A 54,859-nucleotide genomic window follows, 5' to 3' on the forward strand; every position below is an offset into this window, starting at 1 on the left:
CTCCCCGACACCGGATGTCCCGCCGCATGCGCCTGCCCGCCCTGCTCTGCCTGGTCCTGCTGCTCAGTGGCTGCGCCGCCCGCGACCAGTTGCCCGACTACGCCGCCAACCGTGGCCAGGATCTGCCGGCGACCTCCTATGACGCGGTGATCCTCGCCCGCGACGGCACTCGCCTGTCGGCCACGGTGTTCCAGCCGGCGCTCAAGGCCGGCGAGACGGTGCCGCTGATCGTCCACACCCACGGCTGGGGTGGCTGGCGGGTCACCGGGCCGGACGGCTTCTATGGCAAGACCATGATGTCCGGACGCGCCGCGCTCAAGGCCTGGAAGGCCGGCTACTGGGTGGTCAGCTACGACCAGCGCGGCTGGGGCGGCAGCGACGGGCGCATCGAGATGATGGACCCGCGCTTCGAGGTGAGCGACGCCAGCGCGGTGATCGACTGGGCCGCGCAACACCTGCCACAACTGCGCATGGACGCACCCGGCGACCCGCGCGTGGGCATGCTCGGCGAGAGCTACGGCGGCGCCGTGCAGCTGCTGGCCGCCGCCGAGGACAAGCGCATCGACGCCATAGTCCCGATCGCCACCTGGTACGACCTGAGCGACGCCCTGGCCCCGGACGGCCAGTTGAAGATCGGCTGGGGCGGCGTGCTGCTCAGCCTGGGGATCGCCACCGGCTACGACCTGGGCAAGTTCGCCCAGGCCGATTACCTGCAGACCGCCAGCGGGCGCATGACCGCGCCGGTGCAGGCGGAACTCGCCGACCACAGCCTGGCGCGCTACTGCGCCGAAGGCCGCCGTCCACACGCCGACGCGCTGCTGATCCAGGGCCTGCGCGACACCCTCTTCCCCCTCGACCAGGGCCTGCAGATCCGCCAGTGCCTGCGCCAGGGCGATACCGACGTGCGCCTGCTCGGCATGCAAGGTGGGCACATCCTGCCGCCGCCGCTGCAAGCCTGGAGCGGCCTGCCGCCGTTCAACAACGAACCGGTGATCCATTGCGGCGAGCGCGCCATCAACCTCTACCAGGGCATCCTCGCCTGGTACGAGGAAAAGCTGCGCCAGCGCCCCGGCGCCGCCGACAGCGTGCCTTCGCTGTGCATCAGCCTGAACCTCGACCAGGGCCTGGCGCTGGACGACCTGCCGCATCCCGGGCCGACCGTGGCACTGCCGGCCACGCGCATCCGCCCCGGCACCAGTGGCTGGCTGCAGAGCTCGACCTTCATTGCGCTCAAGCGCATCGACGAATCCAGCGCACTGCTCGGCTCCGCCGAAGTGCGCCTCACAGAGCCCCTGGGCCAGGGCAAGGACGCCCTGCTTTTCGCTTCGCTGGCGGTGCGGGATGCCAAAGGAAGCACGCGCATCCTCGACGAACAGGTGAAACCGCTGATGAACAGTGGCAGCACCAAGCTCAATGCGGTGAGCGCGAGCCTGGCGCCGGGCGACGAGCTTGGGCTGCTGGTGCGCGGTTTCAGCGGCCAGTACCTGTTCAACAGCTCCTGGCGCCTGAGCGCGGTGGACCTGCAGGGCGAAGTGCAATTGCCCGCCCTGCTGCCACTGGTGCCGCGAGTGGCTACCCAGCCCTGATCAGCGCAGCGGCGCGGCGGGCGCCTCGTCGAGCTGGGCGAGCAGCATGGCCGGCCCTTCGGCATCCGCCGGCAGCAACGCCCATTGCTCCTTCTGCCCTTGCACACGATGGCTCTGGCGCACCTGGCTGCCCAGCGGCAGCGGCGCCTTGAAGTGCACGTCCAGCCGCACGTGCTCGGCCAGGCGCCGGCCGGTCAGGCTGCGCGCCAGGCTCCACATGCCGTGGGCGAAGGGTTTGCCAAAGCCGTAGTGCGAGGCCATGAAGCGCGACAGGTGCAGCGGGTTGAAGTCGCCGCTCAGGCCGGCATAGCGCCAGCCGGCGATCTTCGGCACGCGCCACTGAACGCCCGGATGCGGCGGGGCTTCCAGGGTTTCCCAGAGGGCACGCTCGGGCAGCGGGTCGGGTTCGGCGTGGGCATCGAGGAAATCGCCGCGGCGCAGGTAGGTGGTGATCGACTGCCAGTAGAGCATGTCCTGGTGCCAGACCTCGGTGGCCACGTCGACCTCCAGGCCCAGCGGGCCACGCCGGCTGGTGAGGATGCGGCAGTCGACGAGCAACTGGTCGCTTTCATGCAGATGGCGGTAGCGCTGGATGTGGCTGCGCAGGTGGATCAACCCGAGCACCGAGAGCGGCATGCGCGAGCGGCTGAGCAGGCGCAGGTGCAGCGGCAGGCAGATCACCTGCGGGTAGAGCAGCGGCACGCCCAGCGCCGGATCGAGGCCGAAATGCTGGCGATAGGCGCGCAGATGGCCCAGGTCCAGGCGCAGGCTGTGGCTGTCCATGGCCAGGTAAGGCAGGCGCTCGCCGCGCCCCAGTCCTCGGCGCGGCAACAACATGCGGCTGTAACTGCCCAGCAGTGAGGGCAACTTTCGCTTCACGACCGACTCCGTGGTGGCAGGCGCCGCACAGCATGGTCAATGCGCGCCTGTAGGACAAGTCACCGAAAGTCGGATTTCTCCTTCAGAAATTACAGACGCCGCAGGTGGCAGGTGACCTCTTCCCGGTCGTGGTAGAGCTGCTTGCAGCCGATGGCCACGCGCAGCCCGCGCTCCTGGAACGCCTGTTCCAGGCGGCCGAGGATCTTGCGCACCTCGGCGTAGCGCTGCTTCATCGGCAGCTTGAGGTTGACCACCGCCTCGCGGCACAGCCCCTCGCCGATCCAGGTCTCGATCAGCGAACCGGTGCGCGCCGGCTTCTCGACGATGTCGCAGACCATCCAGTCGACCATCTGCCGCGGGCGGAACACGTAGCCGTCCGCGCGCTGGTGATCGACCAGGCCGGAATAGATCAGGTTCTCCGCCATCGGCCCGTTGTCCACGGCGATCACCCGCATCTCCCGGTTCACCAGCTGCCAGGTCCAGCCGCCGGGGGCGGCGCCCAGGTCGACGGCGAGCATGCCCGGCGCCAGGCGCTTGTCCCAATCCTGGCGCGGGATGAAGTGGTGCCAGGCCTCTTCCAGCTTGAGCGTGGAACGGCTGGGCGCCTCGCGGGGGAACTTCAGGCGCGGGATGCCCATCGGCCACATGGCGCTGTTGCGCGGGCCGGCCAGGCCGACGAAGACCTCGCGGCCGGAGCGGAAGGTCAGCAGCAGGCGCGGCAGGCTCGGGTCCTCGCGCAGGCGGCCGGCCTTGGTCAGGGCGGCGCGCAGGGGTTTCTCGAACTTGCGGCAGAAGGTCGATAGCTCCTTGCCTTCGTTGCTGTCGAAGACTTCCAGCCAGAGGCTGCCGCATTGCGGATAGTCGGCCAGCACTTCGAGCAGCGCGCCGATGCGGTCCTGCTCGGGCAGCGGGACGAAGCTGCCGCGCGCCCACTGGCGCGGGAAGATCAGCTCGGAAAAGCGCAGGCGGCGCATCAGCAGCTCGGCGCCATCGGCATCCTGGCAGACGAATTCGGCGTACGCGGTAGCGGGCTTGGCCCGGGCGTAGCCGGCCACTTCCAGCTCGGCGGCGCGTTCGGAAATCTCGGCGCAGACTTCGTTTTCGAAGCCCGGACGGCAATGCAGTAACAGGGTGTTCATCGGGGTGTCTCCTCGGCCGCGCACTATAGTGCCTGGCGCCGCGGCTTTCACCCGGATTCGCCGCCCGAGCGGCCCACCGGTCGTGGCGGGACCCGCCTGCGGGGTCTAGCTTGAGTGTTTCGACGCGATTGCCTGCGAAATTTCTGAAGGACGCAGCATCGCTCGCCGTCGACGCCTCCGTGCAGCGCCGACGGCCAATCAGCCTGAGGAGAATGTCATGCCTGCAGTGGACAGCCTGAACAGCCTGCGCACCCTCGCGGTGGGTGGCAAGACCTACCACTACTACAGCCTCCCGGAAGCGGCGAAGCAGCTGGGCGACCTGGAGAAGCTGCCGAAGTCGCTCAAGGTGCTGCTGGAAAACCTGCTGCGCTGGGAAGACAACCACACGGTCAACGCCGACGACCTGCGCGCCCTCGCCGGCTGGCTGCAGACCCGCAGCTCCGAGCGCGAGATCCAGTACCGCCCGGCGCGGGTGCTGATGCAGGACTTCACCGGCGTGCCGGCGGTGGTCGACCTGGCCGCCATGCGCGCCGCCGTGGCCAAGGCCGGCGGCGACCCACAGAAGATCAACCCGCTCTCCCCGGTCGACCTGGTCATCGACCACTCGGTGATGGTCGACCGCTACGCCAGCCCTGCCGCGTTCGGCGAGAACGTCGAGATCGAGATGCAGCGCAACGGCGAGCGCTACGCCTTCCTGCGCTGGGGGCAGAACGCCTTCGACAACTTCCGCGTGGTGCCGCCGGGCACCGGCATCTGCCACCAGGTCAACCTGGAATACCTCGGTCGCACCGTCTGGACCAAGGACGAAGACGGCAAGACCTACGCCTTCCCCGACACCCTGGTTGGCACCGATTCGCACACCACCATGATCAATGGCCTGGGCGTGCTCGGCTGGGGCGTCGGCGGCATCGAGGCGGAGGCGGCCATGCTTGGCCAGCCGGTGTCGATGCTGATTCCCGAGGTGATCGGCTTCAAGCTCACCGGCAAGTTGAAGGAAGGCATCACCGCCACCGACCTGGTGCTCACCGTCACCCAGATGCTGCGCAAGAAGGGCGTGGTAGGGAAATTCGTCGAGTTCTACGGCGACGGCCTCGCCGACCTGCCGCTGGCCGACCGCGCGACCATCGCCAACATGGCCCCGGAATACGGCGCCACCTGCGGCTTCTTCCCGGTGGACGAGATCACCCTGGGTTACCTGCGCCTGTCCGGCCGCCCGGAGCAGACCGTGCAACTGGTCGAGGCCTACTGCAAGGCCCAGGGGCTGTGGCGCGAGCCGGGCCAGGAGCCGCTGTTCACCGACGCCCTGCAGCTCGACCTGGGCGACGTCGAAGCCAGCCTCGCCGGGCCCAAGCGCCCGCAGGACCGCGTGTCGCTGGGCCAGGTGGCGCAAGCCTTCGACGACTTCACCGCACTGCAACCCAAGTCGGCAACCAGCCACGCCTCGGCCGTCGACTACCAGCACGACGGCAAGACCCATCGCCTGGAAGACGGCGCCGTGGTCATCGCCGCCATCACCTCCTGCACCAACACCTCCAACCCCAGCGTGATGATGGCCGCCGGCCTGCTGGCGAAGAAGGCGCTGGAGAAAGGCCTGCAGCGCAAGCCCTGGGTGAAGAGCTCGCTGGCGCCCGGTTCCAAGGTGGTCACCGACTACTTCAAGGCCGCCGGGCTGACGCAGTACCTCGATGAGCTGGGCTTCGACCTGGTCGGCTATGGCTGCACCACCTGCATCGGCAACTCCGGGCCGCTGCTCGACCCCATCGAGAAGGCCGTCCAGCAAGCCGACCTGACGGTGGCTTCGGTGCTCTCCGGCAACCGCAACTTCGAAGGCCGCGTGCACCCGCTGGTGAAGACCAACTGGCTGGCCTCCCCGCCCCTGGTGGTGGCCTACGCCCTGGCCGGCAGCGTGCGCCTGGACCTGGCGAAGGACCCGCTGGGCACCGGCAAGGACGGCAAGCCGGTTTACCTGAAGGACATCTGGCCGAGCCAGCAGGAGATCGCCGCGGCCATCCAGAAGGTCGACACCGCGATGTTCCACAAGGAGTACGCCGAGGTCTTCCAGGGCGACGAGAAATGGCGGGCGATCCAGGTGCCGCAGGCGAAGACCTACGTCTGGCAGGCCGACTCCACCTATATCCAGCATCCGCCGTTCTTCGAGCACATCGCCGAGGCGCCGCCGAAAGTCGCCGACATCGAGAAGGCCCGGGTACTGGCGGTGCTCGCCGACTCGGTGACCACCGACCACATCTCCCCCGCCGGCAATATCAAGAAAGACAGCCCGGCCGGGCGCTACCTGAGCGAGCACGGCGTGGCCTATGCCGACTTCAACTCCTACGGCTCGCGACGCGGCAACCATGAAGTGATGATGCGCGGCACCTTCGCCAACATCCGCATCAAGAACGAGATGCTCGGCGGCGAGGAAGGCGGCAACACGATCCACGTGCCCAGCGGCGACAAGCTGGCGATCTACGACGCCGCCATGCGCTACCAGCAGGACGGCACGCCCCTGGTGATCATCGCCGGCAAGGAATACGGCACCGGCTCCTCCCGCGACTGGGCGGCCAAGGGCACCAACCTGCTCGGGGTCAAGGCGGTGATCGCCGAGAGCTTCGAGCGCATCCACCGTTCCAACCTGGTGGGCATGGGCGTGCTGCCGCTGCAGTTCACCGGCGGCCAGGAGCGCAAGTCGCTGAACCTGACGGGCAAGGAGGTGCTGAACATCCGCGGCCTGAACGGAGAACTGAAGCCGCACATGACCCTCAAGGTGGAAGTCACCCGCGAGGACGGCAAGCAGGACAGCTTCGACGTACTGTGCCGCATCGACACCCTCAACGAGGTGGAGTACTTCAAGGCCGGCGGCATCCTTCACTACGTGCTGCGCAGCCTGATCTGAGGCCAAGCCGGAGCGCCCCGTGACCAAAAGGTCACGGGGCGCTGCCATACCACCAAATGTCAATTTGATTACAATCTGCTTCCACGCCATGATGCCAGCGCCAAAAGCGTGACCGCATTCAACTTTTCGTCGAAGCGGCCGATACCCCCTCTGAACCTGCCGCTTCCTGGACGTCCCCCACATGCGCAACAACCAGCCGGTCACCCAGCGTGAACGCACCTTCCCTGCCGAACAGCGCCTGATCTCCACCACGGACCACCGCGGGGTGATCACCTACGCCAACGACGCCTTCGTCGCCATCAGTGGCTTCGAGCGCGAAGAGCTGCTCGGCTCGCCGCACAACCTGGTACGCCACCCGGACGTGCCGCCGGCGGTGTTCGCGCACATGTGGGAGACCCTGAAGAAGGGCCGGCCGTGGATGGGCATCGTCAAGAACCGCTGCAAGAACGGCGACCACTACTGGGTCAACGCCTACGTCACGCCAGTCTTCGAGCGCAACGAGATCGTCGGCTACGAATCGGTGCGCGTGCGCCCCACCGCCGAGCAGGTGGAACGCGCCCAGGCGCTGTACCAGCGCATCGCCGCCGGCAAGTCGGCCGTGCCCTCGCGCGACCGCTGGCTACCGGTGCTGCTCGACTGGCTGCCGTTCATCCTCACCAGCCAGGTCGCCTTCCTCATCGGCACCTGGCTGGACTCGCACTGGGGCTTCCTCCTCGCCGCCCTGCTCGCCGTGCCGCTGGGCCTGGCCGGCCTGGGCTGGCAGCAGCGCGGCCTCAAGCGCCTGCTGCGCCTCGCCGAGCAGACCACCTCGGACCCGCTGATCGCGCAGATGTACACCGACAGCCGTGGCGCCCAGGCGCGCCTGGAAATGTCGATCCTCAGCCAGGAAGCGCGCCTGAAGACCTGCCTGACGCGCCTGCAGGACACCGCCGAACAGCTCACCCAGCAGGCCCGCCAGGCCGACAGCCTGGCGCACCACAGCTCGGCGGGCCTTGAGCGCCAGCGCGTGGAGACCGACCAGGTGGCCACCGCCGTCAACGAGATGGCCGCGACCACCCAGGAAGTGGCGAACAACGTGCAACGCACCGCCGACGCCACCCGCCAGGCCAACGAGCTGACCCGCCAGGGCCGCAGCATCGCCAGCGAAACCCGCGAAGCCATCGAGCGCTTGTCCGCTTCGGTGGGTGAAACCGGCCTGGCAGTCAGCCAGCTGGCCCAGGACAGCAACGAGATCGGCGGCGTAGTCGACGTGATCAAGGGCATCGCCGACCAGACCAACCTGCTGGCGCTCAACGCCGCCATCGAAGCGGCCCGCGCCGGCGAGATGGGCCGCGGCTTCGCCGTGGTGGCCGACGAGGTGCGTTCGCTGGCCCAGCGCACCGCCGAATCCACCGAGCAGATCCACGGCCTGATCGCCAAGTTGCAGCAGACTGCCGAAAACGCAGTCAGCGCAATGGAGACCGGCCGCCGCCAAGCCGACGAAGGTGTGGAGCGCGTGCTCCTGGCCGACCAGGCGCTGGTCGGCATCAGCGATTCGGTGGCCAACATCGCCGACATGGCCCACCAGATCGCTGCGGCAGCCGAGGAACAAAGCGCGGTGGCCGAGGAGATCAACCGCAACATCGCGACCATCGCCCAGCTGGCCGACCAGACTTCCGGCGAAGCCCAGCGCACCGCGCTGCTCAGCGAGGAGCTGACCGGCACGGCGCAGGAGCAGTACTCGCTGGTTGAGCGGTTCAACCGCTGAGTTCGTTCGCTCCCGTAGGAGCGGATCTCATCCGCGATTCTTTTCGCGGACAAGGGCTAGGCGCCCCCGTCGCTCCTACAGTCACATTTCGCGCCTCTCTTCTGCGTCTTCCCCGCGAACGCGGGGACCCAGAAAACCACGCGGGGGGGGCGCACGCCCGCTATTTGAAATCCCACAGCATCTGCGCCGGGATGCTCACCTCGCGCGATGACTCCACGCACACGTCCACGTACTCGGTGAAGCGCGGCGGCGGCGCTATGCCCTCGTCCAGCAGGCGCTGGTTGTCGAACAGGTAGTTGAGGTCGGCGAAGCCGCTGTACAGGCGCAGGGCGCGCAGCACCAGGCGGGGATTGGCCTTGCCGATGCGGGCTTCGAAGCTGCCGGCCAGTTCGCGCAGGTCGTCCGCGGAGACTTTGCGGTAGCGCTCGCCCACCGGTTCTTCGCCACGCGCCAGGGCGTAGGCGCGGTCGATCTCGCCGAAGGTGCAGGACGAGCCGTGGCCGGCGGAGATGTGGTACAGGCCGTGCGCCAGCGTTGGCTTCAGCGCCAGCGCCACCAGGGCTTCGGCGCAGTAGTCCACCGGGATCACGTCGATCTGCTCGTCCAGCGCGCAGGTGAAGCTCTCCAGGGCGAAGCCCATGCGGAACACCCAGAAGATGCTGCCCGAGGCCTGGCAACCCAGCTCGCGATGACCGACCACGATGGATGGGCGCGCCACCACCAGCGGCAGGTTCGGCAGCTCTTCACGCATGCGGCGTTCGATCTCGGCCTTGGACGCGGTGTAGTCCACCAGTTGCTCTTCGCTGTCGGGGAAATCCCAGGACTCGCGCACCGGCGATTCGCGCTGCGGGCCGCAGCACATGGCCGTGCCGACGTGGAGGAAGCGCTTGAGGTTGCGCGACTGGCTCATGGCGCGGGCAAAGGCGAAGGTGCCCTCGACGTTCACCGGCCAGATGGTCGGGTTCTTCGAGAAGGAGGCCACGGCGGCGCAGTTGATGACCTGCTCGACACGCATCAGGCGTGCGCGTTCAGTTTGCAGCCACCGCGTGTCGAGCAGGTCGCCGCAAAGGATCTGTGCAGCCTTCAACGCTTCCAGCGCGGTCTCGCTCACGGCATGCAGGCGCAGGTTGTCGCGCAGCCGCTCCAGGCCCTGCTCGGGGGAGTCGGCGCGGACCAGGAACAGCAGCGCGTCGGCCTGGCCGCCCTGGATCAGGCAGGCAGCGACGGCGCCGCCGAGGAAGCCGGTGGCGCCGGTCAGCAGCAGGCTGTGCTCGGCGGCGAAACGGCGGGATGGGGTGGCAATGCGATCAGCGTTGGGGGTCATGGCAGCCTTCGGCCTGTCCTGTGAATGCGGGGCGCCGGCTCCGGGGAGCCAGCGGCGCGAGGATAGGGAGGCATGCCTTAACGGGCGCTTACGGCTGCGCCGGGGCGATCTGCAGCTCGTCGAGGAAAGCGCTCACCACCTCGGCGGTGCTCTCCAGGTGTTGCTCGTGGGTCAGCCCGGAAGCCTTCAGCGGCTTGAGGTCGTGGTCGGCAGCAGTCAGCCAATGCACCTGGATTGCCGGCGACAGCACGTACTCGACGACATGAGCGCGGTCCCCCAGGGCATCGCGCTCGCCCTGCACTATCAGGGTCGGCGTCGCCAGTTCCGCCAGGTGCGCGACCCGCGGCTTGTCGTCCTTGCCGGCGGCGTAGAACGGATAGCCCAGGCAGACCAGCGCATCGGCGCCCAGCTCATCGGCCAGCAGGCTGGCCATGCGCCCGCCCATGGACTTGCCGCCAATGGCCAGGGGGCCTGCGACCTCGGCCCGCACCTGCGCGTATACCTCTCGCCAGCACTCCAGCAACTGCTTCTGCGGATTCGGCGGGCGCTTGCGGTCATCGGCGCGGCGCGCGGCCATGTAGGGGAACTCGAAACGGGCTACGGCGACGCCGCGCGCGCTCAGCTTTTCGGCGATGGCGTCCATGAACGGACTGTCCATCGGCGCACCGGCGCCATGGGCCAGAACGAGGGTTGCCGACAGCGCACCCACCGGCCGGTTCCATAGCAGCGACAAAGCGCCACATCCCGGCGTTTGCGCCGCCTCCGGCGGCCATTGACCGGAGTCAATATTCGTATTTCGGGCTTTATCCATTCTCTGCTCCGCTAGTCGCGTCATAACTACCTGTCCCTGGGGGAGGGGCGGCGTTCGCCGTGAAGAACCCGCCGGGATGGGCCTAGCCCGTAAAACCGTGGATGGAAGCCCATAACATGAGTACAACCAATCAGACCGCTTATAACTATAAGGTGGTCCGCCAGTTCGCCGTCATGACGGTGGTCTGGGGCATCGTCGGCATGCTAGTCGGTGTCGTCATCGCTGCCCAGCTGGTGTGGCCCGAGCTCAACCTCGGCCTGCCGTGGACCAGCTTCGGTCGCCTGCGCCCGCTGCACACCAACGCGGTGATCTTCGCCTTCGGCGGCTGCGCCCTGTTCGCCACCAGCTACTACTCGGTGCAGCGGACCTGCCAGACCCGCCTGTTCTCCGACACCCTCGCCCAGTTCACCTTCTGGGGCTGGCAGCTGGTGATCCTGCTGGCCGCCATCAGCCTGCCGCTGGGCTACACCTCCTCCAAGGAGTACGCCGAGCTGGAATGGCCGATCGACATCCTCATCACCATCGTCTGGGTGGCGTACGGAGTGGTGTTCTTCGGCACCCTGCTCAAGCGCAAGACCTCGCACATCTATGTCGGCAACTGGTTCTTCGGCGCCTTCATCGTCACGGTCGCGCTGCTGCACCTGGTGAACAACCTGGAGATCCCGGTGGGCTTCATGAAGTCCTACTCGCTGTACTCCGGCGCCACCGACGCGATGATCCAGTGGTGGTACGGGCACAACGCCGTGGGCTTCTTCCTGACCGCCGGCTTCCTCGGGATGATGTACTACTTCGTGCCCAAGCAGGCCGAGCGCCCGGTCTATTCCTATCGCCTGTCCATCGTCCACTTCTGGGCGCTGATCGCCGTGTACATCTGGGCCGGTCCGCACCACCTGCACTACACCGCCCTGCCGGACTGGGCGCAGTCCCTGGGCATGGTGATGTCGCTGGTGCTGCTGGCTCCGAGCTGGGGCGGCATGATCAACGGCATGATGACCCTCTCCGGTGCCTGGCATAAGCTGCGCAGCGACCCCATCCTGCGCTTCCTGGTGGTCTCGCTGGCCTTCTACGGCATGTCCACCTTCGAAGGTCCGATGATGGCCATCAAGACCGTCAACGCCCTCTCCCACTACACCGACTGGACCATCGGCCACGTTCACGCCGGCGCCCTGGGCTGGGTCGCCATGGTGTCCATCGGCTCGCTGTACCACCTGATCCCGAAAGTCTTCGGGCGCAAGGAAATGCACAGCGTCGGCCTGATCAACGCGCACTTCTGGCTCGCCACCATCGGCACCGTGCTGTACATCGCCTCGATGTGGGTCAACGGCATCACCCAGGGCCTGATGTGGCGCGCGGTGAACGCCGACGGCACCCTCACCTACTCCTTCGTCGAAGCCCTGGCGGCCAGCCATCCCGGCTTCGTGGTGCGCATGATCGGTGGCGCCGTGTTCCTCAGCGGCATGCTGATCATGGCCTACAACACCTTCCGCACCGTGGCCGCCTCGCGTGCCGAAGAAGCTGAAGCCGCCGCGCTGATTCCCGCCGTAGGAGCCCACTGATGAAACACGAAGTAGTCGAGAAGAACGTCGGCCTGCTGGCCCTGTTCATGGCGGTGGCGGTGAGCATCGGCGGCCTGACCCAGATCGTTCCGCTGTTCTTCCAGGACGTCACCAACACCCCGGTCGAGGGCATGAAGCCACGTACCGCGCTGCAACTCGAAGGCCGCGACATCTACATCCGCGAGGGCTGCGTCGGTTGCCACTCGCAGATGATCCGTCCGTTCCGCGCCGAGACCGAGCGCTACGGCCACTACTCCGTGGCCGGCGAGAGCGTCTGGGACCACCCGTTCCTGTGGGGCTCCAAGCGTACCGGTCCGGACCTCGCCCGCGTCGGCGCCCGCTACTCGGACGACTGGCACCGCGCGCACCTCTACAACCCGCGCAACGTAGTGCCCGAGTCGAAGATGCCGGCCTACCCGTGGCTCGTGGAGAACAAGCTCGACGGCAAGGACATCGAGGCCAAGCTGCAGGCCATGCGCACCCTCGGCGTGCCCTACACGGATGAGGACATCAAGGGCGCTCGCGAGAGCGTGCAGGGCAAGACCGAGATGGACGCCCTGGTCGCCTACCTGCAGAGCCTCGGCACTGTGATCAAGAACAAACGGTGATGGCCATGGATATCGGGACTATTCGCGGGCTCGGCACCGTCGTGGTGATGGTCGCCTTCGTCGGCGTCCTGCTCTGGGCCTACAGCGGCAAGCGCAAGGCGCGCTTCGACGCAGACGCCCTGCTGCCCTTCGCCGACGAACCGAACAGCCTGAGCCGCGCCGAGCACGAACTCGCTTCTGGGAGCAACAACCAATGACTACCTTCTGGAGTCTGTACATCACCGTCCTGACCGTCGGCTCGCTGGTCGCGCTGCTGTGGCTGATCTTCGCCACCCGCAACGGCGAGACCAAGGGCGCCACCGATCAGACCATGGGCCACTCCTTCGACGGCATCGAGGAGTACGACAACCCACTGCCGAAATGGTGGTTCCTGCTGTTCATCGGCACCATCGTCTTCGCTGCCGGCTACCTGGCCCTCTACCCTGGCCTGGGCAACTGGAAGGGCCTGCTGCCGGGCTACGACGGTTGGACCCAGGTCAAGCAGCTGGAGCACGAACAGGCCGCGGCCGACGCCAAGTACGCGCCGATCTTCGCCAAGTATTCGGCGATGAGCGTCGAACAGGTGGCCATGGACCCGGACGCGCTGAAGACTGGCGAGCGCCTGTTCGCCACCTACTGCTCGATCTGCCACGGCTCCGACGCCAAGGGCGCCATGGGCTTCCCCAACCTGACCGACAAGGACTGGCGCTGGGGCGGCGAAGCCAACACCATCGAGGCCACCATCCTCGGCGGCCGTCAGGCAGCCATGCCGGCATGGGGTTCGGTGCTGGGCGACCAGGGTGTGCACGACGTGGCCGCCTTCGTCACCACCAAGCTGGACGGCCGCAAGCTGCCTGAAGGCGTGACCGACGAGCAGGTCGCCAACGGTCAGAAGATCTTCAGCACCACCTGCGCCGCCTGCCACGGTGCCGAAGGCCAGGGCACCGCGCTGATGGGCGCGCCCAACCTGACCCACCCGGCGGCGTTCATCTACGGCTCGAGCTTCGCCCAGCTGCAGCAGACCATCCGTTATGGTCGCCAGGGTCAGATGCCGGCTCAGGAAGAGCACCTGGGCAAGGATAAAGTGCATATCCTCGCCGCTTACATCTACAGCATTTCCCGTTCGGAAAACGCCAACTAACTCCCCTCCGCTCGCGCCCGTCCGGGCGCGAGCAAGTTTCCTTCTCTATTCGCGACCAAGTGTCGCACCCGTGTCGGACATTTCCTTCACACACTTTCCGTTCACGACTAAGCTCAGTCGAATCCGCCAAGCGGCGACAACACTAACGCGGCTACCTTTTTATCAGGCATCGGAACCTCGCTCCGGAACTGCGCAAAAGGGCAAAAGGTATGGCCGAAAGTGCTCCAATACCAGTGCGCAAGCGGCTCCGGGCCCAGGTCCGGCGCGTTGCATTGGCTATTGGCTTTCTCCATACTTGCCGCCGTTTTTTGTCCCTAAAAACTCAAAAAAACCGTGGAACCTTAGAATGAGCACAGCAATAAGTCCGACTGCTTATAACTATAAGGTTGTCCGCCAGTTCGCCATCATGACGGTGGTCTGGGGGATACTAGGAATGGGGATGGGTGTTTTCATCGCATCCCAGCTGGTATGGCCTGAACTCAACTTGGGCCTACCGTGGACCAGTTTCGGACGCTTGCGCCCGCTGCACACCAACCTGGTGATCTTCGCCTTCGGCGGCTGTGCTCTGTTCTCCACCTCTTATTACGTCGTCCAGCGCACCTGTCAGACCCGTCTGATCTCCGACACGCTCGCCGCCTTCACCTTCTGGGGCTGGCAAGCGGTGATCGTGGCGGCCGGTATCACCCTGCCGCTGGGCCTCACCTCCTCCAAGGAATACGCCGAACTGGAATGGCCGATCGACATCCTGATCGCCATCGTCTGGGTCACCTACGCCGTGGTGTTCTTCGGCACCATCGTCAAGCGCAAGACCAAGCACATCTATGTCGGCAACTGGTTCTACGGTGCCTTCATCCTGGTGACGGCGATGCTGCACATCGTCAACAACCTGGAAATCCCGGTGGGCTGGTTCAAGTCCTACTCCATCTACGCCGGCGCCACCGACGCCATGGTGCAGTGGTGGTACGGGCACAACGCCGTAGGCTTCTTCCTGACCACCGGCTTCCTCGGCATGATGTACTACTTCGTGCCCAAGCAGGCCGAGCGTCCGGTCTACTCCTATCGCCTGTCCATCGTGCACTTCTGGGCGCTGATCACCCTGTACATCTGGGCCGGTCCGCACCACCTGCACTACACCGCCCTGCCCGACTGGGCGCAGTCCCTGGGCATGGTGATGTCGCTGATCCTCCTGGCTCCGTCCTGGGGCGGCATGATCAACGGCATGATGACCCTCTCCGGCGCCTGGCATAAGCTGCGCACCGACCCGATCCTGCGCTTCCTGGTGGTGTCCCTGGCCTTCTACGGCATGTCCACCTTCGAAGGCCCGATGATGGCCATCAAGACCGTCAACTCGCTGTCCCACTACACCGACTGGACCATCGGCCACGTACACGCCGGCGCCCTCGGCTGGGTAGCGATGATCTCCATCGGCGCGCTGTACCACATGATTCCGAAGGTCTTCGGTCGCCAGCAGATGCACAGCATCGGCCTGATCAACGCGCACTTCTGGCTCGCCACCATCGGTACCGTGCTGTACATCGCCTCCATGTGGGTAAACGGCATCACCCAGGGCCTGATGTGGCGCGCGGTGAACGCCGACGGCACCCTCACCTACTCCTTCGTCGAGGCCCTGCAGGCCAGCCACCCGGGCTTCATGGTCCGTGCGCTGGGCGGCTTCTTCTTCGCCTTCGGCATGCTGCTGATGGCCTACAACACCTTCCGTACCGTGCGTGGGTATGTGCCGGCTGAAGCCGATGCCGCAGCCCAGATTCCTGCTGTAGGAGCTCATTGATGAAGCAGCACGAAGCAGTCGAGAAGAACATCGGCCTGCTGGCCTTCTTCATGGTCATCGCCGTCAGCATCGGCGGCCTGACCCAGATCGTCCCGCTGTTCTTCCAGGACGTCACCAACAAGCCGGTCGAGGGCATGAAGCCACGCACTGCGCTGCAGCTCGAAGGCCGTGACATCTACATCCGCGAGGGCTGCGTCGGCTGCCACTCGCAGATGATCCGTCCGTTCCGTGCCGAAACCGAGCGCTATGGCCACTACTCCGTGGCTGGCGAGAGCGTCTGGGACCACCCGTTCCTGTGGGGCTCCAAGCGTACCGGCCCGGACCTGGCTCGCGTCGGCGGCCGCTACTCGGACGACTGGCACCGCGCGCACCTCTACAACCCGCGCAACGTAGTGCCGGAATCGAAGATGCCGGCCTACCCGTGGCTGGTGGAGAACAAGCTCGACGGCAAGAACACCGCCACCAAGATGGAAGCCATGCGCACCCTCGGCGTGCCCTACACCGACGAAGACATCGCCGGTGCTCGCGACGCCGTCAAGGGCAAGACCGAGATGGATGCCCTGGTGGCCTACCTGCAAAGCCTGGGCACCATCATCAAAAGCAAACGGTGAGTGCAATGGATATCGGAACGATTCGCGGGCTCGGCACCGTCGTGGTGATGGTCGCCTTCGTCGGCGTCCTGCTCTGGGCCTACAGCGGCAAGCGCAAGGCGCGCTTCGACAACGACGCCCTGCTGCCCTTCGCGGACGATCCGGCAGCCATGAAGCACGTAGAGCAAGAACAAGCTTCTAGGAGCAACAAAGAATGACAACCTTCTGGAGTCTGTACGTCACCGTACTCACCCTGGGCACCATCTTCGCCCTGGCGTGGCTGCTTTTCGCCACCCGCCGCGGCCAACGCAGCGAAGCCACCGACGAGAAGGTCGGCCACTCCTTCGACGGCATCGAGGAGTACGACAACCCGCTGCCGAAGTGGTGGTTCATGCTGTTCGTCGCCACCTTCATCTTCGCCCTCGGCTACCTGGCCCTGTACCCGGGCCTGGGCAACTGGAAAGGCCTGCTGCCGGGCTACCAGGAAGTCACCGACGGCAAGCCCTTCGCCAACGGTCAGCCGGGCTGGACCGGCGTGCACCAGTGGGAGAAGGAGATGGCCAAGGCCGACGAGAAGTACGGCCCGATCTTCGCCAAGTACGCCGCCATGCCCATCGAGGACGTGGCCAAGGATCCGCTGGCGCTGAAGATGGGCGGTCGCCTGTTCGCCTCCAACTGCTCGGTCTGCCACGGCTCCGACGCCAAGGGCGCCTACGGCTTCCCCAACCTGACCGACGCCGATTGGCGCTGGGGCGGTGCCACCGCCGACATCGAGACCACCATCAAGGGTGGCCGCCACGCCGCCATGCCGGCCTGGGGTGAAGTGCTTGGCGACCAGGGCGTGCACGACGTCGCCGCCTTCGTCACCACCAAGCTGGACGGCCGCAAGCTGCCCGAAGGCGTGACCGACGAGCAGGTCGCCAACGGCCAGAAGATCTTCAGCACCACCTGCGTGGCCTGCCACGGCCCGGAAGGCAAAGGTACCGCCGCCATGGGCGCGCCGAATCTGACCCACCCGGCGGCGTTCATCTACGGCTCGAGCTTCGCCCAGCTGCAGCAGACCATCCGTTACGGCCGCCAGGGCCAGATGCCGGCCCAACTGGAGCGCCTGGGCGCCGACCAGGTCCACCTGCTGGCCGCCTACGTCTACAGCCTGTCCCACGGCGAAGGCGAGAAGAGCGCCGAATAAGCGCCTCTCCCCTCCCCTGCAACACCCAGCGGCGCCGGTCTTTCCGGCGCCGCTCTATTTCAGGGTCAGAAAAGTCCTAAGATAATTCATACGCGACCAACAGTCGCACCGTTGCATGGAAGCCCAGGTCGTATCATGGACAAGCGTGCAACCAACTATCGACCCTTTCGGCAAGCACTGACGGGGCGCCCCTCCCACTGCCGTGGTACGCACTGATGAGCAAACAGATTCCCGTGCACGACGTCACGCCGTCCAGCAAGAAAGGCAGCGAGAGCGTCGACCTCTATGCCTCCCGGGAGAAGGTCTACACCCGGGCCTTCACCGGTTTCTTCCGCAACCTGCGCCGCGTGGGCGGTGCCTTCCTGTTCCTCCTCTATTTCGGCACCGTCTGGCTGACCTGGAACGGTCGCCAAGCCGTGTGGTGGGACCTGCCCGAGCGCAAGTTCTACATCTTCGGCGCCACCTTCTGGCCGCAGGACTTCATGCTGCTGTCGTGGTTGCTGATCGTCTGCGCGTTCGGCCTGTTCTTCATCACCGTGTTCGCCGGGCGGGTGTGGTGCGGCTACACCTGCCCACAGAGCGTCTGGACCTGGATCTTCATGTGGTGCGAGCAGATCACCGAAGGCGATCGCAACCAGCGCATGAAGCTGGACAAGGCCCCCATGAGCGGCAACAAGCTGGTTCGCAAGGTCGCCAAGCACAGCCTCTGGCTGCTGATCGGCCTGGTCACCGGCCTGACCTTCGTCGGCTACTTCGCCCCTATCCGCGACCTGCTCAGCGACCTGGTCACCGGCCAGGCCGACGGCTGGGCCTACTTCTGGGTCGGTTTCTTCACCCTGGCCACCTACGGCAACGCCGGCTGGCTGCGCGAGAACGTGTGCATCTACATGTGCCCGTACGCCCGCTTCCAGAGCGTGATGTTCGACAAGGACACCCTGATCGTCTCCTACGACCCGCGCCGCGGCGAGTCGCGTGGCCCGCGCAAGAAAGGCGTCGACTACAAGGCCCAGGGCCTGGGTGACTGCATCGATTGCACCATGTGCGTTCAGGTCTGCCCGACCGGCATCGACATCCGCGACGGCCTGCAGATCGAGTGCATCGGCTGCGCCGCCTGCGTCGACGCCTGCGACGCGATCATGGACAAGATGGGTTACCCGCGCGGGCTGGTGAGCTACACCACCGAGCACAACCTGTCCGGCCAGAAGACCCACCTGATGCGGCCACGCCTGATCGGCTACGCCATCGCCCTCTGCGTGATGATCGGCCTGCTGGCCACCGCCGTGATCATCCGCCCGCTGGTGGGCTTCGACGTCAGCAAGGACCGCGTGCTCTATCGCGAGAATGCCGAGGGCCGGATCGAGAACGTCTACAGCCTGAAGATCATGAACAAGGACCAGCGCGACCACACCTACGTGCTCGGTGCCAAGGGCCTGGACGGCCTGAAGCTGGAAGGGCGCAAGGAGGTCCAGGTGGCCGCTGGCGACATTCTCGCCCTGCCGATGGAAGTCTCGATCGACCCGGACAAGCTGCCCTCCAGCACCAACCCGATCACATTCACCATCCAGTCGGTCGACGACGCGTCGATCCACAAGGAAGCCGATAGCCGCTTCATCGGCCCGACCGTTCGCTGAACCCCGGCTGAACCGCTGCGCATCTCGCTTACCGGGCGAGGTGCCAGCGGCTCCGGGAGCACGTAGAATCCGCCGCCACCGCCTCGCGGAACCCAGAAGAGAGAAACCGTCCATGCAGTCGGCACCTGTCGCCCCCTGGTACAAGCACCTCTGGCCCTGGATCATCATCGGCATGCTGGCCACCTCGGTGTTCCTCAGCCTGATGATGGTGCGCATCGCCGTCGAGAATCAGGACTCCCTGGTCAACGACAACTATTACGAGGCGGGCAAGGGCATCAACCGCTCGCTGGACCGCGAACACCTGGCGCAGGAGCTGCAGATGCAGGCGCGGGTGCACTTCGACAAGCTCACCGGCGAGGTCGAGGTCGTCCTGCAGGGCAAGAGCACGCCGGCGCAGCTCACCCTCAACCTGATCTCCCCCACCCTGGAGTCCCAGGACCGCCACGTCACCCTCCTGCCGGCGCTGCAGCCGGGCCGCTATACCGGCCGCCTGGACTCGCTGGTCGAGGGCCGCCGCTTCGTCGAGCTGCTCGGCGAGCAGGACGGCCACGCCTGGCGCCTGTTCGAGGAAGAGAAGATCGTGCCGGACGGCCAGATCCTTCTCGGCGACGAGCCCCTCAAGGGGGACGAAGTCCAGCGCCCATGAGCGCCCCGCTGCCCTGCTACCACTGCGGCCTGCCGGTTCCCCCTGGCGGTCGCTTCAAGGCTCCGGTCCTCGGCGAGGAGCGCGCCTTCTGCTGCCCCGGCTGCCAGGCGGTGGCCGAGGCGATAGTCGCCGGCGGCCTGGAAGGCTACTACCGGCACCGCACCGAGAACGCCACCAACCCCGAGGCGCTGCCCGCGCAATTGGGCGACGAACTGGCCCTGCTCGACCGCCCCGATGTCCAGCAGCCCTTCGTCCAGCACCAGGGCGATCTGGCGGAAACCACCCTGCTCCTCGAAGGCATCAGCTGCGCCGCCTGCGGCTGGCTGATCGAAAAGCACCTGCGCCAGCTGCCCGCGGTGGCCGAGGCCGGGCTCAATCTTTCCAACCATCGCCTGCACGTGCGCTGGGCCGACAGCCAGCTACCGCTGTCCACGCTGCTCGCCGAACTGCGCAAGATCGGCTACGTCGCCCACCCCTACCGACCGGACCAGGCCGCCGAACAGCTCGCCGAGGAAAACCGCCGCTCGCTGCGCCAGCTCGGCGTCGCCGGCCTGCTGTGGTTCCAGGCGATGATGGCGACCATGGCGACCTGGCCGGAATTCAACATCGACCTCAGCGCGGACATGCACGAAATCCTGCGCTGGGTGGCGATGTTCCTCACCACGCCGATCGTCTTCTACTCCTGCCAGCCGTTCTTCCGCGGCGCCATGCGCGACCTGCGCACGCGCCACCTGACCATGGACGTCTCGGTGTCGCTCGCCATTGGCGGCGCCTACGCCGCCGGCATCTGGACCGCGATCACCGGCAAGGGCGACCTTTACTTCGACGCCGTCGGCATGTTCGCCTTGTTCCTCCTCGCCGGCCGCTATCTCGAACGCCGTGCCCGCGAGCGCACGGCGGCGGCTACCGCGCAACTGGTGAACCTGCTGCCGGCCTCCTGCCTGCGTCTGGATGAGACCGGCGCCAGCACGCGCATCCTGCTCAGCGAATTGCGCGTCGGCGACCAGGTGCTGGTGCCGCCCGGCGCGGTGCTGCCGGCCGACGGCCTGATCCTCGCCGGGCAATCGAGCGTCGACGAATCCCTGCTCACCGGCGAATACCTGCCGCAGCCGCGCCGCCCCGGCGACAGCGTCACCGGCGGCACGCTCAATGTCGAAGGTCCGCTGACCCTGCAGGTGCAGGCGCTCGGCAACGACAGCCGACTGTCCGCCATCGTCCGCCTGCTGGAGCGCGCCCAGGCCGACAAGCCGCGCCTGGCACAGATGGCCGACCGCGCCGCGCAGTGGTTCCTGCTGGTGCTGCTGGCGTTGGCTGTGCTGGTCGGTCTGTTCTGGTGGCAGCACGATGCCTCGCGCGCCTTCTGGGTGGTGCTGGCGATGCTGGTGGCGACCTGCCCCTGCGCCCTCTCCCTGGCCACGCCGACGGCGCTCACCGCAGCCACCGGCAGCCTACACAAACTCGGCCTGCTGCTCACCCGCGGCCACGTGCTGGAAGGCCTCAAGCGCATCGACACGGTGATCTTCGACAAGACCGGCACCCTGACCGAAGGCCGCCTTACCCTGCGCGCCATCCACCCGTTGGGCGCGCTGGGCGGAGAGCACTGCCTGGCCCTGGCTGCAGCGCTGGAAAGCCATTCCGAGCACCCCATCGCCCGCGCCTTCGGCCGCGCGCCGCAACCGGCGGAGAAGGTCGACAGCCATCCCGGCCTGGGCCTCGAAGGCGTGGTCGAAGGGCGCCGCCTGCGCATTGGCCAAGCCGCCTTCGTCAGCGCCCTGAGCGGCCAGCCGTCACCGGCGATGCCGCAGGATCACGGTCAGTGGCTGCTGCTCGGCGACGAAAGCGGCCCGTTGGCCTGGCTGGTCCTCGACGACCGCCTGCGCGACGACGCCCCGGCCCTGCTCGACGCCTGCCGTGCCCAGGGCTGGCGCACCCTGCTGCTGTCCGGCGACAGCTCGCCGATGGTCGCCAGCGTGGCGGCCGAGCTGGGCATCGACGAGGTCCACGGCGGCCTGCACCCGGACGACAAGCTGGCAATCCTCCAGCGCCTGCATCGCGAGGGCCGCCACGTGCTGATGCTCGGCGACGGGGTCAACGACGTACCGGTGCTCGCCGCCGCCGACATCAGCGTGGCCATGGGCAGCGCCACGGACCTGGCCAAGACCAGCGCCGACGCCGTGCTGCTGTCCAACCGCCTGGACAGCCTGGTGCAGGCCTTCGCCCTGGCCCGCCGCACCCGTCGAGTGATCGTCGAGAACCTGCTCTGGGCGGGGCTGTACAATGGCCTGATGCTGCCTTTCGCAGCCCTGGGCTGGATCACCCCTGCCTGGGCCGCGATCGGCATGTCGGTCAGCTCGCTGACCGTGGTCCTCAACGCCCTGCGCCTGACCCGCGTGCGCGCGCTGCCAGCCGCCACGGCGACCGAACCGGCGCCGCTCGCCCCGGCCAGCGCCCACTGAGGGCCCCGCAGGCCCCTTCGACGGAGACGATATGCCCGCGCTCTATGTGATGATCCCGGTCGCCCTGCTGATCGTCGGCCTCGCCGTGCTGATCTTCTTCTGGGCGGTGAACAGCGGCCAGTACGACGACATGGACGGCCCGGCGCACAGCATCCTGTTCGACGACGAAGACCCCAAGCACCAGGCCGGCATCGACGAGGCGGAAGGCACGAAGCCCGACGAGGAGCACAAGGACGAGCGCGATGCCTGAGCTGGCGCCGCAACTGGTTTCCGCGCTGGTCCTCGGCCTGCTGGGCGGCGGCCACTGCCTGGGCATGTGCGGCGGCCTGATGGGCGCCCTGACCCTGGCCATCCCCCCCGAACAACGAGGCCGCCGGCTGCGCCTGCTGCTGGCCTACAACCTCGGCCGCATCCTCAGCTACGCCTGCGCCGGGCTGCTGCTCGGCCTGGCCGGCTGGGCCATCGCGAAGACTCCGTTCGCTGCGGCCCTGCGCGTTATCGCCGGGCTGCTGCTGATCAGCATGGGCCTCTACCTGGCCGGCTGGTGGAGCGGCCTGACGCGCATCGAGGCGCTCGGCCGCGGCTTGTGGAAGCACATCCAGCCGTTCGCCAGCCGCCTGCTGCCGGTATCCAGCGTGCCGCAGGCGCTGCTGCTCGGCGCGCTCTGGGGCTGGCTGCCGTGCGGCCTGGTCTACAGCACCCTGCTGTGGACCAGCAGCCAGGGCTCGGCGGCCGATAGCGCGCTGCTGATGCTGGCCTTCGGCCTGGGCACCTGGCCGGTGCTGCTGGCCACGGGGCTGGCCGCCGAACGGGTCACCGCGCTGCTGCGCAAGCGCAGCGTACGCATGGCCGGTGGGCTGCTGGTGATCCTCTTCGGCCTCTGGACCCTGCCCGGTCCGCACCAGGCCTGGCTGATGGGACATGCCATGGGCTGAACGCAACCCCCAGCGGCATTTGATGCAAGTCAAGAGGACATTGCCCGACTCTCCCTAGACTGCTCGAAAAAGCTCGCCTGAAACGGGGTTTGCGGCATGCTCGACAATATTCGCTGGGACGCTGATCTGATCCGTCGATACGATCTATCCGGCCCACGCTACACCTCCTATCCCACCGCCGTGCAGTTCCACGAAGGCGTCGGACCCTTCGACATGCTGCATGCGCTGCGGGATAGCCAGAAAGCCCGGCGACCGCTGTCGCTCTACGTACACATCCCGTTCTGCGCGAACATCTGCTACTACTGCGCCTGCAACAAGGTCATCACCAAGGACCGTGGGCGCAGCGCGCCCTACCTCGCGCGGCTGATACACGAAGCCGAGATGATCGGCCGCCACCTCGGCCGCGAGCAGCGCGTCGAGCAACTGCACTTCGGCGGCGGCACCCCGACCTTCCTCAGCCCCGGCCAGTTGCGCGAGCTGATGAGCCAGCTGCGCACCCACCTGCACCTGCTGGACGACGACTCCGGCGACTACGGCATCGAGATCGACCCGCGCGAGGCCGACTGGTCGACCATGGGCCTGCTTCGCGAGCTGGGCTTCAACCGCGTCAGCCTCGGCGTGCAGGACTTCGACCTGGAAGTGCAGCGGGCGGTGAACCGCCTGCAGAGCTTCGACGAGACGCGGGCGATCATGGACGCCGCGCGCACCCTGCAATATCGCTCGGTGAACATCGACCTGATCTACGGCCTGCCCAAGCAGACGCCGGAACGCTTCGCACAGACCGTCGAGCAGGTCATCGGCCTGCAGCCCGACCGCCTCTCGGTGTTCAACTACGCGCACCTGCCGGAGCGCTTCATGCCGCAGCGGCGCATCGACGTCGCCGACCTGCCCAGCCCCGGGCAGAAGCTGGAGATGCTGCAACGCACCATCGAGCAACTCAGCGCGGCCGGCTACCGCTACATCGGCATGGACCACTTCGCCCTGCCCGACGACGAGTTGGCCATGGCCCAGGAAGACGGCACCCTGCAGCGCAACTTCCAGGGCTACACCACCCACGGCCACTGCGACCTGATCGGCCTGGGCGTCTCGGCGATCAGCCAGATCGGCAACCTCTACGCGCAAAACAGCAGCGAAATCGCCGACTACATGAGCAGCCTGGACAACGGCCAGCTGGCCACCCGTCGCGGCCTCTTCTGCACCCCGGACGATCGCATCCGCCGCGCGGTGATCCAGCAACTGATCTGCCACTTCAGACTGGACTTCGCCGCCGTCGAGCGGGAATTCAACATCGAATTCCGCGGCTACTTCGCCAGCGTTTGGCCCGAGCTCAAGCGCTTCGCCGCAGACGGGTTGATCCTGCTCGACCGGGACGGCATCGACGTCACGGCAGCTGGCCGCCTGCTCGTGCGCAGCCTGTGCATGCTCTTCGACCGCTACCTGCCGGAGCAGAACCTGCAACGCTTTTCGCGGGTGATCTGAGGGGCGACCGGGCGGCTGCCCGCCCGGCGCGATGAAGAGAAATCCTAATAACTAGTCGAGAACTCGCATACTCGCTGGATGCGCAAGCCCCGGGTGCGTTAACCTTGCGTTTCATGTGCCTTCCACCCAAGGATCCCCCATGGCCGAAACCATCAAGGTGCGCGCCCTCCCGCAGGCGCACTGCAAGGACTGCAGCCTGGCCCCGCTCTGTCTGCCCCTGTCGCTGAACAACGACGACATGGACGCCCTCGACGAGATCGTCAAGCGCGGTCGTCCGCTGAAGAAAGGCGAGCTGCTGTTCCGCCAGGGCGATGCCTTCGGCTCGGTCTTCGCCGTGCGCTCCGGCGCGCTGAAGACCTTCAGCCTGACCGACAACGGCGAAGAGCAGATCACCGGCTTCCACCTGCCCAGCGAGCTGGTGGGCCTGTCCGGCATGGACACCGAGGCCTATCCGGTCTCGGCCCAGGCACTGGAAACCACCTCGGTGTGCGAGATTCCCTTCGAGCGTCTCGACGAGCTCGCCGAGCAGCTGCCGCAGCTGCGTCGCCAGCTGATGCGGGTGATGAGCCGCGAAATCCGCGACGACCAGCAGATGATGCTGCTGCTGTCGAAAAAGACCGCCGACGAGCGCATCGCCACCTTCCTGGTGAACCTCGCGGCGCGTTTCCGCGCCCGTGGCTTCTCCGCCCAGCAGTTCCGCCTGGCGATGTCGCGCAACGAGATCGGAAACTACCTGGGCCTGGCGGTGGAAACCGTGTCGCGGGTGTTTACCCGCTTCCAGCAGAGCGGCCTGATCGCCGCCGAAGGCAAGGAAGTGCAGATCCTCGACTCCATCGAGTTGTGCGCCCTGGCCGGCGGCCAGATGGACAACTGAGGCCCGAGACTCTCCGGTCATCGCACAAAGCGGGCTCGCCATCTGGCGGGCCCGTTATACTTTCGGACTTCGCAATCAGCAGTAACCAGGTAGCCTGACAGCATGATCCTCAACCAGCTTGACCTGAAATCCGTGATCCGCGCGGTCCCCGACTTCCCCAAGCCGGGCGTGATGTTCCGTGACATCACCCCGCTGTTCCAGTCGCCGCGCGCCCTGCGTTTCGTCGCCGACAGCTTCATCCAGCGCTACGTGGAAGCGGATTTCAGCCATATCGGCGCCATGGACGCTCGCGGCTTCCTGATCGGCTCGATCATCGCCTACGAACTGAACAAGCCGCTGGTGCTGTTCCGCAAGCAAGGCAAACTGCCGGCCGACGTACTCGCCCAGGGCTACCAGACCGAGTACGGCGAAGCGCTGCTGGAGGTCCACGCCGACAGCCTCTGCGAAGGCGACAGCGTGCTGATCTTCGATGACCTGATCGCCACAGGCGGCACCCTGCTGGCAGCCGCACAACTGGTACGCCGCATGGGCGCCAAGGTCTTCGAGGCCGCGTCCATCATCGACCTGCCGGAGCTCGGCGGCTCGGCCAAGCTGGCCGACGCCGGCATCCCTACCTACAGCCTCACCGCCTTCGCCCTCGACGAGCAGTGATGCCCGCGCGGAGCCGTTCGGCTCCGCGCCTCAAGCCTGCCGCTCCTCCTCGTAGGAGCGAGCTTGCTCGCGAACCTCGCGACGCAGTACTCCGTTGCAGGAGCGGCGCCAGGGCGCACGCCCTTCCATCCACTCCCCTATCCAAGGTCGGGATCACGCCTGCTTGGCCGGATCCGACCTGGGCATGACCGCTTATGACCTGGGCATTGTCGGACAATCCTTCCAACAATGACATCAGCCAATGGCACATTCAGCGTGCCAGGTCGTTTCGCCCGGTGGCCACGCGTCTTGCCTGCAACTCAGGCGCATCCACTCCGCCGCGGCTCTGCCGAACAACAACAATGGAGTCAGCCATGAACGCCCAAACTCAAGCGCTGCGCGCGAACTTCCCGGTCCGTCGAATGGACTTCAGCTTCAGCGAGACACCGAAATACTGGTGGGACGGCCAGCCCTTCATGTCGCACTTCATGAACAACCTCTCCTCGCTGTTCCCCTACGGCGAGAAGTTCTTCGTCGATAGCGTGCGCGCCGTGCGCGAGCAGATCCGCGACCCGCAGCTGCAGAAGGACGTCAGCGCCTTCATCGGCCAGGAGGCCATGCACTCCAAGGAGCACGCGGCCTACAACGAATATGCCGAGGAGCACGGCATCGACCTGGAGCGGCTGGAGCTGCGCATCAAGCACCTGCTCGGCGCGATCAGCAAGGTCACCACCAAGAAGCACGACCTGGCGATCACCTGCGCCCTAGAGCACTTCACCGCGACCATGGCCGAGCGCCTGCTGCGCCGCGAGGACCTGAGCACGCAGATGAAGTCGCCGAAGATGTACAAGCTGTGGATGTGGCACGCCATCGAGGAGAACGAGCACAAGGCGGTGGCCTACGACGTCTACCAGCAGGTCTACGGCGGCTACTTCACCCGTACCGCGGTGATGCTGCTGACCACCGTGATCTTCCTCGGCGTCATCGGCGGCTTCCAGATCCACCTGCTGCGCAAGGATGGCCAGCTGTTCAACTGGGGCAGCTGGAAGCACGGCCTGGTGACCCTGTTCGGCCTGCGCAACGGTTACTTCACCCAGCTCGTGCGCCCCTGGCTGGACTATTTCCGCCCGGGTTTCCACCCCCTCGACCACGACACCCGCGCCCTGGAAAAACACTGGAAGGAGCAACTCGACTTCGCCGGCTGAGCCCCGCGGCAATCCGCCCCACCCCCCGCAAAAGCCAGGCGCCGCCTGGCTTTTGCCGTTCCGGCATGGCACTGCGACATCCAGTCACTACACTGGGATGGGAAATTTGTAGCCTGATGTAAGCATTGCCTGAAGGCTCTTTCCTACGAATGTCAGACGGAACCCCTCGATGCCGGTCGAAGACAAGCCGTTCTGGAAGATTCCCCTGGCCCGCGAGATCGCCGTGATCCTGGTGATCAAGCTGGCCCTGCTGCTGGCCATCAAGGCCATCTGGTTCGATCACCCCACCGTCCCCGCCGACGGTGACCGGCAGGTCAGCGCGCACCTGCTGGGCAACTCCGCTTCACTCCCCACCCCCTCCAAGGAGACTCCGTGATGATCTCGGAAGCCGTAGTCGATCTGTCACGCCTGCAGTTCGCCATGACGGCGATGTACCACTTCCTGTTCGTCCCGCTGACGCTCGGAATGGCGTTCCTGCTGGCGATCATGGAGTCGGTCTATGTGATGACCGGCAAGCAGGTCTACAAGGACATGACCCAGTTCTGGGGCAAGCTGTTCGGCATCAACTTCGCCCTGGGCGTCACCACCGGGCTGACCATGGAGTTCCAGTTCGGCACCAACTGGGCCTACTACTCCCACTACGTCGGCGACATCTTCGGCGCGCCGCTGGCCATCGAGGGCCTGATGGCCTTCTTCCTCGAATCCACCTTCATCGGCCTGTTCTTCTTCGGCTGGGAACGCCTGTCGAAGGTCCAGCACCTGGCCGTGACCTGGCTGGTGGCGCTGGGCTCGAACCTCTCGGCGTTGTGGATCCTGATCGCCAACGGCTGGATGCAGAACCCGGTGGGCGCGGAGTTCAACTACCAGACCATGCGCATGGAGCTGGTCGACTTCGGCGCCCTGCTGTTCAACCCGGTGGCCCAGGTCAAGTTCGTGCACACCGTGGCCGCCGGCTACGTCACCGGGGCGATCTTCGTCCTCGCCATCTCCAGCTGGTACCTGCTGAAGAAGCGCGACCAGGGCTTCGCCCGCCGTTCCTTCGCCATAGCCTCGGCCTTCGGCATGGCCTCGGTCCTCTCAGTGATCATCCTCGGCGACGAATCCGGCTACGAGATCGGTGACGTGCAGAAGACCAAGCTCGCCGCCATCGAGGCCGAGTGGAATACCGAGCCGGCACCGGCCGGTTTCACCCTGTTCGGCATCCCCGACCAGGAGCAGATGCGCACTCACTACGCGATCAAGATTCCCTTCGCCCTCGGCATCATCGCCACCCGCTCGCTCGACAAGGAAGTGACCGGCATCAAGGACCTGCTGGTGCAGCACGAGGCACGTATCCGCAATGGCATGAAGGCCTATGCGTTGCTCGAACAGCTGCGCGGCGGCGACAAGTCGCCAGCGACCCTCGCCGCCTTCGACCAGGTCAAGCTCGACCTCGGCTACGGCCTGCTGCTGAAGAAGTACACCGAAAAGGTCACCGACGCGACGGAAGAACAGATCCGCCTGGCCACCCTCGACACCATCCCCGACGTACTCACCCTGTTCTTCAGCTTCCGCATCATGGTCGCCTGCGGCTTCCTCATGCTCGCCCTGTTCGCCTGCGCCTTCTGGGCCTCGGCGCGCAAGAACGAGGAACGCAAGCCCTGGCTGCTGAAGTGGGCGCTGCTGAGCCTGCCGCTGCCCTGGATCGCCGCGCAGACCGGCTGGTACGTCGCCGAGCATGGCCGCCAGCCCTGGTCCATCGGCGAGGTGCTGCCGGTGCACCTGTCCGCTTCCAGCCTGAGCACCCACGACCTCTGGGGCTCGATCACCGCGCTGGTGCTCTTCTACAGCCTGCTGCTGGTGGTGGAGATGTACCTGATGATCAAGTTCGCGCGCCTCGGTCCGTCGAGCCTGCACACCGGCCGCTACCACTTCGAACAGGACGCCGGCGCCCATCGCCCGGCCACCGCCTGAGGAGCCCGAGATGGACTACGAAACCCTGAAGATCATCTGGTGGGTGCTGATCGGCGTACTGCTGATCGGCTTCGCCCTCACCGACGGCTTCGACATGGGCGCCATGGCCCTGCTGCCCTTCGTCGCCAAGCAGGACCACGAACGCCGCGTGGCGATCAACACCATCGCGCCGCACTGGGACGGCAATCAGGTGTGGTTCATCACCGCCGGTGGCGCGCTCTTCGCTGCCTGGCCGATGGTCTACGCCACCGCCTTCTCCGGGCTCTACTGGGCCATGCTGCTGGTGCTCTTCGCGCTGTTCTGCCGGCCGGTGGGCTTCGACTACCGCAGCAAGCTGGAAGACCCGCGCTGGCGCAACGTCTGGGACTGGGCGCTGTTCGTCGGCGGCTTCGTCCCGGCGCTGGTGTTCGGCGTGGCCTTCGGCAACCTGTTCCAGGGCCTGCCATTCAACCTCGACGACATGATGCGGCCCTCCTACCACGGCTCCTTCTTCGCCCTGCTCAACCCCTTCGCCCTGCTCGCCGGGGTGGTCAGCCTGAGCATGCTCTGCCTGCACGGTGGCGCCTGGCTGATGCTGCGCACCGATGGCGAGCTGGCCGAGCGCTCGGCCCGCGCCGCACGGCTCTGCGCGTTGGTCTACCTGGTGGCCTTCATCGGCGCCGGCGCCTGGGTCAGCTTCGGCATGCACGGCTACAGCCTGGTCTCGGCGGTGGACGGCAACGCCGTGCTCAACCCGCTGCACAAGGAGGTCGCGCTGGACAACGCCGGCTGGCTGGCGAACTACCACAAGCAGCCGCTGACCCTGATAGCCCCGGCCCTGGGCATCCTCGGCGGCCTGATCGCCCTCGGCGCCGCCAGCGGCCGGCGTGGCGGCCTGGCCTTCCTCGGCAGCGCCCTGGCGATCGTCGGGACGATCTGCACCGCCGGCTTCGCGCTGTTCCCCTTCGTCTTCCCGTCCAGCGAAAACCTCGCGGCGAGCCTGACCCTGTGGGACGCCGTGTCCAGCCACAAGACCCTGGGCATCATGTTCGGCGTGGCCTGCGTCTTCGTGCCGATCATTCTCTGCTACACGCTTTGGGGCTACGTGCGGATGTGGGGCCGGCTCAGCCGCAAGCACATCGACGCCAACCCCCACGGACTCTACTGAGGAGCGACGCACATGTGGTACTTCACCTGGATCCTCGGGATCTTGCTGGCCTGCAGCTTCGGCATCGTCAACGCACTCTGGCTGGAAACCACCCAGGACCTGGACAGCGATGACAGCGCTGATGCCTGACGGCGCGCTACGCCGCCCATGGAGCCGCGCGCTGTCGCTGCTCCTGGCGGCGCCGCTGGCGCTGGTGTTGCTGATCCACCCGGCGCTGATGCTCGACGCCCAGGGAGGGTACAGCCACGGCCTGCTGATGCTGGTGATGCTCGGCGTCAGTGCGGGGTTCGTGCACGGCGTGGGTTTCGATCCACGCGGTCGCCTGTGGGCACTGCTGTTCGGCCCGGCCTGCGGCTGGCCGCTGATGCTGCTGGGCTACGCGCTGCTAATGAAGGCGCAACTGGGTCATTAAAAACCGTTACAGGCCTTACAACCCCAACGCCTGCAGCACCGACGCGCCGGTGAACAGCAGCAGAATCTGCCGCTCCGCCAACGCACAGACCTCTTCCCGGCGCCCCTCGGGCAACTCCAGGTAGTCCAGCGACTGCTGGAACAGCTGCCGGCTGATCGCCCGCGAAAGCTGCGCCACCTCCGCCTCCGGCACGTTGGGTAACAGGTGGAATTGCGCGATGTCCTCGGCCATGTCGGCGCCGAAGTCGTCCATCACCTTGCCCAGCGCCTCGCGCAGCACCGGCGACGGGCCGTGCAACTCGCGCACGCCTATCACGAAGGCTTCCGGGTTCTGTTCGACGAAGTCGAAGAACAGCCTCACCGTCTCCTGGCAGACCCGCTGGCCGCGGGCGAAATCCAGCCCCAGGGGCAGATGCGCTGCAGCTCCGGCAGCCGGGGCACGTTCGGCGGCTTCGCGGCGCAAGGCGCGCAGCGGCTGGCGCAGCTGGGTAGCGATGTCACGGATGATCGCCAGGCCCAGGTCGTCCACATCGGCGAAATGCCGGTAGAAGGTGTTCGGGTTCAGCCCCGCCTCGCGCGCCAGTTCGCGCAGACCGATGCTGCTCAGGCTGCGCCGGCTGGAGGCCAGGTGCAGCGCCGCTTCCATCAGCAGGCGCTTGCCCGGTGCGTCCTGGCGTTGTGTTACCTCGTCGAGTTCCAGACTCATCCCTGCCCCACCTCGCCCACCCTAAAGATTGGTTGCCGCCGAAGTATACAGATGTCTACATTGGCAGCACGTAGACAGTTGTATACGCCGGCATACAAGCACAGATAACAGGAGCTAGGCAAATGGGTACGCAAGGGCAAACTGCCGCGAGCAGACACTGCAAAGTCGCCATCATCGGCACCGGATTTTCCGGGCTGGGCATGGCCATCCGCCTGAGCCAGGAGGGCGAGCGCGACTTCCTGCTGTTCGAGAAGGCCGCCGGCGTCGGCGGCACCTGGCGGGTCAACAACTACCCGGGCTGCGCCTGCGACGTGCAGTCCCATGTCTACTCCTTCTCCTTCGAGCCTAACCCGGAATGGACGCGCATGTTCGCCCGCCAACCGGAAATCCGCGCTTACCTGGAGGGCTGCTGGAAGAAGTACCGCCTGGAGAACCGCACCCTTTTCAACACCGAGGTGCAGCGCCTCGAGTGGGACGACGCCCGCAACCTCTGGCACATCCACGACGCCGCCGGCAACCACTACACCGCGCAGGCCGTTGTCTCCGGCATGGGCGCCCTGTCGATCCCCTCGATTCCGCCGCTCAAGGGACTGGAAAGCTTCCAGGGCAAGGCCTTCCACTCGCAGAACTGGGACCACAACTACGACCTCAAGGGCAAGCGCGTGGCGGTGATCGGCACCGGCGCCTCGGCCATCCAGTTCGTGCCGGAAATCCAGCCGCTGGTGGCGAAGATGGACCTCTACCAGCGCACCGCGCCCTGGATCCTGCCCAAGCCCGACCGCGCCATCAGCGACAAGGAACGCGCACGCTTCAAGCACTTCCCGCTGGTGCAGAAACTCTGGCGCGGCGCGCTCTACAGCATGCTCGAAGGCCGCGTGCTCGGTTTCACCTTCGCGCCCTGGGCGATGAAGATGATCGGCAAGCTCGCCGTGCGCTACATCCACCAGCAGATCAAGGACCCGGAGCTGCGTCGCAAGGTCACCCCGGACTACACCATCGGCTGCAAGCGCATCCTGATGTCGCCCAACTACTACCCTGCACTGGCCGCGCCGAATGCGTCGGTAATCACCGAAGGCATCCGCGAGATCCGCGAGCACAGCATCGTCACCGCCGACGGGCAAGAGCGCGAAGTGGACGCGATCATCTTCGGCACCGGCTTCACCGCCAACGATCCGATCCCGCGCGGCACCGTATTTGGCCGCAACGGCGTCGACCTGCTCGACACCTGGAAGCAAGGCCCGGAAGCCTACAAGGGCACCGTCACCCGCGGCTTCCCCAACCTGTTCTTCCTCATGGGCCCGAACACCGGCCTTGGGCACAACTCGATGGTCTACATGATCGAGTCGCAGATCGCCTACGTGCTCGGCGCGCTCAAGCTCATGCAGCGCCGCGACCTGCTCAGCCTGGAGGTCAAGGACGAGGTGCAAGACCGCTGGAACGCCAAGGTGCAGGGCAACCTCAGCAACACCGTGTGGAACACCGGCGGCTGCAAGAGCTGGTACCTGCACCCGGTGAGCGGGCGCAACTGCACCCTGTGGCCGGGCTTCACCTGGCGCTTCCGCCTGCTCACCCGGCAGTTCGACCCCGCCGCCTATCACCTGAACGCACGGCCCTTCCCGGCGTCGGTCAGCCAACAACCCCACGCCGAGGAGGTTCCGGCATGAAGTCCTTCGAGAACAAAGTCGCCGCTATCACCGGCGCCGGTTCCGGCATCGGCCGCGCCCTGGCCCGCGAACTGGCGTCCCGCGGTTGCCACCTGGCCCTCGCCGACGTCAACGCCGCCGGCCTTGAAGAAACACGGCAGGCGCTGACCTCCTACGGCGTGCGCATCTCCACTGACGTGGTCAACGTCGCCGACCGCGAGCAGGTGCACGCCTGGGCCGACAAGACCGCCGCCGAGCACGGCAAGGTCAACCTGATCTTCAACAACGCCGGCGTCGCCCACGCCGGCACCGTGGAAGGCAGCGACTACGAAGAGTACGAGTGGATCACCAACATCAACTTCTGGGGCGTGGTGTACGGCACCAAGGCCTTCCTGCCGCACATCAAGGCGTCCGGCGAGGGGCACATCGTCAACGTCTCCAGTGTCTTCGGGCTGTTCTCGCAGCCGGGCATGAGCGCCTACAACGCCACCAAGTTCGCCGTGCGCGGCTTCACCGAGTCGCTGCGCCAGGAGCTGGACATGGACGGCGGGCGGATTTCGGCCAGCTGCGTGCACCCGGGCGGGATCAAGACCAACATCGCCAAGACCGCGCGGATGAACGACAGCCTCGCCAAGGTCACCGGGCAGAACGCCAACGCCGCGCGCCAGCAGTTCAACGACCAGTTGCTGCGCACCACCCCGGACAAGGCCGCGCAGGTGATCATCCGCGGCGTTGAGCGCGACGCCCGGCGCATCCTCATCGGCCCCGACGCCCACGCCATCGACCTGATGCTGCGCCTGCTGCCGGTGTGGTACCAGAAAGTGGTCTCCACCAGCATGCGCCTGGCCGCGCGCTTCGCGCCCAAGCCCAAGGTGCGCACCGAAGGCTACGAAGCCAAGTAACACCAGCGCGCTGACGAAAAAGCCCGCTCCAAGGAGCGGGCTTTGTCATTGCGCATGTCCCGGCTAGCTGCGGGTAATCACGACCTCCAGGTACTCGCTGGGCACCACCAGCGACGTTGGGCCTGCGAGATTGCTGCTCTCCAGCAGCCGCGTGAGGTCGGCTTCCAGGCGCGCCCCATCGGCTTCCGGCAGATTGGCGAAAGCCTTGTGCAAGGGCCCGTACCAGGTGCGGAAGACCTCGATGAAGTGCGCCGGCGAGCGGTAGCGGAAGTTGAAGTAGCGCCGCGTGGCACGCAGGTCGCCCAGCGCCGAACCGAACAGCTCGTGCAGGTGCCCCTCCACGCCCCAGGCCGACGGCGGCTGCACGCCCGGCGCAGGCGGCAGGTACTGGCCGAGCAGGCGGAACAGCTGGCCGATGAAGCCCTGCGGCGTCCAGTTGGCCATACCGATGCGCCCGCCGGGCCGGCAAACGCGCGCCAGTTCGGCGGCGGCGCGCGGCTGGTCGGGGGTGAACATCACGCCGAAGGTCGAGAGCACTGCGTCGAAGCTCGCGGTGTCGAAGGGCAAGGCTTCGGCATCGGCGGGGCGGAACTCCACCGCCAGGCGTTCTGCCTGTGCCCGCTCGGCCCCGCGCTCGAGCAAGGCCGGCACGTAGTCGCTAGAAACCACCTGGCACCCGCGTCGAGCGGCCGCCAGTGTGGCGTTGCCGTTGCCGGCGGCGACATCGAGCACACGCTCGTCGCAACGCAGGTCGCAGGCTTCGGCCAACTGCTCGCCGACAATCTGCAAAGTCGTGCCGATCACGGCGTAGTCGCCGCTGGCCCAGGCATTCATCTGGCGCTGCTTGAGCGCGTTGAAATCCACAACTGAGTTCATCCGTTGATTCCTCCAGGGTGAAGGACACGCCCCGCCGGCGGCGGAGCGCGCCTGCCGTTCATTCGGCGGTGGTCGGATCTATGGTCGATAGCACCTGCGACACCCGGTTGGCCGGGAAGCCGCCCTGGCGGGCGTGCTCCAGCACCGCAGCCTCGTCGGGAGCTATGTACAGGCAGTAGATGCGATCACCGGTGACGTGGCTGTGCAGCCACTGCACCTGGGGACCCAACTGGTTCAACACACGGCAGGATTTTTGCGCGATGGCCTTGAGATCACGCTCGGAAAGGGCTCCGGCGCCGGGAATCTCGCGCTCGATAACAAACTTCGGCATGACAACCTCCATGGGAGTGGGAACGGCGAAGGCCGCACTGCACCTTCGCCAGGATCGATGCTGCGCCGCTTCCCCGGAAGGCGTCCTGCTCCAGCGTCGGCCTTGCCTATCCGATCGTCCGGCGCTCGCCCGGTCCCGGGAAAAGGCGCTCAGAATCGACGCAATGCCCGCCGCACGGGAGGTGCAGCATGGAATCGGAACAGCTCGCGACGGCCCTGCAGCGCTTGCAGACGGTCCTGGAAAGGCGCCCCGCCTATGGCCGGGTGCTTGACGAACCGGCGATGGCCCGCTGGCAAGGCGCGGGCCGGGTCAGCACGCGGCACGCCAACGGCACCGAACTGCATACCGACCTGCCCGCCGAGCTGGGTGGCTCCGGCACCCAGGTCAGCCCCGGCTGGCTGCTGCGCGCCGCGCTCGCCGGCTGCGTCACCACGCGCATCGCCATGCTCGCCGCCAGCGCGGGCATCGAACTGGATCGCCTGGAAGTCGAGGCGCACAGCCAGTCCGACCTCAATGGCCTGCTGGGCCTCGCCGACGAAAACGGCCAACTCCCCTCCGCCGGACCAGTGACGGCGCGTGTGCAAGTGCGCATCGCCGCATCCGGCGTGCCCGCCGAGCGTTTGCGCCAGTTGGTCGAGCAAGGGCAGGCGTTGTCACCGGTATCCGGCGCCCTCGCCCACCACGTGCCGCTGAGCCTGGACATCCAGGTCGCCGACAGCTGATGGACGCGCTCTCGGAAACCCTGCGGGTGGTGCGCCTGGTCGGCGCCATCTTCATCAATGCACGCTTCACCGCGCCCTGGTGCTACCAGTCGCCGCGCGCCGACTCGGTGGTGCAGCTACTGGAGCCAGGTGCCGAGCAAGTGGTGATTTTCCACCTGATCACCGAAGGCGAATGCTTCGTCGAAATGGGCCAGGGGCCGCCAACGCACCTGGTCGCCGGCGATGCCGTGCTCTTCCCCCAGGGCGACGCCCACCGCATGACCTCGCAACCGGGCCTGCCGCCGGCCAGCGGCGCACCGCTGCACACCGTGCTGTCGCGCCGCCCACGGCAACTGGCCTATGGCGGCGGAGGCGCCAGCACCAAGCTGGTCTGCGGCTACCTGGCCTGCGACACGCGCCTGGCGCGCCTGCTGCTGGCGGGATTGCCGCCACTGGTAAAAGTGAACGTGCGTGGCTCCGCCGCCGGCGCCTGGCTGGAAAGCTCGGTGCGCTACGCCCTGGCCGAGGCTCGCTCGCCGCGCCCGGGCGGCGCCGGCGTCCTGGCCAAGCTGGCCGAAGTGCTGTTCATCGAAGTGTTGCGCCTCTATATGGAGGAACAAGGCGAAGGCCGCAGCGGCTGGCTCGCCGGCCTGCACGACCGCATCGTCGGCGCCGCCCTCGGCGCACTGCACAAGGAACCAGCGCGCTGCTGGACGCTGGAAGAACTGGCACGCTGCGCCGGCACCTCGCGCTCGGTGCTGGCCGAACGTTTCCAGCAATTGGTCGGCAACTCACCGATGCAGTACCTGACGCAGTGGCGAATGCTCCTCGCCGCCAACCTGCTACGCGGCAGCAACGCCCCGCTGGCACGGATAGCGGAAGACGTCGGCTACCAGACCGACACGGCCTTCAGCCGCGCCTTCCGCCGCGAATACGGCTGCCCGCCGGCCGCCTGGCGACGCAACCAGGCGGGCCACGCACACCTGTAGGCGCGGATTCATCCGCGAAAATCCCCGCGCCGATCGATCCGTAGGGCGCATAACCGCGTTCGCGGTTATGCGCCGCAGCCAGGCACGAAAACGGCGGATAACCCCTTCGGGGTTATTCGCCCTACAAGGTCGGCATTCGTGCCGTGCGGTTCCCGGATAAATCCGATCCTACGCACCCAGGCAACGCGCAAGCGTTGTCGAACTACAGCCCCATCTGCTTGGCGATGATCTCGTTCATGATCTCGCGGGTGCCGCCGCCAATGGAGAGGATGCGGTTGTCGCGGTACAGGCGCTCCACCAGGCTCTCGCGCATGTAGCCCATGCCGCCGAGCAGCTGCACGGCGTCGTAGACCACGCGGTCGGCGACGTCGGTGGCGAAGTTCTTGGCCATCGAGATTTCCTTGATCACGCTCTTGCCGACCGCCATCTTCGCGGCCTGGCGATAGGTGAACTCGCGCGATACCTCGACCTGGGTCGCCATCTCCGCCAGGCGGTGCTTGAGCACCTGGAACTTGCCGATCGGCTTGCCGAAGGCCTCCCGCTCGGCGCTCCATTTCAGCGCTTCTTCCAGCGCCATCTGCGCGGTCATGTTGGCCATGGTGGCCAGCGCCAGGCGCTCGCTCTGGAAGTTCGCCATGATGCAGGCGAAGCCCATGTTCTCCATGCCGATCAGGTTTTCCGCCGGCACCTTGCAGTCGTCGAAGAACAGCTCGGCGGTGTCCGAGGCCCACCAGCCCATCTTCTTCAGCTTGCGGCCGACGCTGAAGCCGGGCGTCCCCTTCTCCACCAGCAACAGGCTGACGCCACCGTAACCCTCGCCGCCGGTGCGCACCGCCACCGTGTAGTAGTCGGCACGCACGCCGCTGGTGATGAAGGTCTTGCTGCCGGTCACGCGGTAGAAGTCGCCGTCGCGCACGGCGCGGGTCTTCAGGTTGGCCACATCGGACCCGCCGGAAGGCTCGGTCACGGCCAGGGCCATGATCTTCTCGCCAGCCAGCACCTGCGGGACGATGCGCTCGCGCAGCTCGGCGCGGCCCCACTTGAGCAATGGCGGCAAGCCGATATCCAGGGAGCCGAGGCCCGCCACCAGGCCGCCGGAGCCGCTGCGCATCAGCTCCTCGCTGGCAGCGAGCTTGGCGAACAGGTCGCCTTCGTGGCTGCCGCCCAGGGCTTCCGGGTAACCGATGCCGAGGATGCCGGCCTCACCGGCCTTGCGGTACAGCTCGCGGGGGAATTCCTCGGCTTCTTCCCAGTCGGCGATGTGCGGCAGGATCTCGCGCTCGACGAAGCGCCGCACCGTGTCGCGGACCAGGCGGTGGCTGTCGTCGAAGTATTCGGTGAATGCGGACATGGCAGACCTCCAGGCGGATTGCCTGAACTTACCTAGCGCTTGCTTGGTTTGCAAGGCGAGGCACCCGCCATCGGCTAGGACAGATGCGCCGCCCCGAAACGCTCCCGGTACAGCGAAGGCGCAAGCCCCGCACTTGCGCGAAAGGCATTGCGAAAGCTCTCCACGGTGCCGAAGCCACAGCGTTCGGCAATCCGCTCGATACTCTCGGCAGTGCCCTCCAGCAGCTCGCGGGCCCGGGCCATGCGCTCGTGCTGCAGCCAGGCCTTGGGCGTCATGCCGGTGGCATCGCTGAAACGGCGCAGGAAGGTGCGCTCGCTCATCGCCACGCGTCCCGCCATCTGCGCGACGGTGAGCGGCTGGTCGAGGCGCTGGCGGGTCCAGTCGAGCAAGCCCGAGAGGTCATGGCGCGGCGCGCTGGCTACCGGCGCGGGAATGAATTGCGCCTGCCCGCCGCCACGTTGCGGCGACATCACCAGCCGCCGCGCCACGGTGTTGGCGATCTGCGCACCGAAGTCCCGCGCGACCAGATGCAGGCAGGCGTCGATTCCGGCTGCGCTGCCGGCGGAGGTGATGACCTGCCCGGCATCGACGTACAGCACCTGCGCATCCACATCGATCGCGGGAAAGCGCCGCCCGAGCTCTTCGGCATAGCGCCAGTGGGTCGTCGCCCGACGCCCGTCGAGCAGGCCGGTCGCCGCCAGCACGAACACCCCCGAGCAGATCGAAAGCAGCCGCGCGCCCTGCGCATGGGCACGCTGCAACGCAGCGACCAGCGCGGGAGGCGGCGGCTCGGCGCGATCCCGCCAGCCCGGCACGATAACGGTGCCGGCACTTTCCAGCGAATCGAGCCCGCCGTCGGCCAGCACCTGGATGCCGCCCAGGGCGCGCATCGGCCCCTGGTCCACGGCGACGATGCGCTGGCGATACCAGGGAAACTCGAACTCCGGGCGCGGCAGACCGAATATCTCCACGGCGATACCGAATTCGAAGGTGCACAGGCCGTCGTAGGCCAGGACGGCTACATCCAGGGGATCACGCTGCATTTGGCGGAAAACTTCCGATCACTGTCTTGAGCGCCACTGTAGCCGGCTTCGGCGGCCGAATACAGTGGCGTCATCTTCAACAGGAGCCTTGCCATGCCCAGCCTCGTCAGCCAGTTCCCCGCCGCCCATCCCGCCGACGCCCTCGCCCATTTCAGCCGTCGCCTGGCCTTCGAGACCGATTGCTCGGACGTGAACAACGCGCAGCAGAACGGCGAACAGGACTTCGTCCTGCTCGATGTGCGCAGCCCTGCAGCCTTCGCCCACGGGCATGTACCCGGCGCGCTGAACCTGCCAACCCGGGAAATCGACGCTCGGCACATGGCTCAGTTTCCGCCGGGTACGCTGTTCGTCGTCTACTGCGCAGGGCCGCACTGCAATGGCGTGCACCGCGCCGCCGCGAAGATCGCTGCGCTGGGCCTGCCGGTGAAGGAGATGATCGGTGGCGTGACCGGCTGGCTGGACGAAGGCCTGGCCTTGGTGAGCGGTGATGCACAACTGTCGCGCGGTGCTGGCGAAGGGATCTCCTGCGCATGCTGACGGTACGCCCGGCGCAGCCGGAGGACGTTCCCGCCGTGCTCGAACTGATGCGCGCGCTGGCGGCGTTCGAAGGCTATCTCGACGACTTCGCGGTTGACGCCCAGGCCCTGCTCGACCGCGCGTTCGGGCCGTCGGCGCAATGCCAGGTCTTCGTCGCCGAGTCAGGCTCGCTCTGCGGCTACGCCGTCGCACAAAGCATTGCGTTCACCTACGACTTGCGCCCCAGCGTACGGCTGAAGGAGCTCTACGTGGTCGAGGCGCAACGCGGCAGCGGCGTCGGCAAGCGGCTGATGCAACGCGTGGCGCAGTGGGCGCAAGCGCAGAACGCCGGGCGACTGCTGTGGGACGTGCTGGCCGGCAATGACGCGGCCGAGCGCTTCTATGCCCGCCTGGGCGGCAGGCGCGAAGTGAAATGGGTGGCCTACGAAATGGGCGCGCAGGCGCTGCAACGCCTGGCGGGGGATTAGCTGCCGATTGGCCGACGGCCAGCCAGGGCGTGGGCCAGGGTGCCGCCGTCGACCAGTTCCAATTCGCCGCCCAGCGGGACGCCATGGGCGATGCGGCTGAGTACCAGGCCGCTGCCCGCCATCAATTGGGCGATGTAGTGCGCGGTGGCCTCGCCCTCTACCGTGGGGTTGGTCGCCAGGATGATCTCGCTGAAACTGCCGGCCTTGATCCGCGCTTCCAGCTCCGGAATGCCAATGGCTTCCGGGCCCAGCCCGTCCAGCGGCGACAGGTGCCCCTTGAGCACGAAGAAGCGGCCGCGATAGCCGGTCTGCTCGACGGCGAACACATCCAGCGGGCCCTCGACGACGCACAGCAGCGAATCGTCGCGGCGCGGGTCGGCGCACTGCGGGCAGAGGTCATCTTCGCTCAGCGTGCGGCATTGCTTGCAGTGCCCTACCCCCTCCATCGCCTGGGTCAGCGCCTGGGCCAGGCGCAGCCCACCGCTGCGATCGCGTTCGAGCAGCTGCAGCGCCATGCGCTGGGCGCTCTTCTGCCCCACTCCGGGCAGGATGCGCAGGGCGTCGATCAGTTGGCGGATCAGCGGGCTGAAGCTCATGGGGTCTACCGGGAAGAAATACGGGAGGAGTTCTGGGGCGACCAGAGGGTACGCAGGACAAGGCGCGAGCGGTGGCGGACAGCGGAGTTTACTTCAGTAAATGAGCATGTCCGGCATCGCTCGCAACGCAGTCATGGGTGCCGGCTGGGCGGCACCTTCACCTTAGAAGGGCATCTTGAAGCCGGGCGGGAGTTGCATGCCGGCGGTCATGCCGGACATTTTTTCCTGGCTGTTCTGCTCGATCTTGCGCACGGCATCGTTCACTGCGGCGGCGATCAGGTCTTCGAGGATTTCCTTGTCTTCCTGCATCAGGCTGTCGTCCAGGCTGACGCGCTTGACGTCATGGCGACCGGTCATGACCACGCTGACCAGGCCGGCGCCGGACTGGCCGGTGACTTCCGCGTTGGCCAGCTCTTCCTGCATCTTCTGCATCTTTTCCTGCATCTGCTGCGCCTGCTTCATCAGGCCGGCCATGCCACCTTTCATCATTTTGCTCACCTCGATCGTTCAGGGTTGGGCGCGGCCTCAGGCCTTCGCCTCCAGGGGTTCGATGGAACCGGCGCGGATCACCGCACCGAATTTCTGCTGCATCTGCTGCACGTAGGGGTCGGCGACAATCGATGCCTCGGCCGCGCGCTGGCGTTCGGCGCGGCGACGGGCGGCAGCCTGGGCGGGGGTTTCCTGCTCGGGCTTCTGGATAGTCACTTCCAGGCGCAACGTGCGGCCGTGGTACTGGTTCAGCGCGTCGTTCATACGGCGCTGCTGGGTGGCGTTGTACAGCGCGCTCTGCCCCGGGTCCAGGTGCAGGTGCCAGACGTCGTCCTGCACCGACACCAGGGTGCAATTGGCGCCGATGCTGGCGGTCAGGCCGGCCATGCCCAGGCGCGGGAACAGGTCGAGCCACTCGGCAGCGAGGCCGGTAGCCGGCAGCGCGGCCGGTTCCGGCTCGGGCTCGGCCTGGGCCGGCGCTGCGGCTTCGCCATCCAGGTAGCTGAACGAGTCCATGTCGACTTCATAGTAGTCCTCGGCCGGCGGCGGCTCTTCGTCGCGGTCGTCGTCCTCGGCATCGGCCACGGGCGCGGCAGGCGCCTCGACGGCGGCCACGGGCGGAGCCGGCGGAGTCGGCGGAGTCGGCGGAGTCGGAGCATCGACAGCGACCGGCGCGGCAGGCTCGTCCCACGGCAGGTCGACGGCTTCCTCGACGGGCTTGGCTGGCGCCTCAGGCTCAGTCTGCGGCGCCGACTGCGGGGCAACCTCGGCCATGACTGCGGGCGCGGCAATGGGCTCGGGTTGGGCCGGAGCCACAACGGGCGCGGCCTCCACGACCGGAGCCGGAGCCGGAGCCGGAGCCGGAGCCGGAGCCGGAGCCGGAGCCGCGACAGGCTGCGCGGGCGCCGCTGCAGGCGCAACCGCGGCGGCTGGCACGGTGGAGATCACCGGCACGCTGACCGCGGGAATGGCTACCGGCGCCGCAACGGCGGCGCCGGCCACTGGGTTTTGGGAGGAATCAGCCGTGGCCTTGCTGATCCCCTGGTCCTTTAGCGGCGATCTCGGCGCCGCTCCGCTGCTGTCTGCAGGGCGGAACGCCAGCATGCGCAGCAGCACCATCTCGAAGCCGCTGCGCGGGTCGGGCGCCAGGGGCAGGTCGCGGCGGCCGATCAGGCCCATCTGGTAGTAGAACTGCACGTCTTCGCCGGGCAGCGCCTGGGCCAGGGCCAGCACCTTGTCGCGGTCGCCCTGGCCGTTGTCGACGGCGTCCGGCAGCACCTGGGCGATGGCCACGCGGTGCAGCACGTTGAGGATCTCGGCGAGCACGCCGGTCCAATCCGGACCTTGCTCGGCCAGGTGGCGCACGGCATCCAGCAGCGCACGGGCGTCGCCTTCGAGCAACGCGTGGAGCACGCCGTAGACCTGACCATGGTCGAGGGTACCGAGCATGGCGCGCACGTCGGCTGCCAGCACCTTGCCCTCACCGAAGGCGATAGCCTGGTCGGTCAGGCTCATGGCGTCGCGCATGGAGCCATCGGCGGCACGGCCGAGCAGCCACAGGGCGTCTTCCTCGAAGGGCACGTTCTCGGCGCCGAGCACATGAGTCAAATGCTCGACCACACGCTCCGGCGGCATGTTCTTCAGGCTGAACTGCAGGCAGCGCGAGAGGATGGTCACCGGCAGCTTCTGCGGGTCGGTGGTCGCCAGCAGGAACTTCACGTGCGGCGGCGGCTCTTCCAGGGTCTTGAGCAGCGCGTTGAACGAGTGCGTGGAGAGCATGTGCACTTCGTCGATCAGGTAGACCTTGTAGCGGCCACGGGTCGGTGCGTACTGCACGTTATCGAGCAGCTCACGGGTATCCTCGACCTTGGTGCGGCTGGCGGCGTCCACCTCGATGAGGTCGACGAAGCGGCCTTCGTCGATCTCACGGCACACCGAACACTGCCCGCAGGGCGTGGAACTGATGCCGGTTTCGCAGTTCAGGCACTTGGCGAGGATGCGCGCAATGGTGGTCTTGCCCACGCCGCGCGTCCCAGTGAACAGGTAGGCATGGTGCAGGCGCTGGTTGTCCAGCGCGTTGATCAGGGCCTTGAGGACGTGGGTCTGGCCGACCATTTCGCGGAACGAACGCGGACGCCATTTACGGGCAAGAACCTGATAACTCATTGAAATCCATCGCGGCTGGTAGGCGGAAGTGGGCTAATGCTAGCCGAATAGGAGGGCAAAGTGCACTGGCAGCGGACGGAGTCGCCCGCATCCCCGGCTCAGAGCTTGGCAAGGGCCATGCCAAGCAGGCATTGTGTCGCCTTCCGTCGTCCCCGGAGTTCGAATGCGCACGTTGGCCGTTCTGCTTCTGCTCTTCGTCCCGCTGGCATTCGCCGGGGATCGCCCCGTGCGTTTCTCGGTGATCGAAGGCTGGGCCATGCCGCTGGCGCAGATCGATGAAGGACGGCTGACCGGCGGCATTCTCTTCGACCTGTTCGACGCCCTGGCCAAAAGGGCCGGCATCCAGGCCGACTACCGCCTCCTGCCCCGCGCCCGCGTCGCCCAGGCGCTGGAGAGCCGCGACATCGATGTGCGCTGCTACATCAGTCCGACCTGGCTCGAACAGCCCTTTCCCGATTACCGCTGGAGCGTGCCGCTGCTGACCCAGCGCGACCTGCTGGTCTCCCGCGACGGCCAGGCGACCGACCTGGACGGATTGTCGCGGCAGACCATAGGCACGGTGCTCGGCTATCGCTATCCGTCCCTGCAGCCACGGCTCGACAGCGGCCAGATCCGCCGCGACGACGCGCGCACCCAGGAGCTGGTGCTGAAGAAGCTGGAAATAGGCCGCTACCGCTACGCCGTGAGCAGCGAGCTGGCCCTGCATTGGTTCAATCGGGCACTACCCGAGAAGCAGCAGTTGCATCCAGTGGTGCAACTCGACCAGACCGACCTGAGCTGCATGGTGCTCGACGACCCGCAAGTGCCGACCCGCGCCCTGCTCGACGCCCTGGCCGCGCTCAAGCAGTCGGGGGAGATCGAGCGCATCCTCGCGCACTACCGCTGAAATCCACGCATGAAAAAGGCCGCCCGAGGGCGGCCTTTTTGCATCGAAGCCTGGCGATCAGCGCTTTTCGGCGACGCTGCGCAGGCCCTTCAGGGTGTTCATCGGGGCATCGACCACGAAGCTGTTGGCCAGCCAGGACGGGATGCTGCCGCCCGGCTCGGTCTGCACCTGGTAGGTCACTTCGGTCACGCCGGCGCCCTTGGGTACCAGCTTCCACTCGCCGACCAGCTTGGGCACGCGGATCTCGCCGCTGACTTCCGGAGTGAAGGTCGGCTCGCCGTTCAGGTGACGGATCATGCCGCCGTCCGGGGTCTTCTCGGTAGTCACGTGGATGACCACGTCGCGACCGGTCACGGGCCACGGCATGCTGATCTTCGAGTAGGTCCAGGAATCGGCGCCCTCGCTCTTCAGCAAGCGCATCTCGGCGCAGGCATGGATCCACTTGCAGGAGCCTTTCGCGTCATCCTGCAGGGCGTTGATGGTGGCGACGTCAGCCTTGATGTCCACCACGCCACGGTAGGCCTTGTACTTGGAGCCCGGGACAGCGCTCAGGTAGACCTTGACGCCGTCTTCGTCCTTGGCCAGTTGCCAGTCCTCGGCCAGGGCGGTGCCGCAGATGCTCATCACGGCGGCGCTCAACAGGGTCGTGCGAAGGATGCCACGCATCGTCTTTTTTCCTCTGGTTATTGTTGGTCTTCCGGGGCGCGCTCGCGGGCACGGCTCCCTTGCAAATCCGCGTTCCTGAGCGGTTTGGCAGTCAGGACGGGCGCCAGTATGGACCGAGCATTCGTGACTTCCAAGTCACGCGGCAGTGATGCGTTCCCACTCGGCCAGGAGGCGCACAGCCTCTTCGGCGCTGTCGCCACAAACTTCGGGATCGGCGCCAAAAGCCGAGCACACGGCCGGACGCTCCGGCTGGCCGAAGATCCGGCAGAAGTTGCGTTCGTCGAGTTGCACGCAGCGCATGCCGGCCGGCTTGCCATCGGGCATGCCAGGGATGGGCGTGGAGATCGACGGCGCCACGCAGCAGGCACCACAACCGGCTCGACATTGCATTGCACTGGCCTCGCGGGACCGGGAAGGAAAAGGACGCGGCGCCACCCGAGGGGTGCGCGGCGCGGAGGATAATCCCGGCGCCGGCCGTCGCCAAGGTCTGCCGGTCGCCTGGCCTTGGCGACATGGATGCCGCGCTATAGGCTGGCGCCCTTTCCCTGCGACGAGGCGCGCGCCATGCCGGTCTGGATCCAAACCGCCACCCTTCTGGTGTTCTCCAACCTGTTCATGACCTTCGCCTGGTACGGCCACCTGAAGACCCTGAACACCAAGCCGTGGATCATCGCCGCGCTGGTCAGTTGGGGCATCGCGCTTTTCGAGTACCTGCTGCAGGTACCGGCCAACCGCATCGGCTTCACGGCGCTATCGGTCGGCCAGCTGAAGATCATGCAGGAGGTCATCACCCTCGCGGTCTTCGTGCCCTTCAGCGTCTATTTCCTGCAGCAGCCGCTGAAGCTCGACTACCTGTGGGCCGGCCTGTGCATGCTGGGCGCGGTCTACTTCATCTTCCGCGCCTGACTCAGCCCTTGGCCGGCTTGAGCCGGGTGATCAGGCTGGAAGTGTCCCAGCGCCCGCCACCGGCGGCCTGCACCTCGGCATAGAACTGGTCGACCAGCGCCGTCACCGGCAACTGCGCGCCGTTGTGCCGCGCCTCGTCGAGGACGATGCCGAAGTCCTTGCGCATCCAGTCCACCGCGAAGCCGAAGTCGAAGCGTCCTTCCAGCATGCTCTGGTGGCGGTTCTCCATCTGCCAGGACTGCGCCGCCCCCTTGCTGATCACCTCGATGGCGGCGCCCCCGTCGAGACCTGCGCACTGGGCGAAATGCAGCGCCTCGGACAGCCCCTGGAGCAGCCCGCCGATGCAGATCTGGTTGACCATCTTGGTCAACTGCCCAGCGCCGCTATGGCCCATCAGGCGGACCATTCGCGCATAGGCGGCGATCACCGGCTCGGCGCGATCGTAGAACGCCTGCTCGCCGCCGACCATCACCGTCAGCACGCCGTTCTCGGCGCCCGCCTGGCCGCCGGACACCGGCGCATCGAGAAAGCCCAACTCGCGCTCGGCCGCCTGCACCGCCAGTTCGCGGGCGACCTGCGCCGAAGCAGTGGTGTGGTCGACGAACACGCTGCCGGGATTCATCCCGGCGAAGGCCCCGTCGGCACCCAGCGTGACGCTGCGCAGGTCGTCGTCGTTGCCCACGCAGCACATCACGAACTCCGCGCCCATCGCGGCTTCGCGCGGGGTCGGCGCCGAGCTGCCGCCATGTTCGGCCACCCAGCGCTCGGCACGTGCCGGCGTGCGGTTGTACACGCAGACGTCATGCCCCTTGGCCTGCAGATGCCCGGCCATGGGATAGCCCATGACACCCAGTCCGATGAATGCAACCTTGGCCATTGTTCAGTGCTCCACTGCTGTCGATCGGCCAAGCCTAGCAGCCGTTTGCCGAGCCCCGGAAGCGCTTCCATACTCCTAGCCAGGGCCGTCGAGGCCCATGCCACGCGGCCCTGGCCGCCCCCTTGAGCAGATGAGCAGGCCCTATGCCCCACTGGCTGGTCATCGACCTGGAAGCCACCACCGAGGAAGGCGGCTGGCCGGTCGAGGAAATGGAGATCATCGAGATCGGCGCCACCCTGGTCGCCGAGGCCGACGGCCGCGAGCTGGACCACTTCCAGCGCTTCGTGCGACCGCAACGGCGCCCGCTGCTTACCAATTTCTGCCGCGAGCTCACTCACATCAGCCAGGCCAATGTCGACAGCGCCGCGTCGCTGCGCGAGGTGTGGCCGCAGTTCGAACGCTGGCTGGGCCAGCACCACCCCCGCCTGGCCGGCTGGGCCAGCTGGGGCGACTACGACCGCCGCCAGCTCGAACAGGAATGGCGCCAGCACCGCCTGGACAGCCTGCTCGCCCGCGTGCCGCACGTGAACCTCAAGCAGCGCTTCGCCGAGGCTCGTCAGCTCAAGCGCCAGGTCGGCCTTAACGCCGCACTGCAACTGGCCGGCCTGCACTTCCAGGGCCAGCAGCACCGTGCCCTGGAAGACGCCCGCAACACCGCCCGCCTGCTGCCGCTGGCGCTCTGATCCGCCTCTAGTGACGCTGCCCCCGGGCTTGGGCATACTGGCGTCCCTTTTTTCCCTTCCCCATCCCCCCTTGCAGGAGAAGCCCATGTTCAAGGTCAACGAGTACTTCGACGGCACCGTCAAATCCATCGCCTTCGACATGACCGCCGGCCCGGCCACCATCGGCGTCATGGCCGCCGGTGAATACGAGTTCGGCACCAGCCAGCTGGAGATCATGCACGTGGTCGCTGGCGCCCTGACCGTCAAGCTGCCGGGCAGCGACGAGTGGGAAACTTTCGCTTCGGGCAGCCAGTTCACCGTGCCGGCCAACAGCAAGTTCCAGCTGAAGGTCGCCCAGGACACCGCGTACCTCTGCGAATACCGCTGAGTTCCATGGCGTCACGAAGAACCGGCCCAAGTGGCCGGTTTTTTGTTGCCTGCGCACAAGAACGGCACGGGATCGTTCGCGTTCCAGCGCCGCTTATGTGTGTTCGGATGTCTTCTGTTTCGCCCCCTCGGGCGACCTACTTTGTCAAACGACACAAAGTAGGCAAAAGTCTTTGCCCCGCCATACGGGTCCGGCGGAGCCGGACTACCCTCACGAACTCCCCCGCATCGGGGCCCGCCCCGAGGGTACGTCCCTGCAGCCCGCGGGGCTCTCGCGACATCCATGTCGCTCAACCTCCTCAGCGCAGGTTTCGCTCGGCCTCCTGAAAGGGCGTTCGGTGCGTGCGGATATTTCTCTGGAAGTCCAAGAGCGTGGGCGACGCTGCTTTTGGTAGGTGCAGCCCGGTAAGCGATTTTGGGCGAAGCAGCGTTCGCAGTTATGCGCCGCCCAGTTTCTGTAACCGCTGCTGGGTCGCGCTGGGCGTTTCGTCGAACTGCTTGCGGTAGTCGCCGGCGAAGCGGCTCAGGTGGGTGAAGCCCCAGCCCAGGGCGATTTCCGAGATGCTGCGGCGCCCGTTCGTGGCGAGGATTTCCTCGCGCACGCCCTGCAGGCGGTAAGCCTTGAGGTAGGCCATGGGCGAGCTGCCGAAGTGCTTGCGGAAGCCGTCGAACAGCTTGAAGCGCGAGACCCCGGCGGCCTGCTCCAGGTCGTCCAGGCTCAGCTCCTCGCGGGCGTGGGCCTGGAGGAAGTCGCGGGCGCGCAGCAGGTAGTGTGGCAATCGCTCGGCCAGGCAGCGGCGCAGTTCCTCGCTGTAGTTGTTCGGCTGGGCGAGGATCAGGCCCTTGATCAGCGCTCTTTCGAGGTCGCGGCTGAAGAACACCTGGCCGAACAGGTCGCTGTTCTCCAGTTCCTCGTTGCAGTGGCGGACCATCCGCCACCAGGACGCCGAGGCGCCCTGCAGCGCGTCCATCTCCTGCTCGAACTCCAGCGGGCGTTCCGCCGGGCGCTGGAGCATTTCCTCCAGGGTCTTGCGCATGGCCAGGCGCGAGATCACCACCTGCAGCTTGCGGCAGTCGCCGGTGATGCACAGCTCCTGGCTCTGGTTCGGCGAGACGATCACGCCCTTGCCGCTGTCCGAATGCAGCTGCCGGCCGGCGATGGTCAGCTCCTGCTCGCCACTCAGCGGCAGGCTCAGGCTGTAGCTGTTGAAGTGCTCGGCGTCGACGATGCCGATGGTCACGTCGGTGCCGTACTCGATGCAGCCGAGGGTGGTGGACATGCCCTTGAGCACGCTGCCGCTGTGCTGGAAGTTCACGCTGCCCGGATACCCGGCATCGAGCCGGTGCGGCCCGCAGATGTTCGACATCCACGAGCGCGCGGCGGCGAGGTCCAGGTGGTCGGCATGGATGTCACGGAAATGTCCGCGGTTCTTCGGGTTCATCGCTCGGCACTCACGGCTGTTGGTCGGCGCTCTGTCGGCGCTTGCGGCTTCATGCAGCAAGTCCCGTACCCCACTGCCGATGATGCCCCGATATCCGCATTTTTCGGATAGCGATGGACAACTTTCCGGACAGGCGACACCTCCACGCCGCGCCTTCCTGCCCTGCCCGGCGCCCTCCGCGAACGCCACGCGCCCCGTGGCTGGGCAGCTTCTACCCAGCGCGCCCCTTGGCTGTTACCGGCCCGTCGATTTTGCGGATCGTCTTCGCCCACTAAGCGGATAGCCCGCCAGCGCGCCGCGGCCTGAAATGGAGCCACCGATCCGCCCGATGGGACAACAACAATGAACCTTCCAAACAAGAGCCTCGTGCAATGGCAGGACTACATCCGTAGCTGCCTCGACTTCCGCCCGGTCGAGGGCGTCTACCGCATCGCCCGCGACATGTTCACCGAGCCGGAACTGTTCGACCTGGAGATGGAGCTGATCTTCGAGAAGCAGTGGATCTACGCCTGCCACGAAAGCGAGATCGCCAACCCCAACGACTTCATCACGATGCGCGCCGGGCGCCAGCCGATGATCATCAGCCGCGACGGCAACGGCGAGCTGCACGCCCTGGTCAACGCCTGCCAGCACCGCGGCGCCACACTCACCCGCGTGTGCAAGGGCAACCAGTCCACCTTCACCTGCCCGTTCCACGCCTGGTGCTACAAGAGCGACGGGCGCCTGGTGAAGGTCAAGGCGCCGGGCGAGTACCCGGCCGACTTCGACAAGTCCGCGCGCGGCCTGCGCAAGGCGCGCATCGCCAGCTACAAGGGCTTCGTCTTCATCAGCCTGGACGTCGCCGCCACCGACTCGCTGGAAGACTTCCTCGGCGACGCCAGGGTGTTCTTCGACATGATGGTCGCCCAGTCGCCGACCGGTGAGCTGGAAGTGCTGCCGGGCCGCTCGAGCTACACCTTCGAGGGCAACTGGAAGCTACAGAACGAGAACGGCCTGGACGGCTATCACGTCAGCACCGTGCACTACAACTACGTGGCCACCGTGCAGCACCGCCAGCAGGTCAACGTCGACAACGGCACCGCCAGCAACACCCTCGACTACAGCAAGCTCGGCGCCGGCGACGCGCAGACCGACGACGGCTGGTTCTCCTTCGCCAACGGCCATAGCGTGCTGTTCAGCGACATGCCCAACCCGAGCGTGCGCCCCGGCTACGCCAGCGTCATGCCGCGCCTGGTCGAGGAGCACGGCCAGGCCAAGGCCGAGTGGATGATGCACCGCCTGCGCAACCTGAACATCTACCCCAGCCTGTTCTTCATGGACCAGATCAGCTCGCAGCTGCGCATCGTCCGCCCGGTGGCCTGGAACAAGACCGAGATCATCAGCCAGTGCATCGGCGTGAAGGGCGAGTCGGACCACGACCGCGAGAACCGCATCCGCCAGTTCGAAGACTTCTTCAACGTCTCGGGCATGGGCACGCCCGACGACCTGGTCGAGTTCCGCGAGCAACAACGTGGCTTCCAGGGTCGCCTGGAGCGCTGGAGCGACATCTCCCGCGGCCACGGAAAGTGGGTCGAGGGTGCGACGCCGAACAGCGAAACCCTGGGCATCGCCCCGCTGCTCACCGGCACCGAGATCACCCACGAAGGCCTCTACGTCAACCAGCACGCCCACTGGCAGCGCTTCCTCCTCGACGGCCTGGAGCGCAAGGCACTGCAACTGAAGGAGGTGCAGGCATGAGCACGCCACTGCAACAGCGCATCGAACAGTTCCTCTACCGCAACGCCGAGCTCTGCGACGCCCAGGACTGGGACGCCTACCTCGACATGTTCAGCGAAGACAGCGAGTACCACGTCCCGCAGTGGGAGTCCGAGCACGTCTACACCACCGATCCGAAGCGCGGCATGTCGCTGATCTACTACGCCAACCGCACCGGCCTGGAAGACCGCGTGTTCCGCATCCGTACCGGCAAGGCTGCCTCGACCATCCCGATGCCGCGCACCCAGCACAACATCGCCAACGTCCGCGTCCGCGAACTGGACGGTGGCGAGCTGGAGGTCCGCGCCAACTGGCACACGCTGTTCTACCGCCTGAACAGCGCCGGGCAATTCTTCGGCCACGCCACCTACCGCCTGCGCCCGCACGGCGACAGCTGGAAGATCGCACGCAAGCACGTCCTGCTGCTCAACGACTGCATCGACTCGGTGCTCGACTTCTACCACCTGTGAGCCGGAGGCCCGCCATGAACCACAAGGTCGCTTTCAGCTTCGCCGACGGCAAGACGCTGTTCATCCCGGTGCAGGCCAACGAACTGCTGCTCGATGCCGCCCTGCGCAACGGCATCAAGATTCCCCTGGATTGTCGCGAAGGCGTCTGCGGCACCTGCATGGGCCGCTGCGAGTCAGGCAGCTACCAGATGGACTACGCCGACGAGGAAACCCTGTCGCCGGAAGACCTGGCCCAGCGCAAGGTCCTCGCCTGCCAGACCCGCGTGCAGTCCGACGCCTCCTTCTACTTCGACTACGACTCCAGCCTGTGCAGCGCCGCCGGGCCGAGCACCCGCCATGGCGTGGTGACGGCCGTCGAACAGGTCTCGTCGAGCACCGCCATCCTGCACCTGGACGCCGGCGGCGAAGCCGGCCAGCTCGACTACCTGCCCGGCCAGTACGCACGCCTGCACGTGCCCGGCACGGACGCGGTGCGCGCCTACTCCTTCGCCAACCGGCCGAACGCCCGCAACCAGCTGCAGTTCCTCATCCGCCTGCTCCCCGACGGCGCCATGAGCAACTACATCCGCGAGCGTTGCAAGGTCGGTGACGAGATCCGCTTCGAGGCGCCGCTGGGCACCTTCTACCTGCGCCACGTCGAACGCCCGTTGCTGCTGGTGGCCGGCGGCACCGGGCTGTCGGCCTTCCTCGGCATGCTCGACGAGCTGGCCGACGCCGGCGGTTGCGGCCAGCCGGTGCACCTCTACTACGGCGTACGCCAAGCCGCCGACCTCTGCGAGCAGGAACGCATCGCCGCCTACGCCGAACGCATCCCGGGCTTGCGTTTCACCCCGGTCGTCAGCGACGACGGCCAGTGGGAAGGCAAGCACGGCTATGTCACCGAGCACTTCGACGCCGGCGAACTGAGCGAAGCACCCTTCGACATGTACCTCTGTGGCCCGCCGCCGATGGTCGAGTCGGTCAAGGACTGGCTGCAGCAACAGGGCCTGGAACACGGCCGGCTGTACCTGGAGAAGTTCACCCAGAGCAATGCCTGAAGCGGCAGCGTGCCGCTTTTTGTAGGAGCGAGCTTGCTCGCGAACCTGCTTGTTGCCCCTGTGACCGGCAAAGCGTTCGCGAGCAAGCTCGCTCCTACAGGTTTCGTCCCGCCTCAGAACAGCTTCCAGGTGTAGTTGAACACCAGGCGGTTCTCGTCGATGTCGGTGCGGTAGTTCGACCGCGCCATGGCATTACGCACGCGCACATTGAGCCCCGCCAGCGGGCCGCTCTGCACCGTATAGCCGAGGTCGATGTCGCGCTCGCGGTCCTTGCCCTCGAAGCCCTGGCCGGTGTTGACGTTGTCACCGTCGATGTAGCGCACCGTACTGACCAGCCCCGGCACGCCAAGGGCTGCGAAGTCGTAGTCGTAGCGCAGCTGCCACGAGCGCTCGTCGGTGGACGCGAACTCGTAGGTCGGCACCTCGTTGCCCAGCGGCGCGATGTTGGCGAACACGCGGGGGAAGGCGCTGTCGCCGTACATGCCCTGGTAGCCGACGTAGACCGTGTGCCCGCCATGCTTGGCCGAGACCAGCGAGAAGAACGCGCGGTTGTCGATCTTGCCCAGCAGCTTCTTGCCGTCTTCGTTGGCGTCGAAATAGCCGAGGTTGGCGCCCAGCACCCAGTCGCCACCGATGGGCTGGCTGTGCTTCAAGCCAATGAAACGCTGCTCATAGATGTCCTCCAGTTGGCCGTACCAGAGGCTCACGCGGGTGCGCTTGGCGTTGAAGTCGTAGTCGCCGCCGGCGTAGTTGAAGGCGTCGCTCTGCGCCTGGCGCTGCGGCTGGTAGCCGAGCATGGCGATCATCTTCTCGTCGCCGCCCTCGTTGCGCAGGTGCGTCGAGGTCAGGTGGCCGGCCTGCAGGGTCAGCCCGGGAATTTCGCTGGAGGTCAGCGCCGTGCCCTGGTAGCTCGGCGGCAGCAGGCGGATGTCGCTGAAGGCCAGTACCGGCAGGTTGGGTTGCAGCTCGCCGACTTTCAGCTCGGTCCTGGAATACTTCATCTTGCCGGCCAGGCCGAGGCGCCCATAGTCGTCGGCGGCCCTGCCATCGCCGCCCACCGGCAGCAGGCCGGTGTTGGTGCGGTCGGGGCTGCTGTCGAGCTTCAGTCCCAGCACGCCGATGGCGTCCACGCCGAAGCCCACCGGCCCCGGCGTGTAGCCCGAGGCGAAGTTGAGAATGAAGCCCTGGGCCCACTCCTGCGCTTTCGACTGTTTGTTCGGCCCGACGATGTCGGAGAAGTCGCGGCTGAAGTAGTAGTTGCGCGCCTGCAGGGTGGCGCTGGAACCCTCGATCAGACCTTCACCGGCGCACGCCGGCTGGGTAACGGCCACGCCGATGCCCAGCGCGACGGCGGTCACGCATCCACGATTGCTCATATGGTTTCTCTTGTTCTTATTGGATAAGCGATCCCCTGCCAGACGACCGGAGGGCCGCGGCCTAGCGCTGTGCGGGGATAGTCGATTGGGGCGGCGGGGACTTCTGGCGCTTCCGCTTCAATGCACCAGAGCGGTCCGGCTTCCGTCGCCGTGTTGCCTTGGGCGAGGCACCTCGGCCCGGTGCTCGCTTGCACTTGCTCTTGGCGCCGCCTCGTTCAGGCGCGCGACGTCGGAACGGATGTGAGGGCATGGCTTCGCCCTGCCGGGGATCGGCCAGGAACGAGGCTCAGGGGAGACACGCGGTAGGAGCGGACCTTGTCCGCGATAGCCGGGGGTTCCGGCGCGATTCGCGGATGAGATCCGCTCCTACGAAAGAAGTGCCGCGGCGCGCTTGCGCCGCGGCGTTGGATCAGGCGCCTTGCACCTGCAGTGCGCGCGGACGGTTGCTGCGCTGCTCGTCTTCGGCGGCGACCGCCTTTTGCAGCTGGAAGCTGAATTCCAGCTCGGCGATGCGGCCATCGATGCCGCGTGCAGCGCCTTCGCCAAACTTCACTTCACCGACCAGGCCATCGCGGGTCGCATAGGCGAAGTCGTCCCACAGGTACTTGTCGCCGGACAGGTTGATCTGGGTGGTCAGGTGACGGTAGCCCGGGGCGGAGATGAAGAAGTGCACGTGCGCCGGACGCTGGCCGTGGCGGCCGAGCTGGTTCAGGCACTCCTGGGTCGGGCCCTGCGGGTTGCAGCCGTAGCCGGACGGCACGATGCTGCGGGCGCGGTAGCGACCCTCGGCATCGGTGACGATGCGGCGACGCAGGTTGTACTCGGACTGGCTCTTGTCGAAGTAGGAGTAGTTGCCCTTGGTGTTGGCGTGCCACAGGTCGACGGTGGCGCCGACGATCGGCTTGCCGTCCAGGTCCAGCACCTGGCCTTCGAGGAACATCACGGTGGCGACACCGTCTTCGCTGCCATCGTCCATCCGCACCTCGCCCTGGGCGATGGG

At 66.7% G+C, this 54,859-nt stretch carries 56 protein-coding genes (1 of these 56 running past the window's edge); 38 read left to right on the forward strand and 18 right to left on the reverse strand.

All coding sequences use genetic code 11. The features are described from left to right. Window positions 1-26: 26 nt before the first annotated feature. Window positions 27-1,586: an alpha/beta hydrolase gene (locus ACA097_RS02110; RefSeq protein WP_371368201.1), complete on the forward strand. Its 1,560-nt coding sequence runs from the start codon at window positions 27-29 to the stop codon at window positions 1,584-1,586. Here the strand turns inward: ACA097_RS02110 and ACA097_RS02115 are convergent, their stop codons facing one another. After that, window positions 1,587-2,465, reverse strand: a complete 879-nt coding sequence (locus ACA097_RS02115) for a MaoC family dehydratase (RefSeq protein ID WP_160286676.1) — start codon at window positions 2,463-2,465, stop codon at window positions 1,587-1,589. An 89-nt stretch (window positions 2,466-2,554) separates the two neighbouring features. Further along, on the reverse strand, window positions 2,555-3,604 hold the full coding sequence (gene rlmM / locus ACA097_RS02120) for a 23S rRNA (cytidine(2498)-2'-O)-methyltransferase RlmM (protein ID WP_043251550.1): 1,050 nt from the start codon (window positions 3,602-3,604) through the stop codon (window positions 2,555-2,557). A 217-nt stretch (window positions 3,605-3,821) separates the two neighbouring features. Between rlmM and acnA the strand changes: the two genes are divergently transcribed. Further along, window positions 3,822-6,497, forward strand: a complete 2,676-nt coding sequence (gene acnA / locus ACA097_RS02125) for an aconitate hydratase AcnA (RefSeq protein ID WP_371368204.1) — start codon at window positions 3,822-3,824, stop codon at window positions 6,495-6,497. 181 nt (window positions 6,498-6,678) lie between these two features. Next, window positions 6,679-8,244: a PAS domain-containing methyl-accepting chemotaxis protein gene (locus ACA097_RS02130; RefSeq protein WP_371368206.1), complete on the forward strand. Its 1,566-nt coding sequence runs from the start codon at window positions 6,679-6,681 to the stop codon at window positions 8,242-8,244. A 160-nt stretch (window positions 8,245-8,404) separates the two neighbouring features. Here ACA097_RS02130 and cprA read toward each other — a convergent pair whose 3' ends face one another. Both cprA and ACA097_RS02140 read right to left on the reverse strand, forming a co-directional pair. Continuing rightward, the gene (gene cprA, locus ACA097_RS02135; protein ID WP_371368208.1) at window positions 8,405-9,568 is read right to left on the reverse strand and encodes a cationic peptide resistance protein CprA; all 1,164 of its coding nucleotides are present in this window, start codon (window positions 9,566-9,568) and stop codon (window positions 8,405-8,407) included. Between the two features lie 88 nt (window positions 9,569-9,656). After that, window positions 9,657-10,379 (reverse strand): alpha/beta family hydrolase, encoded by a 723-nt coding sequence (locus ACA097_RS02140; protein ID WP_339325540.1) that lies wholly within the window; start codon window positions 10,377-10,379, stop codon window positions 9,657-9,659. 116 nt (window positions 10,380-10,495) lie between these two features. Here ACA097_RS02140 and ccoN (ACA097_RS02145) point away from each other — a divergent pair, with 116 nt between their 5' ends. From ccoN (ACA097_RS02145) to ACA097_RS02250, 22 genes are all read left to right on the forward strand, one after another. After that, the gene (ccoN, locus tag ACA097_RS02145; RefSeq protein WP_160286671.1) at window positions 10,496-11,935 is read left to right on the forward strand and encodes a cytochrome-c oxidase, cbb3-type subunit I; all 1,440 of its coding nucleotides are present in this window, start codon (window positions 10,496-10,498) and stop codon (window positions 11,933-11,935) included. Continuing rightward, complete coding sequence (gene ccoO, locus ACA097_RS02150; RefSeq protein WP_043251535.1) at window positions 11,935-12,543, forward strand: cytochrome-c oxidase, cbb3-type subunit II; 609 nt, start codon at window positions 11,935-11,937, stop codon at window positions 12,541-12,543. Before ccoN (ACA097_RS02145) ends, ccoO (ACA097_RS02150) begins: the two co-directional genes overlap by 1 nt. Window positions 12,544-12,548: 5 nt before the next feature. Then, window positions 12,549-12,740 (forward strand): CcoQ/FixQ family Cbb3-type cytochrome c oxidase assembly chaperone, encoded by a 192-nt coding sequence (locus ACA097_RS02155; protein WP_043257147.1) that lies wholly within the window; start codon window positions 12,549-12,551, stop codon window positions 12,738-12,740. Further along, window positions 12,737-13,663 (forward strand): cytochrome-c oxidase, cbb3-type subunit III, encoded by a 927-nt coding sequence (gene ccoP, locus ACA097_RS02160; RefSeq protein ID WP_043251533.1) that lies wholly within the window; start codon window positions 12,737-12,739, stop codon window positions 13,661-13,663. The genes ACA097_RS02155 and ccoP (ACA097_RS02160) overlap by 4 nt, the downstream gene beginning before the upstream one ends. 346 nt (window positions 13,664-14,009) lie before the next feature. Next, the gene (gene ccoN, locus ACA097_RS02165) at window positions 14,010-15,452 is read left to right on the forward strand and encodes a cytochrome-c oxidase, cbb3-type subunit I (protein ID WP_043251531.1); all 1,443 of its coding nucleotides are present in this window, start codon (window positions 14,010-14,012) and stop codon (window positions 15,450-15,452) included. Continuing rightward, entirely contained in the window at window positions 15,452-16,063 is a 612-nt protein-coding gene (ccoO, locus tag ACA097_RS02170; protein WP_160286669.1) for a cytochrome-c oxidase, cbb3-type subunit II, read from the forward strand. Before ccoN (ACA097_RS02165) ends, ccoO (ACA097_RS02170) begins: the two co-directional genes overlap by 1 nt. A 5-nt stretch (window positions 16,064-16,068) precedes the next feature. Further along, window positions 16,069-16,260, forward strand: coding sequence for a CcoQ/FixQ family Cbb3-type cytochrome c oxidase assembly chaperone (locus ACA097_RS02175; protein ID WP_043251527.1), 192 nt, complete (start codon window positions 16,069-16,071; stop codon window positions 16,258-16,260). After that, a complete protein-coding gene (gene ccoP / locus ACA097_RS02180; protein WP_371368213.1) occupies window positions 16,257-17,231 on the forward strand; it encodes a cytochrome-c oxidase, cbb3-type subunit III in 975 nt (324 codons plus the stop codon). Before ACA097_RS02175 ends, ccoP (ACA097_RS02180) begins: the two co-directional genes overlap by 4 nt. A 215-nt stretch (window positions 17,232-17,446) precedes the next feature. Beyond that, complete coding sequence (gene ccoG / locus ACA097_RS02185) at window positions 17,447-18,862, forward strand: cytochrome c oxidase accessory protein CcoG (protein WP_371368215.1); 1,416 nt, start codon at window positions 17,447-17,449, stop codon at window positions 18,860-18,862. Between the two features lie 112 nt (window positions 18,863-18,974). Further along, the gene (locus ACA097_RS02190; protein ID WP_160286667.1) at window positions 18,975-19,508 is read left to right on the forward strand and encodes a FixH family protein; all 534 of its coding nucleotides are present in this window, start codon (window positions 18,975-18,977) and stop codon (window positions 19,506-19,508) included. Continuing rightward, window positions 19,505-21,964 carry a heavy metal translocating P-type ATPase gene (locus tag ACA097_RS02195; RefSeq protein WP_371368218.1) on the forward strand — a complete coding sequence of 820 codons (2,460 nt, stop codon included), beginning with the start codon at window positions 19,505-19,507 and terminating at the stop codon, window positions 21,962-21,964. Before ACA097_RS02190 ends, ACA097_RS02195 begins: the two co-directional genes overlap by 4 nt. A gap of 31 nt (window positions 21,965-21,995) precedes the next feature. After that, the gene (gene ccoS / locus ACA097_RS02200) at window positions 21,996-22,214 is read left to right on the forward strand and encodes a cbb3-type cytochrome oxidase assembly protein CcoS (protein ID WP_160286665.1); all 219 of its coding nucleotides are present in this window, start codon (window positions 21,996-21,998) and stop codon (window positions 22,212-22,214) included. Continuing rightward, the gene (locus ACA097_RS02205) at window positions 22,207-22,899 is read left to right on the forward strand and encodes a sulfite exporter TauE/SafE family protein (protein WP_160286664.1); all 693 of its coding nucleotides are present in this window, start codon (window positions 22,207-22,209) and stop codon (window positions 22,897-22,899) included. The genes ccoS and ACA097_RS02205 overlap by 8 nt, the downstream gene beginning before the upstream one ends. Before the next feature lie 96 nt (window positions 22,900-22,995). After that, a complete protein-coding gene (gene hemN / locus ACA097_RS02210; protein WP_160286663.1) occupies window positions 22,996-24,378 on the forward strand; it encodes an oxygen-independent coproporphyrinogen III oxidase in 1,383 nt (460 codons plus the stop codon). A gap of 139 nt (window positions 24,379-24,517) precedes the next feature. After that, a complete protein-coding gene (gene fnr / locus ACA097_RS02215; RefSeq protein WP_043251507.1) occupies window positions 24,518-25,252 on the forward strand; it encodes a fumarate/nitrate reduction transcriptional regulator Fnr in 735 nt (244 codons plus the stop codon). A 102-nt stretch (window positions 25,253-25,354) separates the two neighbouring features. Continuing rightward, window positions 25,355-25,903, forward strand: a complete 549-nt coding sequence (locus ACA097_RS02220; protein WP_043251505.1) for an adenine phosphoribosyltransferase — start codon at window positions 25,355-25,357, stop codon at window positions 25,901-25,903. A 353-nt stretch (window positions 25,904-26,256) separates the two neighbouring features. Further along, complete coding sequence (locus ACA097_RS02225) at window positions 26,257-27,087, forward strand: metal-dependent hydrolase (RefSeq protein WP_043251504.1); 831 nt, start codon at window positions 26,257-26,259, stop codon at window positions 27,085-27,087. Window positions 27,088-27,256: 169 nt separating this feature from the next. Continuing rightward, a complete protein-coding gene (gene cydP / locus ACA097_RS02230) occupies window positions 27,257-27,463 on the forward strand; it encodes a cytochrome oxidase putative small subunit CydP (RefSeq protein WP_160286661.1) in 207 nt (68 codons plus the stop codon). Beyond that, the gene (locus ACA097_RS02235) at window positions 27,463-29,040 is read left to right on the forward strand and encodes a cytochrome ubiquinol oxidase subunit I (RefSeq protein ID WP_043251500.1); all 1,578 of its coding nucleotides are present in this window, start codon (window positions 27,463-27,465) and stop codon (window positions 29,038-29,040) included. The genes cydP and ACA097_RS02235 overlap by 1 nt, the downstream gene beginning before the upstream one ends. Window positions 29,041-29,050: 10 nt before the next feature. Next, window positions 29,051-30,187, forward strand: a complete 1,137-nt coding sequence (cydB, locus tag ACA097_RS02240) for a cytochrome d ubiquinol oxidase subunit II (protein ID WP_371368222.1) — start codon at window positions 29,051-29,053, stop codon at window positions 30,185-30,187. Window positions 30,188-30,199: 12 nt separating this feature from the next. Beyond that, window positions 30,200-30,316: a cytochrome bd-I oxidase subunit CydX gene (gene cydX, locus ACA097_RS02245; RefSeq protein WP_043251496.1), complete on the forward strand. Its 117-nt coding sequence runs from the start codon at window positions 30,200-30,202 to the stop codon at window positions 30,314-30,316. Beyond that, window positions 30,297-30,599: a cyd operon YbgE family protein gene (locus tag ACA097_RS02250; protein WP_201752556.1), complete on the forward strand. Its 303-nt coding sequence runs from the start codon at window positions 30,297-30,299 to the stop codon at window positions 30,597-30,599. The genes cydX and ACA097_RS02250 overlap by 20 nt, the downstream gene beginning before the upstream one ends. A 15-nt stretch (window positions 30,600-30,614) precedes the next feature. Here the strand turns inward: ACA097_RS02250 and ACA097_RS02255 are convergent, their stop codons facing one another. Next, window positions 30,615-31,304: a TetR family transcriptional regulator gene (locus ACA097_RS02255; protein ID WP_043251493.1), complete on the reverse strand. Its 690-nt coding sequence runs from the start codon at window positions 31,302-31,304 to the stop codon at window positions 30,615-30,617. A gap of 122 nt (window positions 31,305-31,426) precedes the next feature. Here ACA097_RS02255 and ACA097_RS02260 point away from each other — a divergent pair, with 122 nt between their 5' ends. Together ACA097_RS02260 and ACA097_RS02265 are read left to right on the forward strand one after the other, a co-directional pair. Next, a complete protein-coding gene (locus ACA097_RS02260; protein WP_371368225.1) occupies window positions 31,427-32,968 on the forward strand; it encodes a flavin-containing monooxygenase in 1,542 nt (513 codons plus the stop codon). Continuing rightward, entirely contained in the window at window positions 32,965-33,849 is an 885-nt protein-coding gene (locus ACA097_RS02265; RefSeq protein ID WP_371368227.1) for an SDR family NAD(P)-dependent oxidoreductase, read from the forward strand. The genes ACA097_RS02260 and ACA097_RS02265 overlap by 4 nt, the downstream gene beginning before the upstream one ends. 63 nt (window positions 33,850-33,912) lie before the next feature. Here ACA097_RS02265 and ACA097_RS02270 read toward each other — a convergent pair whose 3' ends face one another. Together ACA097_RS02270 and ACA097_RS02275 are read right to left on the reverse strand one after the other, a co-directional pair. After that, window positions 33,913-34,725 carry a class I SAM-dependent methyltransferase gene (locus tag ACA097_RS02270; RefSeq protein ID WP_371368229.1) on the reverse strand — a complete coding sequence of 271 codons (813 nt, stop codon included), beginning with the start codon at window positions 34,723-34,725 and terminating at the stop codon, window positions 33,913-33,915. A gap of 58 nt (window positions 34,726-34,783) precedes the next feature. Further along, window positions 34,784-35,056, reverse strand: a complete 273-nt coding sequence (locus ACA097_RS02275) for a DUF4242 domain-containing protein (RefSeq protein ID WP_043251483.1) — start codon at window positions 35,054-35,056, stop codon at window positions 34,784-34,786. A 188-nt stretch (window positions 35,057-35,244) separates the two neighbouring features. Between ACA097_RS02275 and ACA097_RS02280 the strand changes: the two genes are divergently transcribed. Both ACA097_RS02280 and ACA097_RS02285 read left to right on the forward strand, forming a co-directional pair. Further along, window positions 35,245-35,778 carry an OsmC family protein gene (locus ACA097_RS02280; RefSeq protein ID WP_371368231.1) on the forward strand — a complete coding sequence of 178 codons (534 nt, stop codon included), beginning with the start codon at window positions 35,245-35,247 and terminating at the stop codon, window positions 35,776-35,778. Next, window positions 35,778-36,746, forward strand: a complete 969-nt coding sequence (locus tag ACA097_RS02285) for an AraC family transcriptional regulator (protein ID WP_043251480.1) — start codon at window positions 35,778-35,780, stop codon at window positions 36,744-36,746. Before ACA097_RS02280 ends, ACA097_RS02285 begins: the two co-directional genes overlap by 1 nt. A gap of 202 nt (window positions 36,747-36,948) precedes the next feature. Here ACA097_RS02285 and ACA097_RS02290 read toward each other — a convergent pair whose 3' ends face one another. Both ACA097_RS02290 and ftrA read right to left on the reverse strand, forming a co-directional pair. Continuing rightward, entirely contained in the window at window positions 36,949-38,097 is a 1,149-nt protein-coding gene (locus ACA097_RS02290; RefSeq protein ID WP_371368234.1) for an acyl-CoA dehydrogenase family protein, read from the reverse strand. Between the two features lie 74 nt (window positions 38,098-38,171). Continuing rightward, the gene (ftrA, locus tag ACA097_RS02295) at window positions 38,172-39,140 is read right to left on the reverse strand and encodes a transcriptional regulator FtrA (protein WP_371368236.1); all 969 of its coding nucleotides are present in this window, start codon (window positions 39,138-39,140) and stop codon (window positions 38,172-38,174) included. Between the two features lie 93 nt (window positions 39,141-39,233). On the opposite strand from ftrA, the gene ACA097_RS02300 reads away from it, so the two are divergent. Together ACA097_RS02300 and ACA097_RS02305 are read left to right on the forward strand one after the other, a co-directional pair. Beyond that, the gene (locus tag ACA097_RS02300) at window positions 39,234-39,677 is read left to right on the forward strand and encodes a rhodanese-like domain-containing protein (RefSeq protein ID WP_043251473.1); all 444 of its coding nucleotides are present in this window, start codon (window positions 39,234-39,236) and stop codon (window positions 39,675-39,677) included. Continuing rightward, window positions 39,671-40,144, forward strand: coding sequence for a GNAT family N-acetyltransferase (locus ACA097_RS02305; RefSeq protein WP_043251471.1), 474 nt, complete (start codon window positions 39,671-39,673; stop codon window positions 40,142-40,144). Before ACA097_RS02300 ends, ACA097_RS02305 begins: the two co-directional genes overlap by 7 nt. On the opposite strand, the gene recR is transcribed toward ACA097_RS02305, so the two are convergent. The 3 genes from recR to dnaX all read right to left on the reverse strand — a co-directional run bounded on the left by recR (window position 40,141) and on the right by dnaX (window position 43,395). After that, window positions 40,141-40,740 carry a recombination mediator RecR gene (gene recR / locus ACA097_RS02310; protein WP_043251468.1) on the reverse strand — a complete coding sequence of 200 codons (600 nt, stop codon included), beginning with the start codon at window positions 40,738-40,740 and terminating at the stop codon, window positions 40,141-40,143. The genes ACA097_RS02305 and recR overlap by 4 nt on opposite strands. A 162-nt stretch (window positions 40,741-40,902) precedes the next feature. Beyond that, entirely contained in the window at window positions 40,903-41,229 is a 327-nt protein-coding gene (locus tag ACA097_RS02315; RefSeq protein WP_016491885.1) for a YbaB/EbfC family nucleoid-associated protein, read from the reverse strand. A gap of 36 nt (window positions 41,230-41,265) precedes the next feature. Next, window positions 41,266-43,395, reverse strand: coding sequence for a DNA polymerase III subunit gamma/tau (dnaX, locus tag ACA097_RS02320; protein ID WP_371368240.1), 2,130 nt, complete (start codon window positions 43,393-43,395; stop codon window positions 41,266-41,268). A gap of 163 nt (window positions 43,396-43,558) precedes the next feature. Here dnaX and ACA097_RS02325 point away from each other — a divergent pair, with 163 nt between their 5' ends. Continuing rightward, entirely contained in the window at window positions 43,559-44,281 is a 723-nt protein-coding gene (locus tag ACA097_RS02325; protein ID WP_371368242.1) for a substrate-binding periplasmic protein, read from the forward strand. 57 nt (window positions 44,282-44,338) lie between these two features. On the opposite strand, the gene ACA097_RS02330 is transcribed toward ACA097_RS02325, so the two are convergent. Both ACA097_RS02330 and ACA097_RS02335 read right to left on the reverse strand, forming a co-directional pair. Then, window positions 44,339-44,947, reverse strand: coding sequence for an START domain-containing protein (locus ACA097_RS02330; protein WP_371368244.1), 609 nt, complete (start codon window positions 44,945-44,947; stop codon window positions 44,339-44,341). A gap of 135 nt (window positions 44,948-45,082) precedes the next feature. Beyond that, window positions 45,083-45,337: a YkgJ family cysteine cluster protein gene (locus ACA097_RS02335; protein WP_371368246.1), complete on the reverse strand. Its 255-nt coding sequence runs from the start codon at window positions 45,335-45,337 to the stop codon at window positions 45,083-45,085. A gap of 174 nt (window positions 45,338-45,511) precedes the next feature. On the opposite strand from ACA097_RS02335, the gene ACA097_RS02340 reads away from it, so the two are divergent. Then, window positions 45,512-45,853, forward strand: a complete 342-nt coding sequence (locus ACA097_RS02340; protein ID WP_043251456.1) for a DMT family protein — start codon at window positions 45,512-45,514, stop codon at window positions 45,851-45,853. 1 nt (window position 45,854) lies between these two features. On the opposite strand, the gene ACA097_RS02345 is transcribed toward ACA097_RS02340, so the two are convergent. Beyond that, window positions 45,855-46,730, reverse strand: coding sequence for an NAD(P)-dependent oxidoreductase (locus tag ACA097_RS02345; protein ID WP_371368248.1), 876 nt, complete (start codon window positions 46,728-46,730; stop codon window positions 45,855-45,857). 143 nt (window positions 46,731-46,873) lie between these two features. On the opposite strand from ACA097_RS02345, the gene ACA097_RS02350 reads away from it, so the two are divergent. Both ACA097_RS02350 and ACA097_RS02355 read left to right on the forward strand, forming a co-directional pair. Next, window positions 46,874-47,413, forward strand: a complete 540-nt coding sequence (locus ACA097_RS02350) for an exonuclease domain-containing protein (protein WP_371368250.1) — start codon at window positions 46,874-46,876, stop codon at window positions 47,411-47,413. Between the two features lie 85 nt (window positions 47,414-47,498). Beyond that, on the forward strand, window positions 47,499-47,780 hold the full coding sequence (locus tag ACA097_RS02355) for a pyrimidine/purine nucleoside phosphorylase (RefSeq protein WP_371368253.1): 282 nt from the start codon (window positions 47,499-47,501) through the stop codon (window positions 47,778-47,780). Window positions 47,781-48,216: 436 nt separating this feature from the next. Here ACA097_RS02355 and ACA097_RS02360 read toward each other — a convergent pair whose 3' ends face one another. Further along, window positions 48,217-49,221 (reverse strand): AraC family transcriptional regulator, encoded by a 1,005-nt coding sequence (locus ACA097_RS02360; RefSeq protein ID WP_371368255.1) that lies wholly within the window; start codon window positions 49,219-49,221, stop codon window positions 48,217-48,219. A gap of 342 nt (window positions 49,222-49,563) precedes the next feature. Here ACA097_RS02360 and antA point away from each other — a divergent pair, with 342 nt between their 5' ends. The 3 genes from antA to antC are packed head-to-tail and all read left to right on the forward strand — an operon-like array spanning window position 49,564 to window position 52,483. Beyond that, window positions 49,564-50,958, forward strand: a complete 1,395-nt coding sequence (gene antA / locus ACA097_RS02365) for an anthranilate 1,2-dioxygenase large subunit (protein ID WP_371368257.1) — start codon at window positions 49,564-49,566, stop codon at window positions 50,956-50,958. Then, a complete protein-coding gene (gene antB, locus ACA097_RS02370; RefSeq protein WP_371368260.1) occupies window positions 50,955-51,446 on the forward strand; it encodes an anthranilate 1,2-dioxygenase small subunit in 492 nt (163 codons plus the stop codon). The genes antA and antB overlap by 4 nt, the downstream gene beginning before the upstream one ends. Window positions 51,447-51,460: 14 nt before the next feature. After that, window positions 51,461-52,483: an anthranilate 1,2-dioxygenase electron transfer component AntC gene (gene antC, locus ACA097_RS02375; protein WP_371368262.1), complete on the forward strand. Its 1,023-nt coding sequence runs from the start codon at window positions 51,461-51,463 to the stop codon at window positions 52,481-52,483. 113 nt (window positions 52,484-52,596) lie between these two features. Here the strand turns inward: antC and ACA097_RS02380 are convergent, their stop codons facing one another. After that, the gene (locus ACA097_RS02380; RefSeq protein WP_371368264.1) at window positions 52,597-53,859 is read right to left on the reverse strand and encodes an OprD family porin; all 1,263 of its coding nucleotides are present in this window, start codon (window positions 53,857-53,859) and stop codon (window positions 52,597-52,599) included. Window positions 53,860-54,268: 409 nt separating this feature from the next. After that, window positions 54,269-54,859: the 3' portion of a catechol 1,2-dioxygenase gene (gene catA / locus ACA097_RS02385; RefSeq protein ID WP_371368266.1), read on the reverse strand. Its footprint extends 342 nt past the window's final position; 591 of the gene's 933 nt are visible here — the last part of the coding sequence; its start codon lies off the right edge, out of view; the stop codon is at window positions 54,269-54,271.

Source organism: Pseudomonas sp. QL9, assembly GCF_041409665.1.
In the GTDB taxonomy this organism is placed as follows: Bacteria; Pseudomonadota; Gammaproteobacteria; order Pseudomonadales; family Pseudomonadaceae; genus Pseudomonas; species Pseudomonas knackmussii.

Coding starts and splice junctions, on each gene's coding strand:
- ACA097_RS02110 (WP_371368201.1), top strand. CDS start 27: ATGCGCCTGCCCGCCCTGCTCTGCCTGGTCCTGCTGCTCAGTGGCTGC.
- rlmM (WP_043251550.1), bottom strand. CDS start 3,604: ATGAACACCCTGTTACTGCATTGCCGTCCGGGCTTCGAAAACGAAGTC.
- acnA (WP_371368204.1), top strand. CDS start 3,822: ATGCCTGCAGTGGACAGCCTGAACAGCCTGCGCACCCTCGCGGTGGGT.
- ACA097_RS02130 (WP_371368206.1), top strand. CDS start 6,679: ATGCGCAACAACCAGCCGGTCACCCAGCGTGAACGCACCTTCCCTGCC.
- cprA (WP_371368208.1), bottom strand. CDS start 9,568: ATGACCCCCAACGCTGATCGCATTGCCACCCCATCCCGCCGTTTCGCC.
- ACA097_RS02140 (WP_339325540.1), bottom strand. CDS start 10,379: ATGGATAAAGCCCGAAATACGAATATTGACTCCGGTCAATGGCCGCCG.
- ccoN (WP_160286671.1), top strand. CDS start 10,496: ATGAGTACAACCAATCAGACCGCTTATAACTATAAGGTGGTCCGCCAG.
- ccoO (WP_043251535.1), top strand. CDS start 11,935: ATGAAACACGAAGTAGTCGAGAAGAACGTCGGCCTGCTGGCCCTGTTC.
- ACA097_RS02155 (WP_043257147.1), top strand. CDS start 12,549: ATGGATATCGGGACTATTCGCGGGCTCGGCACCGTCGTGGTGATGGTC.
- ccoP (WP_043251533.1), top strand. CDS start 12,737: ATGACTACCTTCTGGAGTCTGTACATCACCGTCCTGACCGTCGGCTCG.
- ccoN (WP_043251531.1), top strand. CDS start 14,010: ATGAGCACAGCAATAAGTCCGACTGCTTATAACTATAAGGTTGTCCGC.
- ccoO (WP_160286669.1), top strand. CDS start 15,452: ATGAAGCAGCACGAAGCAGTCGAGAAGAACATCGGCCTGCTGGCCTTC.
- ACA097_RS02175 (WP_043251527.1), top strand. CDS start 16,069: ATGGATATCGGAACGATTCGCGGGCTCGGCACCGTCGTGGTGATGGTC.
- ccoP (WP_371368213.1), top strand. CDS start 16,257: ATGACAACCTTCTGGAGTCTGTACGTCACCGTACTCACCCTGGGCACC.
- ccoG (WP_371368215.1), top strand. CDS start 17,447: ATGAGCAAACAGATTCCCGTGCACGACGTCACGCCGTCCAGCAAGAAA.
- ACA097_RS02190 (WP_160286667.1), top strand. CDS start 18,975: ATGCAGTCGGCACCTGTCGCCCCCTGGTACAAGCACCTCTGGCCCTGG.
- ACA097_RS02195 (WP_371368218.1), top strand. CDS start 19,505: ATGAGCGCCCCGCTGCCCTGCTACCACTGCGGCCTGCCGGTTCCCCCT.
- ccoS (WP_160286665.1), top strand. CDS start 21,996: ATGCCCGCGCTCTATGTGATGATCCCGGTCGCCCTGCTGATCGTCGGC.
- ACA097_RS02205 (WP_160286664.1), top strand. CDS start 22,207: ATGCCTGAGCTGGCGCCGCAACTGGTTTCCGCGCTGGTCCTCGGCCTG.
- hemN (WP_160286663.1), top strand. CDS start 22,996: ATGCTCGACAATATTCGCTGGGACGCTGATCTGATCCGTCGATACGAT.
- fnr (WP_043251507.1), top strand. CDS start 24,518: ATGGCCGAAACCATCAAGGTGCGCGCCCTCCCGCAGGCGCACTGCAAG.
- ACA097_RS02220 (WP_043251505.1), top strand. CDS start 25,355: ATGATCCTCAACCAGCTTGACCTGAAATCCGTGATCCGCGCGGTCCCC.
- ACA097_RS02225 (WP_043251504.1), top strand. CDS start 26,257: ATGAACGCCCAAACTCAAGCGCTGCGCGCGAACTTCCCGGTCCGTCGA.
- cydP (WP_160286661.1), top strand. CDS start 27,257: ATGCCGGTCGAAGACAAGCCGTTCTGGAAGATTCCCCTGGCCCGCGAG.
- ACA097_RS02235 (WP_043251500.1), top strand. CDS start 27,463: ATGATCTCGGAAGCCGTAGTCGATCTGTCACGCCTGCAGTTCGCCATG.
- cydB (WP_371368222.1), top strand. CDS start 29,051: ATGGACTACGAAACCCTGAAGATCATCTGGTGGGTGCTGATCGGCGTA.
- cydX (WP_043251496.1), top strand. CDS start 30,200: ATGTGGTACTTCACCTGGATCCTCGGGATCTTGCTGGCCTGCAGCTTC.
- ACA097_RS02250 (WP_201752556.1), top strand. CDS start 30,297: ATGACAGCGCTGATGCCTGACGGCGCGCTACGCCGCCCATGGAGCCGC.
- ACA097_RS02255 (WP_043251493.1), bottom strand. CDS start 31,304: ATGAGTCTGGAACTCGACGAGGTAACACAACGCCAGGACGCACCGGGC.
- ACA097_RS02260 (WP_371368225.1), top strand. CDS start 31,427: ATGGGTACGCAAGGGCAAACTGCCGCGAGCAGACACTGCAAAGTCGCC.
- ACA097_RS02265 (WP_371368227.1), top strand. CDS start 32,965: ATGAAGTCCTTCGAGAACAAAGTCGCCGCTATCACCGGCGCCGGTTCC.
- ACA097_RS02270 (WP_371368229.1), bottom strand. CDS start 34,725: ATGAACTCAGTTGTGGATTTCAACGCGCTCAAGCAGCGCCAGATGAAT.
- ACA097_RS02275 (WP_043251483.1), bottom strand. CDS start 35,056: ATGCCGAAGTTTGTTATCGAGCGCGAGATTCCCGGCGCCGGAGCCCTT.
- ACA097_RS02280 (WP_371368231.1), top strand. CDS start 35,245: ATGGAATCGGAACAGCTCGCGACGGCCCTGCAGCGCTTGCAGACGGTC.
- ACA097_RS02285 (WP_043251480.1), top strand. CDS start 35,778: ATGGACGCGCTCTCGGAAACCCTGCGGGTGGTGCGCCTGGTCGGCGCC.
- ACA097_RS02290 (WP_371368234.1), bottom strand. CDS start 38,097: ATGTCCGCATTCACCGAATACTTCGACGACAGCCACCGCCTGGTCCGC.
- ftrA (WP_371368236.1), bottom strand. CDS start 39,140: ATGCAGCGTGATCCCCTGGATGTAGCCGTCCTGGCCTACGACGGCCTG.
- ACA097_RS02300 (WP_043251473.1), top strand. CDS start 39,234: ATGCCCAGCCTCGTCAGCCAGTTCCCCGCCGCCCATCCCGCCGACGCC.
- ACA097_RS02305 (WP_043251471.1), top strand. CDS start 39,671: ATGCTGACGGTACGCCCGGCGCAGCCGGAGGACGTTCCCGCCGTGCTC.
- recR (WP_043251468.1), bottom strand. CDS start 40,740: ATGAGCTTCAGCCCGCTGATCCGCCAACTGATCGACGCCCTGCGCATC.
- ACA097_RS02315 (WP_016491885.1), bottom strand. CDS start 41,229: ATGATGAAAGGTGGCATGGCCGGCCTGATGAAGCAGGCGCAGCAGATG.
- dnaX (WP_371368240.1), bottom strand. CDS start 43,395: ATGAGTTATCAGGTTCTTGCCCGTAAATGGCGTCCGCGTTCGTTCCGC.
- ACA097_RS02325 (WP_371368242.1), top strand. CDS start 43,559: ATGCGCACGTTGGCCGTTCTGCTTCTGCTCTTCGTCCCGCTGGCATTC.
- ACA097_RS02330 (WP_371368244.1), bottom strand. CDS start 44,947: ATGCGTGGCATCCTTCGCACGACCCTGTTGAGCGCCGCCGTGATGAGC.
- ACA097_RS02335 (WP_371368246.1), bottom strand. CDS start 45,337: ATGCAATGTCGAGCCGGTTGTGGTGCCTGCTGCGTGGCGCCGTCGATC.
- ACA097_RS02340 (WP_043251456.1), top strand. CDS start 45,512: ATGCCGGTCTGGATCCAAACCGCCACCCTTCTGGTGTTCTCCAACCTG.
- ACA097_RS02345 (WP_371368248.1), bottom strand. CDS start 46,730: ATGGCCAAGGTTGCATTCATCGGACTGGGTGTCATGGGCTATCCCATG.
- ACA097_RS02350 (WP_371368250.1), top strand. CDS start 46,874: ATGCCCCACTGGCTGGTCATCGACCTGGAAGCCACCACCGAGGAAGGC.
- ACA097_RS02355 (WP_371368253.1), top strand. CDS start 47,499: ATGTTCAAGGTCAACGAGTACTTCGACGGCACCGTCAAATCCATCGCC.
- ACA097_RS02360 (WP_371368255.1), bottom strand. CDS start 49,221: ATGAACCCGAAGAACCGCGGACATTTCCGTGACATCCATGCCGACCAC.
- antA (WP_371368257.1), top strand. CDS start 49,564: ATGAACCTTCCAAACAAGAGCCTCGTGCAATGGCAGGACTACATCCGT.
- antB (WP_371368260.1), top strand. CDS start 50,955: ATGAGCACGCCACTGCAACAGCGCATCGAACAGTTCCTCTACCGCAAC.
- antC (WP_371368262.1), top strand. CDS start 51,461: ATGAACCACAAGGTCGCTTTCAGCTTCGCCGACGGCAAGACGCTGTTC.
- ACA097_RS02380 (WP_371368264.1), bottom strand. CDS start 53,859: ATGAGCAATCGTGGATGCGTGACCGCCGTCGCGCTGGGCATCGGCGTG.